Here is a 57,671-nt window from a genome sequence, read left to right as displayed (position 1 = left end):
AGAACTGATCACAACTTCATGGATCTGTACCACCTTACCGGTATCCCTTGCAATTTTACTGGTATCCTGGGCTAAGACCCCAATTGGCGTCAATAATAGTATCCACCATGAAAACTTCATGGAGCAAAGAAAATAGTCAATACTGGGGAAATTCTGGATTAATGACGATGCGGGTTCGGTCTGACAATAAAATGGTGCTCGTGTTCTTTATGTATATAATAGATCTTTAAGTTATTCGTATCCGTAATCTTCTTCACGATGGCCAGTCCCAGCCCATTACTGTTTTCCAGGACAGAGGCATTCTTCTTAAACCGCTGAAATAACTGGGTGGCAGGAATCTGCGGGTATTCGCTGGTATTGCAGATGCTGAACAATTGCTCATTCAGTTGTATGGTAATAGCACCTTTGGGATAATTATATTTAATCGCATTGCCCAGTAAGTTACTGATCAGGGTATCAGCCAGCAACGGATGCAGCGACAGGGAAAGGTCTCCGCTAATGTCTGTGCGCACCATCAGGTCCTTGTCCCTTATCAGTTCTTCAAATAGACGGAGATGTTTTTCCAGTACTGCCCTGATACTGATATTCCCGGCAGGCATAAATTGCTTGTTCCCGATCTTCGCCATAAACAGCATGTTATGGTTCAGGTGCGATAACCGTTGTAAGGCCTCGTGCGTTTGTGCGATAGATTTTAGCTGGGTGGGCTGTAACGCTTCATCCTGCAATAACAGCTCCAGCCTGTTTTGCGCAATGGCCAGTGGTGTCTGCATTTCATGTGCAGCATCTTCTGTCAGTTCTTTCATGATCACAAAATCATGGTACATGCGCGACGTGGCATTCAGCAGCACTTCGTTCAATCTGTTAAATTCAGTCACAGCAGTATCCGGAAATGTAAGGTGAGGCATCTGTTCCAGCTGCAGTTTTTCCATCTTTTCCAGTGACTGGTAAAATGGCCGCCAGATGCTGCGGCTGATCAACCTGTTTACAAGGATCACAAACAATAACAACCCGATAAACGCCAGTGTCATCACCAACGCGATATTCCTGATCAGGTCATCTTTTTCGATCAGCGATTTTCTGATAGTAAGGGTGTAAAAATTCTCCCTGATCCTGATCACCTGTTCCAGTTGCCTGTAAGGTACCTCCTTGTGTTCAACCTCCTGGTACTGCATAATCGTTTTCAGTAAAGGTTGCGCATCCGCAGGCCCCTTAGCGGGGTGAATACTGAACTCCGGCGTCGTAATCCGGAACACCGGGCTATCGTCAGGAATAGATTTAAAATAGAGCAGCCATTGAATCTGGTCATTCACCAGCTCTTCGTCCATCTCTTTCTTTAGTTCTTTGTCAAACTGTTGATACAGGTAAATACCCCCTGCAGCCAGCAATGGCAGCATGATCAATAAGAACCAGATCGTATTTTTAGTGAGGAGCTTCATATTATTCGAACCGGTAACCTGTACCATACACCGTCTTGATATAATCAGGTGCACCGGCATCCATCAGTTTACGACGCAGGTTTTTGATGTGTGAATAGATGAAATCATAGGAACCTGCCATGTCATATTCATCTCCCCACAGGTGAGAAGCAAGGGCTGATTTCGTAATAACACGGTTTTGATTGGCAATAAAGTATACGAGCAACTGGTATTCCTTGGCTGTTAATTCAACAGGTTTTTGGTGTACCAGCACCGACTTGGATGCAGGAATCACCTGTATGTCCTGGAAGATTATACTGGTATTGCCGCCAAAATGCTTGCGGCGAAGGAGGGCATTGATCCGTGCACTCAGCTCTGATAGATGGAACGGTTTGGTGAGATAGTCATCGGCACCCAGGCCCAGGCCATTGAGTTTGTCTTCGAGAGAATCTTTCGCAGAGATGATAATAATACCTGCATCAGACCGGATCTGTTTCAGTTCTTTTACAATATCCAGCCCACTGCCATAGGGGAGGCCAATATCGGCAATAATACATTCAAATTCTGCATCATTGATCTTCTGGATGCCTTCCCGGAAGTTGGTAGCTGTTTCGCATACGTAGCCCTGTTTTCCGAGGTATTGTGCTATTGATTCCTGTAGTGCCTGTTCGTCTTCGATGATAAGAATGTTCATACTTAAAAGATACGAAAAAAAAATGGGGCCCTGCTTATTGTGCAGGAAGCCCCGTTTTAATATTCGCTTTGAGATCGCTTAGAATAGAATACAAGCCGAAGTAGGTTCTGTTCACATACAGGCTGTGCCTGGACCCGCGGGCTACTTTCGACTCCTTCACTTCTTTCAGATTGGCCACGTAATCCATGTAAGCATAAATTTCCTGGAAGTAGGTCTCATCGCCAAAGTCAAATTCCGGTACGGTAAATGGTAGCGTGAGCATGTCAATCATCTTCTGGAACAGGGTGGAGAAAAACTCAATCTCCTTGTCTGAATCCGAGGGATGGATCATTTCCAGGCTCGTATAGATCTGCTTGCGTCGCGCCTCATCTTTCAATATCTCTTTATCTACAAGCAGGAAATAGTTGACATAGAAATCTTCAGGTATCTCCTTGATACAGCCAAAGTCGAATATACCGATGGTACCGTCTTCTCTCATGAGGAAGTTACCCGGATGTGGATCGGCATGTACCTTTTTCAGCTGGTGTACCTGGAACTGGTAAAAATCCCACAATGCCTGTCCGATGCTATTCCTGGCCTCCTGCGAAGGATTTTTCAGCAGGAACTCTTTCAGGTGGAATCCCTTTAACCAGTCCATCGTAATGATCTTCTCGCTGGAGAGTTCCGGATAATACTGCGGAAATACCAGGTTGGGAATGTGTGCACACAATGCTGATACTTCCATAGAGCGATGCAGCTCCAGTTTATAATCGGTCTCTTCCAGCAGCTTTGTTTCAATCTCCTCAAAGTATTTATCCATGTCCACCTCGTTCATACCTACTATGCGCATGGCAAAAGGCTTAACGATGCGGAGGTCAGATTTTACACTGCTTGCCACCCCGGGGTACTGGATCTTGATCGCCAGTTCTTTCCCCCATTTCGTCGCTTTATGTACCTGTCCGATACTGGCGGCATTGGCAGCCTTTACATCGAAGGTGTCATAGAGTTCCGCGGGAGTTTTGCCTAAGGTCTTGACAAAGGTATTGATCACCAGCGGACCAGAAAGGGGAGGGGCACTGTACTGCGACATCGCAAATTTGTCGGTATAGGCTTTGGGCAACATGCCTTTGTCCATACTTAACATCTGCGCTACTTTCAGTGCACTGCCTTTCAGGTTGCTGAGCGTATCGTAAATGTCTTCTGCATTGTCTGCATGTAGCTCTTCCTTGCTGATATTGGGATCAATGAGTTTCTTGGTATAGTGTTTCAGGTAATTGGTTCCAACTTTCAATCCTGTGGTCACAAAACGACTCGCTCTTTCCACTTTTCCCGTAGGAATATTAGTTTGCTCTTTCATTACCTTTTATCTCTTCTACTTCTTGGTGAACATAAATTTGCCGAAATCCAGTATACTGTCAAGTGTGCCCGAGCTGATAAGCTGGAAACTGAGATTCACTGCTTTTTCAATCGCGGCGTCTGTCAGTTCAAACTTTTCTGAATCATCCTTGATCCAGTAGTTGAGCACAAAGAGTGCCTGTACCCAGAAGCCATGCACATACTGGCTGGAAATGAATTTTCTTTCTTTTACTTCCCCGGTCTGGTACCCTTCCTGGATCAGGTTTTTTGCGTATTCATAAAACGCATCTTTGAACTTTTCCAGCCTGTTTTCATGATACCCGGGAATATGGAATTGTTCTTTCTGTTGCAGAATGTAACTCCTGTCTTCTTTCAGTTTCTGTACCCAGAGGAAGTAGAAGGTGAGGAGCTTTTCGCGGGCAGAATAACCAAGATAGGTATCGTCGGCGTTCAGTTTTTCCAGTGTATCGGTGAAAAAGGACAGCCAGATGTCTTTTTCAACTGCATCGAAAGATGCATAACTATCGTAAAAAGTAGCTTCAGAAAGACCTAGTTGCTGGCAGAATATGTATACAGAAACTGGTTTTTTCCCGTTTTCCAGCCAGTAATTTTTATAGGCTTCACGAATGAGTTTATTTTCCATTGATTCAGGGTTTAAATTGTCCAAAATGCCGCCAAAGCAGGTATATCAAATTTACGATAGAAAGGCAATATGAATTGTTAATATCTCAGAGTTTGTTTACATCCATGACTGTCAGCATCTTACTTTTCCCCAACAGGATGAATTCTCCCCTCACACTCCCTTCGATCACCGCTTCCGGCGCTTCTTCCAGCCCTATTTCATGCTCCAGCTGGAGGGAAGCGCCCTCAGCCCTGAACACACTTGCCAGCTGATCGCCTACAGCGACCAGGTGTCCGCCCGGTATAAAAGCCATAGACACCACCCTGTGAGATACCGGCACCGGCGCGCCGGAAATAGACATATGTTTTTTATTAATCTGAATGGCAACAAGGCCCATTTTTGTCAAACCATACATGACTGTCGATACCATAGGGACTGCCGCCAGCAGGTAAATAGGGGGGGCAGAATGTATTTTGGTACAGTTACCCAGGTCGTCAGAACAATATAAAACCCCGTCCAGCAGGAAATAGTAAAATTCTCCCCGTTGAAATACAGGTGCCGGACCGGGCCAGTCTTCGCTAACAATGGGATGGCCTGCTATTGTACAGGTATATTGATTTTCCAGCTCCCCGTCTCCCGTAAAATGCCAGATACCCAGCGTCTTTCCCTGTGCCCTTTCATTGAGGGCGAACTGGGTCACCGCACCTGCTATTTTAGCGACAAATCCAATGACATGTGGCTGCAGGAAGTTCGGGAAACTCACACTCATACCATACTTAAAATGCTGATTCGCGGGCAGGATCTTAGGCTGATCTTCCAGGTCATTGTCCGCACTCAGGTAAATCATCAACCTGTTCGTTTCCGGAAATCCGCTGACGATATATTCATACATGGGCACCAGTGGCAGTGTCCATGTATACTGCTCTATTTCAAACTCAGGACTGATCCTGAGCAGGTAAAATGAATGTACATTGATGCCGATCACAAATAATTGCAGGTTATGTCGCATCATGCCTGCCCACGTAATATCTTTTGGCAAATTGATCCGTCTGCCATTCGTTACCCTTTTGGGCTGGGAAGCGACCGTGCTCTTGTACCGGAACAGGTCGGACGGTAATTGTTGATCCTCCGGTAAGAATTGCTTTAACAGGAACAGGTGCTGTGTATTTCCCTGCTTCACCTGGTCACTGATAATGTGGATGCTGAGATCGGTGGTCACCTGTTTCACGATACTGGTGGTATGCTTGTTATTGATGATCAGCATTACCTGCAGGAACAGGGTCTGTTGGTCCATGGAATTTTTCTGGTATACCTTCCGGATGTGCAAAGGCAATTGATCCGGTGTATGCCTGGACACCACTTCAAAGTATTGCTCCAGGTGATCTGCCGGACGATTCGATCCATTCCATCCCCTGTATAACAGGCGCAATGCCTCATCGGGAGCACGCAGCTTTTCTTCCAGGATCACCGCTGCTTTCAGCAGGTCGTGTTGCTCCTGTGCAGCCTGCACACTCTTCCTGTAATAGCTGCCGGCAAAGTCCAGCTGTTCAAGTTTTATATACAGGTCCCCGACCATCTCAAACATCTCCAGTTCTTTGTAAATCTCTATGGCCTCCAGCAGCAAACCGCCCTGTACCAGGCATTCTGCCGCCGGCAGGGGCCTGTTCAGGTAATCCCTGTATAAAGCTGCTGCTTCTCTGAAAAAACCACCCTGTACCAGTGCTTTCGCCGCTAAATTATAATCCTGTAATAAGTGCGCATAGATATAAGCGGCCTGTTTAAAATCTTTGTCTTCTATCGCCTGCAACGCAGCCCGCATATACTTATGATGCAGTTGCTCATAGTACCTGTTTACATTCCAGGCATCTACCGGACCACCGCCACCAGCCAGGTTACCCAGGCTGAAATGCGTATTTCTTTTAGATAATGATGCAGAAGGAGGTGCTACACCCCTGCTGGCATGTTGTGATCCTAACGGTATCGCATATTGTAACGCCTCTCCCAGGTTCTCGTCGAACATGTTGATCAGGCGCTCCAGTTCTCTTTCTCGTTTTTCCTGCAGGTGCTCCAGTTGATTTTGCATCCACTGGTACATGCTGCTGGTCTCTTTTTTACCCCGCCGGCCTAACAGCCGCATGAATATGCCGAGCAGCCAGGCTTTTATCTTTTTAAAACCCTTCAGGTTGGGTACCTCCATCGGAATTTCATGCAATGGCCTGCTGTCTACACTACTTTTCAGCAGGTCTATCAGCGGACTTTCTTCTTCCTTCCTCCTTACATTGATCATACGCAGGGGCGACATGGCTGGTATACCCGGATGTGCCATGTCCCATGAATGTTCGATGACATCCGGCATGATCAGCAGGTCGCCCGGTGATAGCAGATCCGCCGCAGTAAACCCAAAGAAACCCAGCTGCGGATGCATCACCTGCCATTCCCATACCAGCAGATCAGTCATTTCACTGTTGCTGATGGCCGGTAATAACTTCGCATGAACAGGTATCAGCAGTTTCCTGCCAATGATCGTGTAAGGATGTGCAATGTGCTCCGCTACCGGGATATGTTTGGGATGAAATACAACCATCATACCCGCAGGCGCCATGCTGGATTTACTTACCGGCAACAGCATGCAGGTCAGTGACTCCGGCGGTATATTCCATCGCTGTATTTCGGCAAACCACTCCGCAGGTGAATTGCCCCTGATATAAGCCCCCTGTACCGGATGACAAACGGATGGATCATATGTAAGCTGCAAAATCATTTCAGATGATCTATGTAAGGTTGTATGTATGATTCATAAAAACGATGTGCCGGCAGTAACCGGGTATGTTTGTCGCCAATAAAATATTCGTATCCACAACAGGCGCCATCAGCTGCCCAGCAGGCCGTCGGCTTGTTTTGTATCACCACCAGCGTAATCTCCCGCACATTCGGGTCCTGGCTACGGAAGTGCAGTAATCCTCTCGTATCCATCCAGGCCTCCACACCATTATTCAGTACATACCTGGTGATGCGGATCTGTGTGCCGGGAATGGTACGCTCCTGACCCGTTAGGTTGGGAGAGATATTATTCACCGTAGTCCAGCTTTCCAGTGATAACTTGTTTGAATTATGACGCAGCTCCATATGATTGATGGCCAGCCTGCCCGAAGGACTCACCTTGATGGTTTTCACCTGCCGGTACATGTTATATCCGCAGTTGATCATCTTTTTCAAGGCACGTAAATGATCGGCTCTGGCCGAGATGTCTCTGGTGATATCCTGCTTACCTATTATCGAAAGCGATGGGTTGCTGACCGGCAAATAATAGGTATTTGTCGCATCTGTGATGTAAAAGGCCTTATCCTCATACCGCACGACAATTGTACCCGTGAGCGGCTGCCTGATTATATGATGTGTGCTGGCCTGTATGGTTGTATTGATGTAGTAGATGTACAACGCTTCATTGTGATAGGCCAACACGTAAATAGTGCCCTCTTCACTGTATCCAAAAGAATAATTACCCGCTTTGGGCATATCCCTGCACAGTTCATGGGCGCCATGTGCGACCGATTTCCAGTAGAGTAAACGCTGATCTTCTGTTACAGCAACGCCCCCAAATGAAGAAGCATAAAAGTAGTAATAGTGCAGTTGCATACTGCTGAATGGAAAATACAACGGAGACTCCTGCTGATGTAAAAATGCAGGTAAACTATGTGATGCTGCCAATGTATCACTGGCTGTAAAGATAGACGCCAGGTCATACACTGCATGGTTCAGCAGGTGCCGGTGACCCTTGTTATAATGAAAGAGCTGTACTTTACCTTCCCTGTTTACCAGTATCAGGTAACCATTACATTTCCTGATGGCGGAAAATGCTTCCTGGAAAGGGGCAGCATGAAACAATTGTTCATCTGTGATCAAAAAGAATTCCTGTTGCTGTTTCTGCAGGATATCTTTAGTGAAGGCAGTTAACCCCTCCGCACTATGTAACTCAGGTGATAATAATTCAAGGGCATTGGCGACGCCGGTTTTGGTGCCCAGTTGCAACGGTGTATAATCATATCCTGTCAGTGCGTAAGCAGGCAGTTCTCCTTTTTTATTTTGAAGTGAACAGGCCAGTGCCGCCGCCATGGCTAACAGGCGGGGAGTGCCCCACATGCGGATGCTGGTGTCTACCAAAAGGAAACGTTCCGGCTGATAGTCGGCAGGCAGTTGTTCCCTGCGCAGATAAAGTGCTTCGTTATTCGCGAGCCGCACCATCAGCGACAATTCATCATGAGCTAATTCACTCAGCAATAACCTGTCGAAATTCCCCCTGTTACTGATGTCGGATATACCTCCGAATAACTGGTCACTGCTACCATGTGCATGCATAGGAATATGCAGGGCAGCAATTATTTGCCTGGTAAGTCTTGTAAACCCCGCTGTTGTAGGATCACTGGCCAGTTCTGATAGCAAGTCGGCCTGTGGTGGTTCAGGAATCAGTACCGGCAATGGTTGGGGCAGCTTACTAACACTTGTCTGTAACTTCAGCAGCAGTTCTTCCCTGCTGCCAATCGCTTTGTAGATAGCAGCCAGGTATTGCAGATCAGATTCAACGATAAATTTGCTCAGCGGTACTGTTTGCAGGATATTTTTATCCAGTCTGCCACTGTTGAAGTTGTCCAGGATATTTCCCGCTGCTTCGCTGCTCACGCTCGCTGTTACAGTAGCACACAGGGTTTGTAATAAGTGGATCTTTTTATTGCCAAGCCAGTTACGGTCAGGCAGAGTGCCCAGTAGTTGCAGTAATTGAAGGGCATCGTGTGCCCAGGAATTTTCTTCCTGTGTATTAAGATTGACTTGTTGGAAAACGAAATTTAAATGATGCGTCAAACGGTTACCATTATTCTTACCTGCGTTCATGAGAAGTAGCAATGCACCCAGTGGAGGAAAATGATCTTTCAGTGCTGCGAGTACTTCCGTGAGTGAAGACCTGTAGCAGAGTGTGGTCCCATCCCGCCATTCAATGACATCCCCTTCATCTGCCCAACGCCAGAAGTAATCGGCTGCCGATCTGAAGTAGGCTGTGGTTTCAAGGGTTTGTTTATAATACATGGCGCAGGGTTTCGGCAGTGAGCCTTACGGCACTGCGGGTGACGTGGACAAAGGAAGTATCCGGGATCATTTCGTAATGTCCACTCACATGAAAGAGCAGGTAATGTGTTCTGGCGGCTTCCAGTTTTTCGATCACTAACGACCGGATGGCAGGTGGGTCGAAATCAAATCCTGCAGGCATCAGGATCCTGTCTTTGAGCGTATACGATGTACCTGGAACAGGTGGCAAAGGTACACCTGCTACCAGTACCTGTGCGCTGGCAGACGCTGCAAAGCGCAGGTGACGTATTCTCACTTGTGGTGCTGCCGCAATATATGCTTCCAGCATATGCATTTCCGTCAGTATCGCAAAGCTCTCTTCTGTACTCGTACAGGGAGCTAATTTTACAGGATGCTTTGTCGCCGTAAAAGCAGGTAACCCGGAGGCAGGCAGGCTTACCGGGATAAAATCGGTCAGGGATTGCCATGCCAGTTCCGGCAGGATATGATCTGGTGTCAATGCGCCTGGTGCAAAGAGGAAGTTGTCAGCATCCAGTTTCCAGGTACGCATGGCAGGTAACCGGCGAAAGGCATTGTCAGCGACTCCCTTCACCCAGATCTGTTCCTGGTGCCAGGCTGCCACCATATCTGTTCTGGTTCGCAACCGGGCAAGTTCCATGATGTGTGCCGGCAATAGTATTATAACACTTTCAGTCATCAGTTAGTCTGCATGATCTTTTCCCACAAATGATCTATCGGTGCTAAAACAAAGTGCTTCTTTGTATCGTTATTGATCCATTCGCAACGGTCATTGAGATAGCGAAGCCTGTCTTTGATCAGGGCTCTTTCGGCGGGAGAGGTATCGGCAGCTTCCCATTGAACAGTCATTTGTTGTACTTCCCTGTAAATAGCGTCTGCATCGGGCGCACTGTTGAGCGCAGCTCTGGGGTGAGTAGCGGTTTGTTGTTCATCATTCATGACCAGTGCAGCGTTGACGATGGCCGCAATGAGCTCCTGTTGTTCTTCGGTATCCCAGATATATCGCAGTACCCACATATCCGAGAGGATGGCGGTATCTCTTTTGCAGAGTACAGCACTGGCAGCAATGAGGCGTTGTAATTTTACGGCCCTCCTGTCCGAGATCTGTATGCCTGCATTCCGGAGTTGTTGTATGAGTGTAATGTAAGCCCCTCTAATGGCAGACAGGTCTATAGTAGTAGTGATATGCTGTAATTCCCTTACTTCGTCCGCCGTGATTTTCACAGGTGTTGCCCGATGGGGCTGTTCCAGTTGCCAGCCGGCCTGCAGCACTTTTTCCAGGTCAGCAGGATCTACGTTGTCACAATGCACCCTGAGCAGAAAACGGTCAAAGAGTGCCTGCAGCGCTTCATCCTCAGGCAGGTGGTTACTCGCACCAATAAAGAGCAGGGCGGGGAGGGCTTTTGTTTCTTTCCCCCTTCTGAAGATCTTCTCATTCAGGGCCATGAGCAGGCTGTTTAGGATCGCACTGTTGGCATTCAGGAGTTCATCAAGAAAAACCAGGGATGCTTCGGGTAGCATGCCTTCCGTATTGGTCACGAGGTCACCCTCTCTCAGTTTACGAATATCAAAAGGACCAAAAAGTTCGTTGGGCTCAGTGAAACGGGTGAGCAGGTATTCGAAAGTTTTTCCTTCCAGCAGGCTAGCCAGGGCGCGTACCATCGCACTTTTCGCAGTACCCGGAGGGCCTAGCAGGAAGAGATTTTCCCTGCCGGCAAGGCAGATACCCATCAGATCGATGATGTCATCTTTTCCAACAAAAGTCTTTTTCAGGTGCTGTAGGACATCGTTGAGCTTATCTACCAGCGGGGTTGTGGGTATGGTCATCATATAAGTTCATTAATAGCTGTGTCGAACTGAGGCCAGAGTGAAGCAGCATGCGATCCCAGGGCTGCCTGTACAAAAGGCAGGTTCTCAGGAAGACGGCATTGCGACAGGTTTCTTGCCTGGATAATTCTGTCTGTATATGCCTGTCTCAAAGATGGGTGGTCGTTAATAGCTGACAAGTCTACCTGTTCGGTGAAAGGAATAGCGGCTGATGAAAAGGGCCATTGATGAGCAGTCTGGTAAAACCACGTGATCAATGGGTCCGTTGGTGAAAGACCTTTGGCCAGCAGGAACAGATCTGGCAGATAACGCAGGGTCAGGTCTGCAGAATAAATGGCTGCCGGGGTTCGCTCACCAGCATATGCAGGTAAATGGGATTCCAGAAGTGCGGCATCAAGATTGCGTAATAATATAAACTGTACCGTGGTGTACAGGTAGCCTGCCGCCCAGAGTGCTGCGTCCATATCCAGTTCAGGGGCTGTGTATGGCATCTCACGGCAGTCATCTTCATAATATTGTTGCAGGTGAATAGCAGCTGTTCGCAGGTCGGCTTCTTCAAAAGCCAGCAGATCTGCGGCGACAGTTACATTTCCTTCATTGATCAGGCCCGATATGAATGCAGTTAGTTCCATTTCGACATTGTACCCTATTCATATAATATTTAATGAAGATACTAAGGAGACGGTTACTTTACAAGAAATATGATAGCCGGATTGTAATTTGTCAATAGCTTTTTTAATTTAGAGAATTAAATTTTAGTGATCATGCATAAGAAAACGCTTGCAACAGTAGCAGCTGTTGCGCTTTCGGCCACGTTATTTGCGCAGACCAAACCCGAAGACACAGAGGTGTGGGAACCAGTCCCTGCTGTAGTAACCCCTGGTAAGATTAACACAGACGCACCTTCCGACGCCATTATCCTGTTTGATGGAAAGTCCCTGGATCAATGGGTATCTGTCAAGGATCCTTCTCAGCCAGCTGGCTGGAAAGTATCCGGCGGAATCATGACTGTGGATAAGAGTACAGGAAACATACAAACGAAAAGGTCTTTTACAAATTATCAACTGCATATCGAATGGCGAGTACCTAAAGATATTACAGGTACCGGGCAGGGTAGGGGAAACAGTGGGTTGTTTTTAGCTTCCACCGGCCCTGGCGATGATGGATATGAGTTGCAGGTATTGGACAACTATAACAATAAGACCTATGTAAATGGTCAGGCAGGTAGTATCTACAAGCAAACAGCTCCGTTGGTAAACGCCAACAAAAAGCCAGGTGAATGGCAGACGTACGACGTGATCTGGACCGCACCAAAATTCAATGCAGATGGTTCCGTACAGCGTCCTGCCCGTGTAACTGTATTATTTAACGGGGTGCTGGTACAAAATAACGTAGAACTGCAGGGGCCAACCAAATACATCGGTAAGGCTTCTTATGAAAAGCCACATGGCGCCTGCCCGATCAAATTGCAGGCACATGGGGATAAGAGTGAGCCACTGAGTTTCAGGAATATCTGGATCAGGGAATTATAAGAAAATTATTGCCAGCAACCGCCGGCCAAAGAGGGAAGGGGCTTTCACCAAAAGTGGAAGCCCCTTCCCTTTTATTTGAATCACCCCCCGATTTTGCAGCTTCACCGTTATTTCTCTAAATTTAAATGCACCTTGTCTGAAATTTGCACTTAATGAAACGGCAACTTTACATATACAGCTCACTGTTCATCACCCTGGCACTCAATATTCCTAAGTTATTCACCTTAAGGGAAAACAATCCCTTGGCTCACCTCATTCCTTTTAACCTCTCTGAAATTATTTTCCAGACTTGTTTGAACCTTATCTTTTGTCTCGTTGTCTTTTACACCAGTGATACTTTCAAGATCAATAAAGTCATCACGCATTTGGTGAACCTACTGGTGTTACTTTTCTTTTTCACTATTGGTATCACCATTCAAAAGAACCTTTACGGAGCCGGCTATTTCCTGCCCGGACGTGGTGTCGGCATCAAACTCACCCTCTCGCTGGTCCTGGTGCTGATCGAAGTACGAATTATGGACATAGTGCGTTACTCCCGGCAAAAAGAACTGGAAAACGACCGCCTGCGTAACGCCAACCTGAAAGCAGAACTGAATTTGCTCAAAGGTCAGCTCCAGCCACACTTTTTTTTCAACGCCCTTAGCAGCCTCTCAGGCGTAGTTCGTGAAGACCCTGCGAAAGCACAGTACTATATCAATCAGCTCTCCCGGTTCTTCCGTTATTCCCTGCAAAAAGAAGATGCCGGCCTGGTCGATTTAAAAGAGGAGATCAGCGCGGTCAACTCCTATGCTGCTCTCCTGAAAATGCGGCACGAAGAAGGCTTTCAACTCATCATAGACATCCCGGAAGAACAGCAACATCGCCGGCTGCCGCATATGTCGCTTCAGCCCTTGGTAGAAAATGCGCTGAAACATAATAAGCTCCCTTTACAACTGCAAATCTCTTTACAGGACGACCAGTTGATCATACAAAACAATCTCCAGCCGGTTCATTTTCCCGAACCCGGTACTGGTATAGGTTTGGCAAATCTGAATGAACGATATAAGATTCTCCTGCAAAAGGAAATAAGTATTGAGAAAACAGCCACTGCATTCATCGTAAAACTTTCCCTGCAATAAATCATATGGCACTACGCGTAGCGATCATAGAAGACGAACCAGCCACCGCCCGCAATCTGCGGCACATGCTCCAGGATGTTGCACCGGAAGTAGAAGTGCTGACCATCCTCCCGGGTGTAGCCGAATCGGTTACCTGGCTACAAACAAATATGCAGCATTGCGAGCTCCTGTTCATGGATGTCCGGCTCAGCGATGGACTGTCCTTTGACATCTTTAGCCAGGTGAATGTTACCCTTCCGGTTATTTTCATCACAGCTTACGATGACTACGCGCTGCAGGCATTCAAGTCAAATGGGATTGATTATATCCTCAAACCTTTTGATGAAAGTGAATTGAAGCAAAGTTTGCAGAAATACAACCGGCTCCGCGCACCTGCCAATTTTCAACAGCTGGCAGCACAGTTCAAAACTTATAAACAATCCTTTCTCGTACACAACAGAGATAAACTCATCCCGCTGGCAGCGGCCAATATTGCGTGGTTTTATACTGCCAATGAACTGGTATATGCCGGCACAACAGATAATAAAAAATATATCATCGACTTTACGATGGAGCAGTTGCAACAACAGCTGGATCCAACCCTGTTTTTCCGGGCCAACCGGCAATTTATAGTACAACGCAGTGCTATTCAGGAAGTTGATTTCTATTTCAATGGACGATTGGCTGTAAAGGTGCACCCGGCGGCCAAAGAACAGATCCTGATTAGCAAAGCCCGCGTGCCGGAATTCAAGAATTGGATGAATGTGTGATTCTCAATTATTTGCAGAATAGCGGCTAACATATAGTAAAATATTTTTAGTTTAAAACGCTGAAATGCTTTTATATGAGAAAAAATTATACTAACTAGCAGTACCTATTTATCACTCCCTATAAATTATATCACTATGAAAACACAACGTCTGTCCAGGCAATTTCGTAAGATGGTCTATTCCCTGGCATTTATCTCGGGCCTTGCCTTAGTGGTTGCTTCCTGCAAGAAAGATGAAGATGATGGAACGATTACCTCCGATGAAATGGCGGAAGCTGTATCACAAACTTTCAGCAGCCAGGGTGGTGGTTTGGTCGTGCAGACAAATACTGCACTGAGTGTTGTTTCTACCATAGACAAAGCAAACAGCCAGGCTAAGTTTGCAGACTATTGTGGTTACACCGGCTCAAAAACAATGACCAGTGGCAGCACAGATTCAGCAAAATATTACATCTGGAGCTACGGTATTAACTGGACGTATAAATTGACCTGTATTGAAAAAGTGCCTTCTATGTTCGAATTTCAGGCCGCAGGGAAAGCGCTTTACGATTTCCCACGCATGTCTTCTGATGATAGTGTGGTCAACAAAATTACCGTGACTAATTTGGTAAGCGACAGTACCTTCTACAAAGTAACGCAGACATATACCCGGGTAGGTACACAGCAATCCAAAATTGGTAAGATGCATAAGTTCACCAGTACGGTGTTTATCTCATCTTCCAATATGAAGATCGACAAAACAACACTCAGAATAGTATCCGGTACGGCTACAGTAAATATCAGCGGTGCAAGTTCCAGTGGTAAATCATTCTCCCTGTCAGGTAACCTGACGTTCTCAGGAAATGACGCCGCCACCCTGGTAATGAATGATACGAAGTACACCGTGTCCTGGATCAGGGAATAAACATTTGTGACAACAGTATACAATCAGCCTCCGCCTTTTGGTGGGGGCTTTTTTGAAGGCTTGGATTAAAAAATTGTTTCCTGCAGATTTCTTACAATAAACAATTAGTAGATGCCGTTAATATTTAGATTTTATTATATCTGAATGCAAAGTCGGGGCTAAGTGAACAATAGTCTTTAACTATATTCTAAACAAACAAACCAAACCAAACAATTCTTCTATGAAAAGAATTAGCAACCCCTTGTTGCGCAGTAAATCTGCCATTTTATTGTTGTGTGTAGCAGCCGGTATTTCTGTAATTACACCAGGCTGTAAAAAAGATGACAAAGCGGATGCAAACTCCGATCAGGCAGTGAGCCAGACGGATGTAGCAACTGTAGTGAGTACCGCAGTTACCAACGGCGGTGTCGCTTCCCAAACTGAAAAAGCAGCCACAACTGCATCTTTATTTTTAAGCACAAGTAATAACGCAAAAGCAACTACAGCATGTGGTTATAAAGGCGAAGGTAACTTCAACTATGCCACAGATGCCAATGTAGCAAATGCTTTCAGCATTAATTACACCTACAACTATTTATTGACTTGTGCAGCTGACCAGAAATCTTACCAGTCATTCACCTTTACATTTGATGGTAAGACCACGATGAGTACAGCTAAACTATCCATGGCAGATACTTCATCTGCTACCTACACTGTTACCGGTTTGGCTGACACAAGTAAAACACTGGTATTCAACCAGGAATTTAATCACAAAGGGAACGTGATTTCAAAAGATGGTTCCACTGCATCATTCTACAGTGTAATCAAGTATAAGTCTGCTAATGTAACTGTAGACAAAGCTACCCTGACGATCTTATCAGGCACCGCTACTGTGAGCATTACGGGTACAACTTCTACCGGTAAGACCTTCAGCTATGATGGTACAATCACTTATAAGGGTAACAAAAAGGCTACATTCGCTATCAATGGCGGTAGCAGCTTTGACCTGAACTGGCAGTAACTGATAAATGAACACATAAAAAAAGCTCATGCCGCAGGCATGAGCTTCTTTTATCCAAATTGCATGCTCTTTAGTTATTCGTCATAACACTTAACGCCAGTGGTTGTTCAGTCAGCACATTGTTATTGACTAACCCTACAGCTACCACTGTATAGATCTTTCCTGCTGTCAGCACCACATTGCTTTTGGTCACAACAGTTCCACCGCTACTTGCGTCAGACAATTTCAGTGTATACGTACCTGCTGCCATCTCTTTGAATTCGCTTACAGACTTGTAAGCGTTGTTGTTAAATAACAGGCTGTCGCTTACAAAGAAATTAACGGCACTTGCATTGGTAGAAGCATGTACAAAACGGATCTTAGCTTTACCAGAACCAGGTGCATCCAGGTTGTCTTTTGTCAGGATCCCGGTAGTACTGTTATCACTGGTTTTACCTGTTGTAAACAGTGAATAGTTACCACCGTCAAATTTAACAGGCAATGATAATACCGTATTGCCTGAAACGGAGTTCTTAAAATTGTAGGTCGCGTCACCTTTCGCTACATTCAGATAAGCAGTAGACGTGTTGTAATCAATGGCAGAAGAATTAATCTTAGTCTCTCCATTGAATACATTTACACTACCCGCATCCGGGAAAACATTCACAATCTTAACAGTTGCATCCGGATTAATTGCAGTATCGTCGTCATCTTTGCTACAGGAAGAAAAAGCTACAAGTCCTGCAAATGCGAAAGCGGCTAACAAACGGCTGCTGGCATGGTTCAGCATTGTCATATTCGGTCGTTTTTTTAAATTGAAAATATAAGTTGACTCTGCACCAGAAAAAACATAAACTATGCCATGTGATTTAACAGTACTTTAGCAATTACAGCTATGGGCTTTTATACACATCTTGTAGTGGAATTCCTCAAAGCAGGTAAATCTGTTTAACCATTTAATTCCTTATTTTAGCTTACCGGATATAAAACCCCTTATTATATATATGCTCACAGTAAAGGAGAAAAATAACGTACACGTTTGTGGAAAAGCCGATGCGGCACAAACCATCATCTTTGGTCATGGCTTTGGTTCTGACCAGACTGCGTTTGCACCATTGGTCAGCGCATTTGAAGCGGATTATAAAATAGTGCTCTTCGACAACGTAGGTGGTGGCAAGGCAGATATCAATGCCTTCAGTCCTTCCCGATACAGTACTATACAAGGCTATGTAACGGATCTGGGAGACCTGCTCAGGGAGCTTAACCTGAACAATGTTAGCTATGTAGGTCACTCTGTCAATGGCATGATAGGCCTGCTTTCCGCAATTAAATACCCCTCTTATTTTAATAAACTGGTGCTTTTAGGAAGCAGCCCCCGTTACCTGAATGAACCTGCAACCGGCTATGTAGGCGGCTTTACACAGGATGATCTGGAGCAATTGTACCACGCCATGAGTACAAATTACTACGCCTGGGCCAGTGGCTTTGCCCAACTCGTGGTACAAAACCACGACAGGCCCGAGCTCGCAAATAATTTTGCAAAAACCCTTTCTTCCATCCGTGCAGATATTGCATTGTCTGTGGCAAAGGCTATCTTTGAAATGGATCACAGAAGTGAGCTGGTCAAATCCAGTCTGCCTGCACTGATCGTGCAAACCACAGACGATCCGGCTGTGCCTAAAGTAGTAGGTGACTATATGCATCAGCATATCCCTAACAGCCAGCTGGCCAGCGTGCATACCCGGGGGCATTTCCCCCATGTGAGTGCACCGGAAGAGGTGATCAGCATTCTTAAGTCTTTTATATAAACAGCTAATTATAGTGACACGCTGGGAAAGAACTGCGCTTACATTTATCAGTCAGACAAGTGATTGGGACAGAAACCGCGATATGACTTCTTTCATACCGTTTAGCATCTCATTGCTGCGGGAATTGTTTGGAGCCTATATCTCCCTGCAACTTGACTTCGAGGATGCTTATACGGCCAAGGTAAAAGCAGCGAGCCCGTCATATCTGAATGACCTCATCCTGAATCCGGGGCCTGTTGTAACGTTGCTGGAACAGCATCATTATAAGATCATATACTGGCCCCAGATCTTTGAAAAGAATGCATTTGATGATTTACTCCAGGCACTCTCTTCTGCCGTTATATTGCCTGTAAAAGGGCCTGGCGTGGATGCCCTGATTCTCTTCGGGTGGAGTGAACCGCAAACGTTCGATGCAAGCGCCAGGGAATGCCTTGAAATTATTCGGGGCCGTTTTAAAGAGATCCTGCAGCAATCACATACCCAGCGTACAGTCAACACAACAATGAGCCGCTTCACCGCTATCATGCATACCATACCGCAGGCGCTGATCTTTATCGGGAATGATGGTCATTCCGGTTGGGTCAATGCCGCTGCTGCCGCCCTGTTGCAATTAGATGAACCTGGTGAGCAGCCGCCTCATGTTTTGTCCTCCGTAATGGGGCAATTGATCAGCAGCGCGGAGAATAAAGAGGACATTAATAAAGCCGCGTTGCAACTGTTTATTTCCCCTGAAAATAAAATGAAAGATATGCGATGGGAAATTCCCGGCAATGCATTGTCGGTGTCCTGTATGCCGGTAGATAGTATCGGCAGACTATGGGAATTCAAAAAGATTTAAAGCGTGTAAAAAAAATAAAGAGCGCTTTCGTGACAGGCGAAAGCGCTCTTTATTTGAAAACAGGTGCATGGCGGTTAGCGAACGACTGCCTTCATGCATATCTCACTTAGTTAGTTATTTCATCCTTTGCACTTAACTTCCACTCATTATCATAAAACCCGGCCGTCTTTACTTCCGTCTCTTTCCCCTTCAGCAACCCTGCCGAGAAAATCATATAATCCGGAAACCCACTGCCACCTGCAAAGTATTGATTTGCCTCCGCAGCCTTCATTCCCTTCAATCCTGTTCCGCCTATCACCGCTACTGCCGCCACCTTACTATCCACTCTCGGATACATAAAATATCCGGCCAGCGTATCCCCGGTATACGTCTTCTCACCTACAGTGATCTTACCGTTACTCATCTGCACCGGGGAATTTTTCAGTAACAGATCATACGCCTTATTCGTGGTCGCGTTACCATAAATGATGACACCTCTGTCTATATAATCACCTGCTTTAAAGTCTTTATCTGCGATAATATCCACGGCGCCATTTCCCCGGTAATACCACGTCTCTGCATCATATCTCGCTTTATTAAGCGACCATGCATTCTCCGCCGGTGTACCCGCTGTGCCATACACAAATACCATCCTGTGATTAAATGCTTCCTTCAGTGTACCATTTCTAACAATCCCCTTATCTGTCTCTGCCGGTGCTTTCCCAATACTCCACTCTGCCCCATGCTGCAAATACAACATCTTTTCACGACCGGTATAATTGATTGTCTGTCCATCCAGCTCAATCTCCACCGCGCCTGAAAGATCTTTCAGATCTAAGGCCAGTACTGCTATGTTGGAGGTGGTACCACTAATATGATTACCTACACGGCGCAACTGTACCCGGCTGTATTCCAGTGCATGCTGCTGCTGCAATACCTGCACCCAATGATACTTAGAAGAAATCGCCGTATTCGCCGTTGTAAAATCCACTACCTTCACACTGCTATCCGCCGGTATTGTATGCCATTTGAAATAAGAGAATAAAGGACCCCAATCTACACAGGTATCACCATACCAATGCTCGCCTCCCGGGTATTCATAATAGCTGAAATCAGGATGGAAATCGGCCAGTATCTTCTTCATCTGCCTGGCATAATTTACAGAAACGACCCGGTCACTATCTCCATGCAGTATGTACACACCGCCTGCCTGGTAGTTATGCGCCAGTTTGAAAGTATTACTGGGGTTACTGGCTCTCAGCAGGATCTCTTCTGTATTATTCTTTGGTGAATCAGGAATCAATCCATCAGCAGAACCATACCCCATCAAAGTCGGATATCCTGAACAAGGTGCAATGGCTGCCCACTTCCCAGGGAAGGTAGCCCCTAAGATCCATGTACCATGACCACCCATAGAATGCCCTGTCAGGTAGATCCTTTCAGGGTCCGGCTTGAACTCCTGTGTCGCAATGTTCAACACCTCCAGTGCATCCAGTCTTCCCCAGTCTTCCCAGTTAAACCCACGTGGACGCCTATTGGTGGGAGCGGCCAGCACACCCCAGTCTTTGTATTTATATGCACGTGCCTGGTTAATTGCCTGTACCTCTGCACCATGTACCGAGAGGAACAATGCCGGTGCTTTGCCTGTGGGGTTTGCCTGTGGAGACACCGCGTAATATTGTACACTGCCATCGATGCCACTCACAAAAGTGCGGCTGTAATGCTCATTGGCATTCACTGTTTGCAATGCAATTTCTTTGTGATCAATCACCTTATTCTGGCTATTGAGCGACAGTGCTACTCGGTTATTGTCATTGGCAGCAGCAGAAGCATCCATCATAAATCCCACTTTACGGGTAGCCAGTGGAGCGATGTCCGGCAGGGTAGTGGTCAGCGTCTTTCCTTTTATAGTAGCCTTTATCTGCAGGCCTTTCAGCGATTTGTCTGTCGTATTGATAACGACAACAGCCCCCCACAATCCACTGTTATCTTTTCCATGCACAATAAAAGGTAAGGTAGAATCAGCAACACTGATATATACTGGTTGCCGGGGGAAAGTCAGTTGGGCGCGTAAGCCCTGTCTGCCCCAGCCACGACTGGTACGAATGTAAAACTCATTCAGGCCCTTTTTCAGTTGTACCGGTGTAAACATCCAGCCATAACGATACATATCTCCTGCGTGGGGTACACCATTCACATACACCATCTGGTGACCGGTGATGTTCAGGATAGCAGTCTTTGCCTTCGGCGCATTGTAAGTGACATAAATATATCCGTTGCTCAAAGCCTTCCCTGAAAAGGCGCCATCATCCCCGGCGGTGACAGCCTGCCATTTTTCTCCGTCAAAGGAATTGCTGCCATTGGTGGGTGCCTGCAATTCTCCATTGGTCAGGGCATATGCCAGTTGATCAGTAAACAAGGCTGTTCTACCGTATTGATGACAGGGACCACTGGTCAGGCCCTCTTTAAAAACATATCCCTCCTGTGCAAAGAGCGTGTTGCCCGCTAATAGCGACAGGGCTAAAAATATTCGCCGCATAAAATTGATTTATATGCAACAAAATAGAAAGCGGTCTGAAGAAATGCACGTAGTATTTTGCTTGAACTGAGTGTAATTTGAAGAACGGTATTTTTGGGGTGTTATGCGGGGGTTAGTACGTGAAGGGCCTTTGCCATGATCTCTGCTTTTACTGCATTTACCTTTCCCAGATATTCTCCATCTACCTGGAAATGAGCTTTCCTGCGCGTCATGATCGTCACCTGGTCTGCCTGTATCACTTCTGTCTTCCTGGGGTCAAAGGGCTTGAACTGCCGGATCATCTTGAGCAACTCCCATAATGAAAGCCGACGGATAATGACCACTTCGAACAACCCATCGCTCAGGTTCCCATCCGGATTAATACTCACCCCGGTGCCGTATCTCCTGGCGTTCGCCAGCACGATCATAAACGCTACTCTTGACAGGGATACCTGCGCATTCCTGATCTGTACCTTCAACGATTGTCTTTGCCACAAGGTCTTAAAAGAAGAGAGCGCATAGCCCAGTTTGCCACGTGTACCGCCCTGTTCAAAGTTTTTGACCAGGAGTGCATTCAGGCCCAGGTCCCCCAGGTGTATACAGATTTCCTGCTGGTTGATGCGGATGGCGTCGATCACCTGTACTTTCCCTTCCAGGATCACCGTCATTGCCTGTTCAAAACCGGTGGGAATATCCAGTTCGGCAGCCATGCCATTGGCAGAGCCGGCAGGAATAATGCCCATCGGAATCCGGGTATGCAATAGCTGTTCTGCTACCGCTTTTACAGTACCATCTCCCCCTACGGCCACTACGCGGTCCGGGTGCCAGTGCCGGATCGTTTTTTTCAGCTCCTGTGCCGAAGCAGGGCCATCGAATCGGCAGATTTCAATCGTTTCTGTCCGCTCGTTAAAAAAATTCCTGATCAATGTATCATGATCGGCCTTCTTTTTGCCGCCCGAAACAGGATTGATTACAAAGAGTAGCCGCATAGGTTGCCATTTGTTATCCTATTATTACAAAATCAGCGCCTGAATGACAGCATGGAATAAAATTCTACATTGGATCGGCATGGAGGGACGTCCTCACATCAGGGTATATAATGGATTTGGAGGGTCAGAATACCTGGAAGTGTATGGACATGTGCTGACCATCGGCCCGGCACCCGTTACGCGCTATAGCCGGTTCTTCCTGGTCAATATGTTCGCCCTGCTGCGCCTGTTCTGGGTAAAACCGCTGGCGGGTATCAAAGTGATGCTGGAATGGGAGGGGGTAGCCGTCACTGCCGTAACCGGGAAAGATGGCTTCTTTCACCTGCAATGGCGCCCGGTTACCATGCCGGCGGCGGGTCGGTACAATGTAGTGGTAAAGATGGCAGATGTGGCTGATTCCCCGGTTTCCGCGGCAACTGGTGTAGTTATTATTCCACATCATACGCGGTACGGCTGTATTTCTGATATCGATGATACGTTTCTTGTATCTCATTCCGCCCAACTCCTTAAGCGCCTGCAGGTATTGTTTACTCGCAATGCCCGCACCCGCAAACCATTCGAAGGCGTGGTAAAGCATTACCAGTTATTGAGCCATTCCGGCAACCCGTTCTTCTATGTATCCAGTAGTGAATGGAACCTGTATGCATATATAAAGGAATTCATCCGCTTCAATGGTTTGCCGGATGGCGTGTTCCTGTTAAGCCAGTTAAAACCATTGAGGCAGTTATTGAAGAGCGGTCAGAATAAACACACGACTAAGTTCACCCGTATCACGCGTATCCTCAAGCATTTTCCTGATATGCGTTTCGTACTACTGGGTGACGATACACAGGAAGATCCGAATATTTACAAAGCATTGGTCGATCACTTCGGCCAGCAGATTATAGCTGTCTACCTGCGTAAAGTGCGTGACAGCAAAGCAATTGCTACACGCGAGGTAGTACAGGCCATGCAGGACAAGGGAATTGCCGTATGTTATTTCGAACACAGCGACGAAGCGATCGCTCATTCAAGACGTATTGGCTTAATATAAGATATTGATATCAGGCATGTTAATTGCGCGTAAGGCATCAATTTATGAAAAGTATCATCCTCTCCATATTCACCATATTTTTATGCGGAACTACCTTTGCGCAGTTCAGTGATTCAGTACATTATTATGGTAAGTTTGCCTCTACCGGCTCTATTAACAAGACGAATGAAGTCAATTCCTATTTGCTGAGCAATATGTTCAAAGTAGGTGTGAGCAAGAAAAAGATCGTTTTGAATGGAACGGGCAGCTGGGTGTATGGAGAGTCAAACAGGGAACTGACGAACAATGATTTCTCTACTTCACTTGATTTTAGCCTCTTCCGGGCAGTCAGGCAAATTTACTACTGGGGATTGGCGAACTATGATAAGAGTTTTTCGTTGAAAATTAATAATCGCTTTCAGTCGGGTGTAGGTATCGCTTATAATTTTCTTGACAGGAAAACCGGTTATGTCTCTGTCAGTGATGGATTTATCTGGGAAAAAGGAGATCTGTTTATCCAGGATACGATCCATGATGTATACGACGCCGTGCGTAACTCAGTGCGGGTCTCTTATAAATTTGTATTTGCAGGAATGATTACGCTGGATGGTACACATTTCTTTCAGCCCAATATTACTGATATCAGTGATTATAACTTAAAGTCAGTAAATAGTATTGCCTTTAATTTAAGAAAGTGGCTGGCGATCACTGCATCGATGACGTACAATAAGGTGACGCGAACGGGGAGGGAGAACCTGTTATTTACATATGGGTTAACGCTGGAAAAATATTTCTGAGGCCCGCCGTAGCGAACCTCAGAAAATATAGTTATTTCGCAGCCTGTGCCTGTGGCTTTGGCTTATGTTTCTTCGGTGCATTCACATGCCCTTGTCTGTTCCTGTGGAATCCGCCTCCACCGCCATGGCTATGGCCCTGTGGCTTTTTCTTAGGCCTGTTCTGTGGCATTGGAGCACGTACTGCCTCCATGCCTACCAGTGGATCATGGAAAGGCTGATCTTTCACAACAGGTATATCCCTGTTGATCAGTTTCAGAATATCTTTCAGGAATGGTTTTTCTTCTTCTTCGCAGAATGAGATGGCAATACCATTCGCACCGGCACGACCCGTACGGCCAATTCTGTGTACATACGTCTCTGGTACATTCGGCAGTTCAAAGTTCACCACGTGTGTGAGTTCGTCGATATCGATTCCCCTGGCAGCGATATCAGTAGCGACCAGTACACGTGTCTGACGGTTTTTGAAGTTACTCAGTGCACGTTGTCTGGCATTCTGAGATTTATTACCGTGAATCGCTTCGGCGGTGATACCTACTCTAACCAGATCTTTCACGACCCTGTCAGCACCGTGTTTGGTACGGGCAAATACGAGGAGTGTTTTGATCGCATCATCTTTCAGGATATGTTGTAACAGGTGGCGTTTATCCTGTTTTTTTACATGATATATTGATTGCGTGATGGTATCTGCTGTAGAAGATACGGGAGTCACCTCGACCTTTGCAGGATTCTTCAGGATCATGGCAGCCAGTTTCTGAATTTCCGGCGGCATGGTAGCGGAGAAGAATAAGGTTTGCCTGTTTTCGGGCAACTTGATAATCACACGTTGTACGTCGTGTACAAATCCCATATCCAGCATACGGTCAGCTTCATCCAGTACAAAGAATTTAATATCTCTGAGCGTAACTACGTTCTGACTGATCAGATCAAGCAAACGACCGGGAGTGGCTACCAGGATATCAATACCCCTGCGCAGGGCTTCCACCTGTGGTACCTGAGAGACACCACCAAAGATCACCTGGTGTTTCAGGGGCAGGTGTTTACCATAAGCCTGCAGGCTTTCCTGGATCTGTATCGCTAATTCGCGGGTAGGAGTGAGGATTAAAGCACGGATGGGTCTGGGTCCTTTCTGCACGGCAGGCGTCGTTTCAGCCAGCAGTTGAAGCAATGGAATGGCAAAAGCAGCGGTTTTACCGGTACCGGTCTGGGCACAGCCTAACAGGTCTCTTTTGTCCAATACATATGGAATAGATTGTTGCTGTATAGGGGTTGGGTTAGTATAACCTTCTTCTTTCAACGCCTTTAGCAAAGGCTCAATGAGCCTTAATTGATCAAATGACAAAATCTTATATTTTTAATGATAAATATTATTGGTAAGGCTATCAATGCAAGTTTGATACGTTACCCGCCTTACTCGCAAGCCTGTTGTAGAGGAAGAGAATAAAAGTAATGTAAAGATACGTCAAATAATTTAAATGCTCGTCAGTTCGCAATTTAAGACCTTGCTTAAAAGGCTGATTCCGAATTTCGCAGCAGGATTATCTACAGCTCTTATCTCGCGTAAACGGCCATCTGTTGCCTGTATATGGTTGTTTATCCTCTTTTTATATCGCCTGTTTCCCGCTTTTTTTGAGCTGCTTTTTTAACATTTCATTTTTCGCGAGTTTAATTTTTCTCCATCGATCAGTTCCCGTGGTACGATCTTTGGCGCTCAGGAGCAATTTATCGGATTTCATCTCCCGGCTTCAATGCCCTATGTTTGGAGATAAGTATATATCTTGCAATTATGAATAAGGAACCTCAGGTATTGATAGAACAACCGAACGGAAGGCATACGCTGTATGCCTCTGTAGAGCAGGATGATCGTACAGCTTATTTGTATTTATTCCCTGCGGAATTACAGAGTAAAAAGTATAAGATGCGTGCCTGCTGGCTGCGTAACCTGGCGCCTGCGCCGGAAGTAAAAGACCTGGCAGCTATGCATAACGGAACAGCACCTATGTTACAGCGTAAGTTCTGTAATCATCCGGATGGCAAAGAACCACTGAAAGCGGAATTATTAGAAATTGTCTGGTTGCCTGAAGATGACGGTGCCGCCGTGCTATATGATGGTGAGATCCTGGGTGTTATTCCAGGGTGGAGCCTGTATGTAGATGAACCGGTCGCTTATGCCGCAGACTGTATAGGTGTCGAGGGCGATGATTTCCTCGTATTGCCGCTGGGTGATCCGGAAACGAATCAGCAATATGCCCAGGTAGGTCAGGCGGTTGCATTTCGGAACCAGTGGAATAACGTGGAAGAACCAGTATGGCCACAGCTACAGGAGCGTTTTATCAATTGTTATGAAACATACTTCGGAAAGATGCTGCAGTACTTTGCAATTGATAATAATGAATGGCCTCCCATGGCGATGGGTAAATTTGAAAAAGATAATATCGTCTATTTCCTGACCATGGGAGCGAGTATTCGTCCTATGCCATGGGTGTCTTACCTCTACAATGATACCTCTGAGGCATATCGCAGGATGGAACTGGCACTGGCAGTAGATAAAAATGAATATACAGAAGAGGAGATCATGAAGATGGCAGAGAGTATCGCAACAATGGCAGATATTCCATGGCGGCACATCAGTTGGCTGGGAGAGGGGCATACTATTGGTTCTTCCAAATTGCCTGCGCCTTTTGAAAGCATGGTCCTGTCATCAGCACTATATAATGGCGAGCCGATTCAGTTGCCGGAGATGTATGGTGATAAGGTGAACCTGTTCTGGGCAAGCCCGGTTACGCAGCGGGAAAGGGAGTTTGCACACAGAAAACCGAATGGTGGGTATGAGTTGCTGGAGATCATGATCCAGAAAGATATGACGCATGTAGTGAAAAAAAGAGAGGCAGTATTATAATTGATTAAGCCGGCTCTTATCAGGGCCGGCTTTTTTATGAGAGATGTACCGCGCGTGCTTTTTATGGATGATTGTTTTGGCAGGTTATCATGATATTTATCTGTTTATTACTTAACTGGTATTCATGCCGACATGACCGGATTTATCTCGACGTGACAGATATCATTACGCCAAAGTCTCCTCCCAGATCATCCTTTCTATTTCCTCTTAAATACATGCCGGAGATTGCCCCATCCAGATACAATGCATGCTTACATCCAAATTTCTCTTTAAAAACAGACGCAAAGTCATAAAAGTTCGTCTGGTTGCTTTTCGAGATCACAAACACCACTTTGCCATCCGGCAGGATGCCTACCCCGCTTCTCAGATTTACATTCGCAGACCCCTCTTTAAACATGGGATGGATCTTTCCATCAATCACCAGCATGGGGCCCGACTGCGTAGCATAGATCACTCCGTTTTTATTAAACTGCCGGGTCGTAGTAACATGTGCGCCCAATTTATCTGTATAAAACACCCCGTTGGGCAACAGGTAGAAATTCCCCGGCTTATTTTGCGCAGTGTCCAGGGGCCGTAATTCCTTTCCTTCTTCAATATATAACCCCACGGGTATATTACCTGCCTGAAACATGCCGCCATTTGTGATTAAAAGGGGCTGTTTTAAGGTTTCTTTCACGGATGCGATACTTTTGTAGGGAACGCCTTTATCGTCCAGCCAATGCATACGAATTTGCTCTTTCGAAGGGTCTATTATAATCGCGTCATATTCCTGTTGGTGGTAGGTAAAGGTGAGCTCACGGGAAAACAAAAGCAATAGTGCAGTAAACAATATTTTCATGAATTAAAGGTATAATTTTATCCCATTCAACGAATTAAACCCTACTATGAAATCATACTGGCCATTTTTTGCCTTACTACTGATAGCAGCCTTTGTGTTCATACTGCACCCGGATCAGGTAGCAGGCGATATGAAGGAGGTGAACATCGGAAAATTTGTTATAAGTATGGCAATTGCCATTGCAGTGATAGGAAGCGGCGCTTTATTAATTAGGTACGGGACGCCTTTTTTAAGGTGTACAGGTGTCATCAAAAGGGTTACAAACATTATTTATGACGTTTTTTTCTTCAATATCTCCCGGAACTTTCAGCGTCTGAAGATCCCTTTACTGTTGTATTTTATCATCTGGGTATGTTACATGTACCTGATCGTCAATGGAAAACATCATTTCAGATGGCATAGCCATTACATTCCTGATGGACGAAGCGTTACATCGTTTTGAATGTGACAGGGATACCAGCACTATTTTGGCCCGGGTTATGCATAAAATTGACAGTTATCACGTTCAATGTAAACAGTTTGTCTGTTTGATCCTGCCTGTTGCATGGAATTCGAGGCCTGTAAGGATAGGTTCTTTGCGATAAATGCAGTAAATTCAGAGGGATGCTTCTCCTTAAAACGAATGTATGAGTGAACAGCCTACCATATTTGACGAATCTTTTGATGAAGGGCTAAAAACGCGCCGTTTTTCACTGATGCCTCTCTTCCTGAAAATCTACCTGGTTATTTTTACCATTTATGCAGTCTACCAGGTCTTTGGCAGGTCTTATTATATGTATAAGATGATCAGTTTCTATGTCAAGAATAACCTGTTTGGTGTAAGTGATCTGCGTATTTCCATGATGATAGTCAGGAGTTTTTTTGGTGGTGCGGTGATTGTAATAACAGTATTATCTCTATGGCTGGAGTGGAAATGGGCCATCCGGTATAACTGGGGTTTATTATTATACTGGATTGCGATGAGTATAGTGGATTATACCGCAGGCAATGGGTATGGCGTATATTTCGGAATAGCAGCGTTGCTGGTGGCGCCATATTATTCCATGTTATTCCAGATTCAAAAGAGATGGGAGCGGGATGCGGTATCAGGCCGGGAGTTAAAACAAACCCTCAGGTCTCCGCTGTAACAAGTGTTGATAAAATTCTGCTTGTGGCACAGTTTTATTTAGAGAATAGCATCCTGTTATCGTGAATATTTTTATGTAAGAAGGTATTTTTTGTTGGAGAATTTAACTGAGAAAATCGGACTTCTTGAATGTTTTTATGATGTTAATTTGCTCGAAATAGAATTGCATTCTACATTTATTATTTTCAGATAAATCATCATATTACCAGACCAACATGTTCACCAATCGTCCCAACACCTATTTCAACGACTTCTCCTCCAAAGATGCATTCCATAGCGCTGCTATCGTCTTCATCTACGCTGACTGGAGCGCCCCAGCCAGGGCAGCTGGAAAAACTTTAATACAATCGCTGACAGATTTTCCATCTATTCAGTTATTTATCCTGGATAATGATGAAAGTGCTACCCTGAATTTCATGATTGAAAATGATATGCTCTCACATGGTTGGGGAGAAACTTTTTGGCTGAAGAATGGCCGGATCATATCATCTATTAAAAGATATGACACTTTAAAAATAAAAGATCTGGTTACCTATCATCGAATGTTATAAACAAATGATTTCGCTGTGCTATGAAAGAGGTGCTAGTCCCCATAATAGAATTGGCCTCCTCCCATGGCACACCTATCAGTCACGCTGCTTTTGGTAAGCATGTCTTTCCTGATTTTGCCGGCACCATACATCCGCCGGTACATCATCATACACCTTCATCTCAATAGACTTCGCCACCTTCGTCGGCATCTCTATCATCATATTTTTCCACGGTGTATACGGCAGCACCTTCCACATCTGCTGGCTCATCCAATGTTTAATTCTTGTATTTGGTACAAACCAGTCCACTCCGTCCGCCATCCCCTGGCATCTCTCCGCAAACCCTCTCATCTCCGCTTCATAGTTTACAAATGCTGTCTGGTGATCATCCTGCTGCATCAATTCCCCGGCCAGTATATAAGCCCCTATTACCGCTGCACTCGTCCCCATTCCCGACAAAGGACTAGGACAATGTGCCGCATCTCCAATCAACGCGATCCTGCCTTTTGACCAGTGATCCATCTTAATCTGGCTCACAGCATCAAAATAAAAATCGGCTGACTGATCCATAAAATCCAGGAGCTGCGGCACATGCCAGGGTGTGTGATCAAATACCTGCCTGATAATCGCTTTTTGTTTGCCTATGTCTTTTCGATCGTAGTAGAATGGGCTGGAAGTAAAATAAAAACTTGCTTTCGCTTCTTTGCCACCTTTGGCGCCGAAGATACCTACCCGCTTCCCGGGTTCAGAGTAATAGTATCCATCCATACCTACGTTTGCAAAATTTGGAACGGTGAAGATGGCAATATAGACACCTAAAAATGAGGAAAACCTGCGTTCATGTCCAAATGCGAGTGAACGTACTTTAGAATGTAATCCATCTGCGCCGACAACCAGGTCATAATACGCAGGTGGGTGGTGTTTAAATGTCACCTGTACACCGTTCCGGTCTTCATTCAGGGTGGCAATGGAATCGTCGAATATATAATTGACATTTTCTTTGGTTTTATCATACAGTACTTTCACCAGGTCACCTCTCATGATCTCCAGTTCACCACTGGTAAAACCGTCTGGAAAATGGGAAATCTTCTTATTGTATTTATTCACCAATATGACCTTCTCTGTCCTGGTCTCATACTTTTTGATCTCGTTCAGCAGGTCCATTTTTTCCAGCACCTGTAGTACCGTTCCCCTGAAATCAACCGCATAGCCGCCCGTTCTTACGCCGGGTGCCTGTTCTACGATAGTCACCTGCCATCCGTATTTGGCCAGCCACCAGCCAAGCACCGGGCCGGCGATACTAGCGCCGGATATGAGTATGTGTTTTGGTTTCATGTTGTAAAAGTACAGGGCGGGAAATGGCAGCACAACGGAGTTTAGGCAAGGTGAGCAGGATTGCCGGTGAAAACCATAGTTGAACCGGTGAAATATGATAGGGGATGACAAACGTACAAATATTGAACAGATCCGGTCACCCTGATCCGTTCAATATTTGTAACTACCATAAATTACCTCCATGGCGATTATTTTTGACATTTTATAATAATCATTAATTTTTGGATTCAAAAAGTTGTTTAGTAATTATTTATTCAATTATCTTCGCAGCAGCTATTTTGTAGTAAGTTGCATGGTAGTCCGTAAATATTGACGATAATAAAGTAACCCTTATCCCTAAGTTATATGATCCTTGCCTATACCGACGTTCACATGCTGCCAGGAGATTGGGCTATACCTGTTATTCTTTCATCTTCAAAAATTATGAATCCAATTGGTTGAGTAAATAATTTAATGCATACAGTTTGTTAAATGGGATCGGGACAATAATAACCTTATGTGAATGCATGAATCCCAGCTTTACATTCAGTTTAATCCAGGGCCACAGCATTGTAGCGTTTTCATGCTATCCTGATTGTTCGGCAGCTCTGTCTTATTCTATCGATGCCAGGGTGATTGATACCCGCATTTCACTCACTGGTTGAATACAGCTATAATAAGTGCGACCTGTTTTTTATAATAACATGCTATAAAATTCAAAAATATCTATGAGAGTATTGTCTATTTTTTTATGCCTGCTGTTTGGGGCTGGTCTAACCGTTGACGCTCAGTACTACACAAGTGTTGTAAACTATAGTACGAATGCAGCACCCAAAAACGGGCTTAAAATAAAAACGAACCTTCCGTTCTCAAACTATGCCAACATGCCTTCCATGGATTTTTTGGGGTTTGCGTTTGGAACGAATGAGCCATTTCGCATTTCTTTAAACTATTACATCGCGAATGATACATTCTATAACGCAGTAGCAAGTACAAATGGCGCATTTAATCCGCCAATTTATCTGGCTAACGAAAGTGGAAAAGTCGTTATTTTTCTGGATACCCGTGTTACAGGCGTCCGGTTTAATATAAGGGCCTTTTCGCAAGGGAATAGCCAGGATCTGAGTGCTAATTTTACAGGATGGACTGTGGTCGATACTACTTTGTTTACCACTGCGCAGGCGACGAAACAGGTTGCTTATATTAATAAATTTGCGGGAACAGTGGTGCTTCCTGATAGTGTCATCTCAACCGGTGATGGGAAATTCGGTATTGGTACCCTGAATCCCAGGGCTTCATTGGATGTGGCCACTGCAATGAATGATACATTGACATCCGTATTCGGTCGCTTACAAAGTGGAAATACAACAGGTACAGGTACATATATCGGAACCCGTAGTTATAGTGCGACCAGTTATTTTGCGCCTATGTTCGGACTCGTAGCGGCTTATGGAGGAAAGGAGAATGCGAAGATTATCTTTAATAAAGGTAACGGTGCCAGCGGCGATTATCTGACATTCCATACCAATGATGGATCTGAACAGATGCGCATAGACAAAAATGGAAATGTGGGTATTGGTACCAATAACCCGGGATCTTTCAAATTAGCTGTAGAAGGAACCCTTGGCGTCAGGAAAGTGAAGGTCCAGGCTACTGCATGGGCTGATTTTGTATTCCATCCACACTACCATTTACCTTCTCTTTATGAAGTAGAAAAGTATATTTCCGATAACCATCACCTGCCCGATATTCCTGCCGAAGCAGAGGTACTGGAAAAAGGAATTGATGTTGCTGAAATGAATAAGCTTTTATTGCAAAAAGTAGAAGAGTTGACACTGTATTTGATAGAGGAACATAAAAGTAACGATGCGCTGAGAAAGGATAATGAAGAGCTGAAAAATGATGTGAAGAAGATAATGGAAATGTTGTCTGCCAGCAATGATAACAAAATCAAATAACGTTTAAAATTTCATCCGGTTGTGGTTAAGCCGGATCTGGAAACTTTACCGGGAGCTACTTTTAAGGCACGGGCGATATCGCCCGTGCTTTTTTAATAAGTGACTACCTGCTTATTGAACTTTTGTATAAACTCCTTTTAAATTCAATACACCAGTTGCTTTATTTGATAATTTTTCAATCCTTTTATCATTAATAAGTTTTCATAATAAATTTTGTCATTTCCATTTATTCTCTAATTTTGTAACACAGCATTCAATTTTTACCATATTGTCAGTGAGCAACCTATCCCATTTTTTTAATCCAAATTACCGCCTATGCAATAGCCATAGTATTGTTATCTAAAGGGATTTGATACCCTTTTATTTAATTATCCCTGATGTTCGATTTGATGATATAAGTAACCCAAACTTCGTTTTCAGGAACAGTCATTATTCGTTAAACAAAAGTGGCATAAAAAGAAATAGTGTTTTGAGTTAGCTAATAATTCAATCATAGGTGTCTTTTTGTGCTTATTCGGGAATGAGATCGAATTAAGATCACATAAATTTTAACTATCTCTTAGTGCTAACCGCCACCATTAATAATTATGTTTTAATCCGAACTACATGCGATCATTATTGTTTATTTTATCCCTTTGTCTTATTACTGCACTTGTTAAAGCTCAGAACTACGATTGTCTCGATTATGCTTTTACTGCTGGTCCAAAGAATGGTGTGAAGATCACCACTAATCTTCCTACTGCCGGTGGCAATATGATGCCTACCTTGTTTATTCAGGGGTACGGCTTTGGAAATGCATCTACAATTAATATTCAGTTATGCTTTTATTTCAACAGTAATACTTTTACAAATCCCAAAGCCACAAGCAGTGGCTCCTATAGTCCCCCGATAACATTAGCGCAGGAAGGTGGCAAGGTGGTTATTTTTATCGATTCAAAAATAAACTATCAGCGTTTCCATGTCAGTGCCTATGCAAAAGGATTATCATCTGAGACAGCAGCAAACTTCGCCAACTGGACCGCTACGGATACTACCCTGTTTAGCGAAGCAACCAGTATCAAAGCCGTTCCATATGTGAGTAAATTTGATGGAACCGTTTATCTCCCCGACAGTGTGACGGTACTCCCGGAAGGGAAATTGGGCATTGGTACATTGACACCCAGAACACCGTTGGATATCAGTACTACAATACCAGATACAATCACAGCTGTTCTCTCCAGGTTATCTGAAGGTAATTTATACGGAAGGGGAACAATGTTGGGTGTACATGCCGTAAACACTACGCCAGATTATAGCACTTCTTTTGCACTTGAACATTATTTCTACGGATACAAAAACAGCGCAATTAATTTTTGCAAAGGTAATTCTGTGCAAAGTGGTTTTATTACATTCAGTACAAATAACGGAACTGAAAGAATGCGACTGGATGCGAATGGAAACCTTGGCATTGGAACAGGCACTACTACATTAGGCAAATACAAGTTAACAGTGGAAGGTGCAATCGGCGCCAGGAAATTACAAATTACACCAGCTGCCTGGGCCGATTTTGTATTTTCTCCTGGCTACGAATTACCCAGTTTGTACGAAGTAGACCGGTACATAAAAGAACATCGCCATCTGCCTGAGATTCCTTCTGGAAAAGACGTACAGGCAAGTGGAATTGATGTGGGAGAGATCAATATGCGACTGTTACAGAAGGTGGAGGAACTAACGTTGTATCTGATAGAGCAGCAGAAAACTATAGACGAGTTGAAGAGAATGATACAGAAGTAGTAGCAATTTAAAACTTCATCGTAGCTGGCATATCTAAGATCATTAATCATTAATAATCATCACTGAATTAATTTTGTATTCTGGTTTAATTCTATAATTTTGTTTTAGAATTTTTAACCGAGTCTGTCAGTGAATAACCTTAACCCTTTTTCTTTGATCCAAAAAATATCTATGTCATAATTACACCCATTCGAGAAAGCATTTATACCCGAGTACTTATATGTTCGTATTCCCAATCACAACTGTTTAAATAACAAGTTGAAGTCTCTATACTTAATATTATTCTTCCTCACGGTAGGAAGCCTGGTAACCTATGCGCAATTGCAACGTAGTACCTCGCTGCCCGGTGCCCCTGGTAAAGGACCCATAGTTGCATTCCCCCGTGGTATTAAGCAATCTTCCGGCGAAGTGTCGTATTTATTAGTAACTGACACCGCTGGCAATATTACCCTGATGCCTTTGTTCGAAAATCAGCACTATGATACTATTACCCGGCCCCGCCCCCCCCGCAAGCCTTTTATAAAGGTGCATGGGAATGTTATGTATGACTATTACTATCAATCCGGCGTTGATACCCCTTATCAGCAAAAAGATATTTACCAGCATACTGTACAAACTTACCTTGACCTTACTATCAGGGATCAGTACCCGGTACGTGTCGGGTTTACTACTGCGAGAGGAAACTCTGCCCTGTTCAGGAATATCACGGGGCTGAACATGCAATATACCAGCCGTGACTTTAAGAATATGCTATGGGAGAAACTGCAGAACTGGGATGTATCCCGCTATACAAAGATGCAGGACCTACAATACGAAAAGCGATCATTAGACGCTGAAGCATTAAAGCTAAATCAGCTAAGAGCTGATGTTGACGGTCCTGCCGCCATCCAGCGCCGTGTAGAGGCCAAAGAACGTGCACTATATGGCAGGAAACCCAGCCTCAATTTGGATTCACTGCCCAACCCTGATCTCAAACCGGCGTTACAATACAAGTCACCGCTGAATCTGCCGTCTGATAGCTCATTAGAAGATGAATATATTGCTAAAAAGCACCAGATAGATTCTCTTGAAAAAAGATGCAGAAAACTGGATAGCCTTTACCGTTTACATCAATCCCAGCTAGGTGATGTAAATGGTGACCTGCTATCAAAACTTATGGCCAGCCGTAATAACGAAGAACTGGCAGCAACATTACAAGAGATGAACCTCCCGGATACTATATTACCTAAAGGCTACAAAACCCTGCTCGCTATCCGGACAATTGGCCTGGGACGTACACTGGTAGATTACTCTGAACTAACTGCAAGGAATATCAGCATCCAGGGAGGACAGATCGAATATAACCCCTCCTGGTACGCTGCTATTGCAACAGGTGTCATCGACTATCGGTTCAGGAACTACATTGTAAATAACAATGGCCCCAGACAATACCTTTCATTATTTAGAGCTGGTTATGGTATGAAAGAAGGCAACCATCTCTATTTCACCTATTACATGGGTAAAAGACAACTCTACAACCTGAACACCGGTTCCGGTAACTCCGGTTCACCTGACTACAGCATCATGGGAATTGCCCTTGAAGGCCGCTGGCAATTAACAAAAAATATATTCTTTACCGGAGAAATGGCGAGATCTTCCCTTCCATATTATCAGGCAACTACCGATGAAGGGAAGGTGCAAAGCCTGCTGAAGTTCAGTGACCGGCGGAACGAGGCCTGGTCTGTTGGCGCCAGCACTTTCATTCCAGCTACTAAAACTAAGCTTACAGGTAACTACAAAATATTGGGTGCTGGTTTTCAGTCTTTCAGCCTGTATACGACCGGCTCAAAACAAATAGCCTGGAATGCAAGAATAGACCAGCCTTTCTTCAGGGAACAGCTACTGGTCACCGCAGCCATAAGGAGAAATGACTACACAAGTCAGTTCCAACAGGCCAATTATAATAGTAATACTATTTTCAAAACCATCCAGGCCACGTTGAGAATTAAACATTATCCTGTAGTCAGCGTCGGTTATTATCCAACTTCTCAGCTTACCAGACTGAGCGACGGTTCCATGATGGAGAATACTTTTTATACGTTGGTCGGTACTGTTAGCCATTTTTATAAAGTAAAGAAAGTAACCATGAACTCCATGCTATCGTACACCCGCTTTTATAACAGGATGACTGATAGCAGCTTCGTCTACTTTAATACAAAGAATATCCTGCTCAATCATACCATGTTCCTGGGACGCTTCACGGTACAAGGTACTGGCTCCGCGGCATTGAATAATGATTACAACCTGTATGGCGCAGATGGCAATGTACAATGTAAAGTACGTTCATGGCTGGATATAGGCGGCGGTATAAAATATAGTTATCAGACTGTCTACGAACTTCGTCAGGTAGGCTACACTGCTAGCTTCCGGGTAAATATCCCTTACTTCGGACAGGTTGAAATGATGACGGACAAAGGCTTTATACCCGGCGCTCAACGGCGGCTGGTTTCAAATAATACAGGCAGAATTACCTATACTAAAATATTCTAAATGAGACGTTTCATCCTGATAGCTTTGGTAATGCTATCCTTACGCGCTGCTGCACAAGTGAGTATGACGGTGCAGTTGCCTCCAACAGGTGTTATGCAGAAAGCCCAGCTGTGGAATATCCTGCTGGTGTCTGCATCTACATCCCCCATATTGGTACAGGTAACGTTACGTGTTACCGATGCCCGTACTAACCAGCCGGTATTAACAGGCGCATCCCGAACATTCATACTGAACAAGGGAGCCAGGCAGTTACAGGTAGGTGATGTATCGCCGGTTACCTACGAATATTTATCTCCTGCTGCCGATCGCAGTGCAAATGGTATGCTCACAGCAGGTAACTACATTGCCTGTTACAGCGTGATGAGGGGAATAGGGGATGCCTGGAGTGTAGTCGGGGAAGACTGCCTGCCTTTCGCGGTAGAACCCGTTAGTCCTCCGATTTTAAATGCACCCGCCAATGAAAGTACCGTGGAAGAAAATTTACCACAATTCAGTTGGATACCACCTGCACCACAGGCAATCTTTAGTGATCTGAACTACGATTTTACCATCGTTGAATTGCGTAACGGGCAGTCTGCCGCAGAAGCAATGCAACAGAATATACCCGTATATCGTGCTGCACATAATAAGAATATGTTTCTTAACTACCCCGCCTCAGCAGTACAATTAGACACTGCTAAAAAGTACGCATGGACCGTGATTGCGAATAATGGGAACCAGTTTGCCGCACAGGCAGAGATCTGGACATTTAAATTGAAAAGTGTACATCCTGAAAAAACATTCATAGAAGAAGCCGCTTTTGTACAGTTAAAAAGGGGACTGGATGCACCGCTTATTACCTGTTCAGGCACCCTACAAATGAGCTATAGCAACGATGCTGATGATACTGCGGTGAAGTATGAAATTATTAAGCTGGATGAAAGTAAGAAGATTATTCAATCTGGCGTGCTCTCATTAAACCGTGGGCCGAATCAGCTCAAAGTAGCATTGAACAATGGTTTTGCTGCCGGACAATCGTACCTGTTTCATATCCTAAATGGAAGGCAGGAATACTGGAACACAAAATTTATTTACAATAAAAAATAAGAGCCCAAATGATCTTAAAACATGTCGCAGGAAGCAAGCGACTTATTGCTTCACTGATGCTTGTTGTGCTCTACATTGAGACAGTTATCCCATCCTATGCATTAGGCATGCCTATCGTACTGAGAAGAGCGGTGAAGCCAGCGGTGGTACCACTGATCCTGCATAAAGAAGAGAAAGCATTAAAGCCTGTTGCCACGAAAGCAGTGACGTCACTTACTACAAAAGCATCGATGTCTGCAAAGGGATCTATTGGCGGTCCTACCCAACCGGAAAGCCAGGCTTTCCACTCCGTAAACAGTGACAATACGGTCGACCTGTTTACAGGTGATTTCAGCTATAATATTCCGTTGCTGGATGTTGGCGGATATCCTCTGGCATTGGGTTACAATAGTGGTGTTGGCATGAGTGACGATGCGAGCTGGGTAGGCCTGGGCTGGAACCTGAATCCAGGTTCCATTACCCGTACGTTACGCGGTTTACCAGATGATTTCAGCGGGGCTGAATCTGTTACCAAAACAACGTCTGTCAAAGCAAATACTACTGTTGGTGCAAATGTGTCACTTTCACAGGAAGTACTCGGTTTGCCTATCACCAGTAAATTAATCAATATCGGCGCGTCCGCAGGAATTGTATATAATAATTACAAAGGTTGGGGAACATCTGCCGGCCTAAGCCCCAGCATCAACTCCGGCTCTAGTTCAATGGGTAAACTGACTGCTACTTTATCTATCACAAACAGTTCTATGGAAGGAGTGAGCGTTGACCCTAACCTGGAACTACAATTGTCCAATAAAGACCAGACATTGAATGGAAACCTGAACTTAAGCACTGGCTATAATTCAAGGTCGGGTTTGAAAAGCCTGGATTTAGGATTGGGGGTTCAGCAGTATAACACCGCGGGTAAGAACGCGAGGTCACATGCAGATAGAACCCTGATGTCTTTCGCCTATCCGGGCTATTTGCCCAGTCCGTCACTACCTTTTACAAATACCAACCTGACACTCACGGTGAAAGGTGGTACCGAGATTTTCGGTACCAATATCGCAGGTGCAATCACAGGTTACGTTACCGTACAAAGTATTGCCGCCGGCGACCGGATACAATCCTTACCTGCCTATGGTTACCTCAACTACCAGAAGGCTGGTAAGAATACCTCGGTATTACTGGATTTTAACAGGGAGAAAGATCTTCCTTACAAGGAAAAACCGGTTGTACCCAATATTGGTATACCTTCCTACACTTACGATGTATTTGGTATATCGGGGGAAGGAATTGGTGGGTCTTTCCGGGCTTATCGTAGTGATGTGGGACATGTATTTGACCACTACAGCAAAACCAGGTCCAATAGTGGAAATGTCAGCGCAGATTTAGGTATTCCTTCAATTGCACATGGTGGTGCGGATCTTACCTATACTTATTCTTACACCGAAACCGGCGAATGGAGCAAGAATAATAAGATGGCCGGCAAAACAGCATTCAGTAATTCGTATGGCACGTACGAAGCCTCTTATTTCCGTAATCCAGGTGAAATGACGGTAAACGATAAGGATTATTACAATAATCTTGGAGGAGATGATGTAGTGGCTGTTAATATCTATCACAAGGATAACAATGATCCTACTTTGCTGGCAAAGGATACCATCAATAGATTTAGTAATGCGACGTTTGTCGGCAAGCAGGCAATTAATAGCAGTACTTATAACAAGACGGCCAGGGATAAGCGTACACAGGTGATTTCTTATCTTACAGCAGCAGAGGCCAGTTTGGCTGGTTTCCCGAAGTATATTGAGAACTATGCTGAGAATGCCTACACTGCTAATGCATGTGCAGCTGAAATAATAGATACGGATAGTACCGCAATCGGCCTGACAGGTGAATATTTCACTGACAAAAATTTTGGAACTAGGTTATTCCGGAGAACTGATCCTGTGATCAACATGCTCACCAAGGCTGATTTCCAAAGAAGTACAACTGTTGAATTAAACAACAATTTTTCCGTTCGTTGGACAGGTCGTATCAAAGCGCCCGTAAGTGGTAAATACGCTTTTTATGTGAAGAGTGATGACGGATTTAGGTTGTTCCTCGATGGTGTCAATGTCAAATCAAACTGGAGTATTCATGACGTCACCACCGACACTGTGTATGTAAACCTGGTAGCGGGCGAGTTTTATACAGTGAGAATGGATTACTACCAGGAAGGAGGCAATACAGTGGCTACGCTGGAATGGTCGTATCCGTCACAATCCCGTACTGTTATTCCTCAAAAGTATCTCTATCCGCCAGCGTCAAATGATAACGTAAAGCAGGGTAATGTCACACTTGAAAAAAGAGTGAACAGTTTTCGACTGGATAACCACATTTCTGAAATCAACGTGCTCAACACGGGCGGACAGCGTTATGTATATGGTATTCCTGTATATAACCTGAAGCAAACAGAAACAACGTTTTCTGTTGACGAAGGCAAAGGTAGTCTGGCCACAGGCCTGGTAGACTACACCCCTGGTACAGACAACACAGTTGATAACCAGCAAGGGAATGATCATTATTTTTCGAGCGAGGTTACACCTGCATATGCCCATACATTCCTGCTGACAGCGGTATTGTCACCTGACTATAAAGATTTGACAGGAAACGGTATCACTGCAGATGATCCGGGCAATGCAATCAAATTTAATTATAGCAAGATAGCCGGCATTACCAATCCTTCTAACTGGCGGGCACCAATCGGTGTAAACAAGGCGAACTATAGCGAAGGTATGCGTACCGATAACCGTGATGGTAAGGGTAGCTATATTCATGGCCAGAAGGAATTATGGTATTTGAATTCTATTGAGTCCAAAACCATGATTGCAGTTTTTAAAATGAGCAAACGTGATGACTTACAGGAAATAGATGAAAATGGCGTAATGTCCGCAGGCAATGCCCGCAAGCTCGATGAGATCAACCTGTACACAAAGGCTGAGTTTATGAAGACGAATCCTAAGCCGCTGAAAACCGTCCATTTTAAATATTCTTATAAACTCTGTCCTGGTATTAACAGCAACAGCCCATCAGTAGGTAAACTTACACTTGATACCATTTATTTTACCTATAATAATAACAGGAAAGGCGAACGTCATCCGTATATATTCCACTATAATGCAGCGACTACGGCTTATAATAGTAAAAACGTGGATCGCTGGGGCGTATATAAGCCAGCTATTCAGAATCCTGCCCAGCTGAATAACAGTGATTACCCATATGCTATCCAGGATAGTACACTTGCCGCCACGAATGTTGCCGTATGGGCACTGGATTCAATCACACTGCCTGCTGGTGGTAGAATGAAAATTGATTATGAAGGGGATGACTATGCGTTTGTGCAGAACAAGCGTGCCGCGCAATTGTTTACAATCGCAGGGTTTACAAAAAACAGCCCTGACGTTAATACAAAGCTTACTGACCTCAGTCAGTACCTATACCAGGGTGGGAGTGATTTTCAATATATATCCGTGAATGTGCCAAGGGCAGTCAGCAGTAAACAGGAAGTAAGTAAGTGGTACCTGGATGGACTGAACAAAATTTACTTCCGTCTGTATGTGAACATGCCAGGTGATGAATATGGCAGAGGTGCAGAATATGTACCTGGCTATGCTTCGCTGGATACAAGTAGTTATGGCTACTTTAATGGCGGGAAAACGATCTGGATAAAAGTCAAAGCTATCAATAACAGCGGAGAAATTGGCCTGTCAGATAGCCGTTACAGCCCAATGACGAAGGCAGCACTCTCATTCCTGCGTTTAAATCTTGCTTCCAAAGCATATCCCGGTTCAGAAACAGGAGATAACATTAGTTGGTCTGACCTGATAAAGGTACTGGCATCCAGTGCCGGCAACATCCTGACTGCCATCTCCGGTTTTGATGATGGTGCACGTTCCAAGGGCTGGGCGCAGGTTGTCCAGACCGATCGTAGCTTTGTTCGCCTGAATAATCCTTATTTTAAGAAGTATGGTGGTGGTATTCGTGTAAAACGCATCACTATCTACGACTACTGGGATAAGATGACAGGCCAGAAACAGTCCAGTTACGGGCAGGAATATAACTACACCACTACCCGGACCGTCAATGGTAAGGAGGAAACGATTAGTAGTGGGGTAGCAGCCTACGAGCCGATGATCGGTGGTGAGGAAAACCCTTTGAGAGAGCCGATTGAATATACCCAGCAGGTGGCGGCTTTAGCACCGGTAGCCAGTGGCTATGTTGAAGCGCCTTTAGGAGAATCATTCTTCCCTTCTCCGACAGTAGGATATAGTAAGGTAAGAGTAAGAACCATCAACGCGAAAAATACCCGCTCCGCAAACGGATTTTCCGAAACCTGTTTCTACACTGCGTATGATTTTCCTACGCTGGTAGACAGATCTACGCTGGATAAAATCCGCTTCAAACCTTCACTGACCAACTTACTGCGTATAAACTCCCGTCATTATATAGCCGTCACCCAGGGCTTTAAAGTGGAGTTAAATGATATGCATGGTAAAAAGAAATCAGAAGCCACCTATTCAGAATTGGACGATAAGAAAGCAGTGACTGAAACTAAGTATAATTACAAGGTGGACAATGCGAATGCGGAATTCAAGCACCTGGATAATACGGTGATGGTAATGAAACCCAATGGAGATATAGATGAAGAGGCGGTGATAGGTAAGGATATGGAGCTGATGATGGATATGCGTCAGCAACGTTCCCTGAGTACATCTTATAATGCCCAGATAAACGGGGATATGTTTTATTTCGTATGGCCCCCTGTCTTGTTTATTCCCATGTTGCTGAATGTATACAACCGGGAGGAAACAGTTTTCCGTTCTTCAGCAGTTTCAAAGGTAATATATAGACATGGTATATTGGATAACGTGGAGGCAACTGACAAGGGAAGTACTGTAACTACCCGTAACCTTTTATACGATGCCGAAACAGGTGCCCCGATTTTGAACAGCACCCAGAATGAATGGGGAGACTCAATCTATACATTTACCTTACCTGCTGGCTGGGCTTATGATGGTGTAAGTGGTGCCTACAAGAATATAGATGTTGTACTTGATAGCATATATATTAACCAGGGACGTATCGCGAAAGGTATACCTACTGGTAGTAAGGTAACTGATTATTTTGCTGCGGGCGATAAAATCCTGATCTATTCAAGAGAGAAAACAGGTGGAAATGATTGTACCCCGGATATCGCTACTTTCCCTAAACCAGGCCTTATGTACGCAGTAGATGGAAATGTACAACGCGGGGGAGATCCTGATCTCTACTTTGTGGACGAAAATGGGCAGCCATTTACAGGGAATAGTGTGTCATTGAAAGTTTTACAATCGGGTAGAAAAAATCTAAGTGGATTCGTCAGCAATATTACATTGTTAGCCGACCCCCGTGTCAAACAGTCAACAGGTAAGTACAAGCTTTTAATAGATAATACTTCGAGGGTTGTTAATGCATCCGCCGTTGAATATAATGAGCTGTGGAAGGTAGCAGACAGTCATAAGGCAGGAACAGTAACGGCTTGCCTGCAGGGACCTAATGCACCTTATCCAGGCAATAGTACAAGCTGTACAACAACTACCTATTATAATCATCGGTATGCCAGGAGCTATACACCTGTATGTGCAACCGGATCATCAGCCGCTTACCAGGTGACATATGTCGTGGCAGCAAATACCTATTCTTCATCCATCAGCCAGGACAGTGCCGACGCAAAAGCATTAAGAGATCTGGCACAAAATGGGCAGACTTATGCAAATACACATGGTAACTGTGTGGCGAAGGATTCTATTCGAATCGTAGTAGGCGCAGGTTCATTTGCCTCAACAAATAACCAGGCATCCTTAGATATAAGTGTAATAGACGGTACAGGTAAAGTAGTCGCCAGTGCTACTGCTACCAGGTCGTCTTCAGCCTCGGTCAACAAAAAGATTGAATATATTCCTCCTTACACCGTTAGGTTCAAATCAAGTCTGATACCTGCCAGCTATAGCATCAATTCTACTGTTGCAAAGGATGGAGTTCTTCAGGCCGACCAGACGCTTGAATTTCTGAATTTATATTTCAGCGGGGATATTAACGTCTCTCTTGGTAACCTATGATGATTTGAATAAGACATTATATATATGAAAAGATATCTCTCTATACTTATTTTCAGCCTCCTGGTAGCCGCTCCCGGCTATCAGGCCCAGGCACAGTCTTCCGGTTGTGCCTGCGAATGTCTGAAACCACTTTTTGACTACCTGATCGCTTCAAACAGGTTGTTCACCAAGGAGTCTGATCACATCCTGCTCTCCAGCCTGATCGCAGATGCCAATGTGGCCGGCTACGCGGTATCCGGTAGTGGCTGTTCGATTCTTACGAGTAATATCAACCGATATTTCTATGCCCTGACAACAGCCACCAACGGCACCCAATACAGGGCGCAGATGGGAGATTGCTCCGTTGTACTGAAGTCAGCCAGCGGTAATATTACCTTTTCTTCACTGAAAAGCAGGGATTGTGGTAACACAGGTACAGTCACCTACAGCAACGGTCGCCCGGTAAATAAAAAATACAAGGTGACGCGCTCCGCAAACGTAAACTATATTTTAGCCGCCAGTAATATTTTCCCTTCAGTTACTACCTATCCAACAACACAGTTGGATAGCACCGCTGCTTACATGCGTACGGCTTATGCTTCAAACAGCAGCCGCTACAAAATCGCAACAACATTTGCGATAGATAGTGCGGTCAATATTCCTGACAATGCAATTGTACTGTCTGCTAATCTGTACCTCTATGCATACCCGGCAGGTTTTAACGCGTCAGCCTATACCAATGCGCACTCCCTGTATACTGCCAGCAATCCTCAACCCATTGCAACAATATATCGTCGTTCTGCTGCGTGGAATTATCAAACCACAGGAAGTACTTTACTGACCGGAAGTGTAACTGATTCAACTTCTATCGTAGCCGAAACGGCCAAACAGGACTTCCAGATAGATATTAAAAACTGGTTTTCTTCCAGCAGAAGGTCACTGGATTATGGGATTACACTGGTAAATACAAAATTACTTCCTACGACCGTCCCAACAGATACAACTACGCTATACGCTACTTTCTGCTCGGAAAAATATACAGCAGATACCAGCAAGCGCCCATACCTGGACATCACCTGGGCACTCCCATCTGATACCGGGGTAGTCGCAAATTTGTACATTGACAGTTGCTACACCTGTAATTATCAATCCTCTGGTATTTGTTACAGCGCCATCACCGACACAAGTGTCAATCCATATTTATATGGCGTAGCAGGTAACTGGCGCCCATATCGTTCATATGGTTTTTATAATCCACGAGCCGAGATAAATACCAATAATGCTACCAATACCCGCACAGATGGTACCGTGAGCAATTTCCTTTCCTTCTGGCAATTAGTGAATGGCAAATGGCAGCCACAGGATACAGCTGTATCAAGATGGGTTTGGACAGCACAAAGTACCCTTTTTAATGAGAAAGGTGCAGAGATGGAAAATGTAGATCCACTTGGCAGATATACTGCCGGATTATACGGTTTCCAGGATGCACTCGCCACGGCTGTTGCACAGAATGCGCGCTATCGTGAAGTTGCCTTTGACGGCTTCGAAGATTATAATTATGTGGGTGGTGCATGTGATAATGTATGTCCTGTAGCACGTAGCTTCGATTTCTCTACCTATAAATCTTATTTCGATACTACCATTCAACATACCGGCAATTACAGCCTTCGCCTGGACAATATAAAGGTAGCAAGTATCACCAGCGATGTATCAGTGGATGATCCTTCATTTGGCATAGCTATCAATGCTGCTGCCAATAATTGTGGGGGCACTGACAGTATACTGAAAAGTATACGGTTAGGTAAAGAAGCGCTGTTGCCGGCCTTCTCGCCACTGGCTGGAAAGAAAATACTTGTCGGTGCCTGGGTGAAAGAATCCGGGCAATGTAATGGCATTGCTTATACAGGCAGCCAGATCGATATAGCGCTTTTAAATAATGGTACCGTAGCATCAACCATCACGGGTACTCCATCTGGTAATATTATCGAGGGATGGCAACGCATTGAAATGATCCTGGATGTACCTGCCACAACTACACAGCTCATGATCAGCCTGAAGAACACAGGTAGTAACACTGTATACTTCGATGACATCCGCGTGCATCCATACAATGCGAACATGAAATCTTATGTATACGACGAATCTTCACTTCGCCTGATGGCTGAACTGGATGAGAACAATTATGCTACGTTCTACGAATACGACGATGAAGGTGGATTGATTCGTGTGAAGAAGGAAACAGAGAGGGGCATCATGACTATCAAGGAATCCAGAAGTGCAATGCTCAACAAATAGTCTCAAATTATTGCAGATATGAAACGTATTTTATTATTGATATGGGCCATGTGCTTCCTGTTGGGGTTACATTCCCTCCAGGCACAGGATCAGGCAGCGGTAGAAGATGCGGTGGCGTCTTTGAAGTATATCAGGGAAGCGGGTAAATCTTCTCCCTATGGCTTTGACATAAAATATACCTACGCAAATGAAAGTAAACCCGGTGTTATTTTAGACTCCCTGGACGGAAGTATAGCAATAGCAGGTAATCATTATTACTGTCGCATGGATAGCACAGAATCCATCCGGGCTGACCGGTATAATATTATTGTCTTTCATGAAGATAAACTGATGTTGTTGGCAATAGCCAGGTCTGATTCAGCAATTGATCCTATATCGAACATGCAGACTATGATCGTAAAATCCGGTGCTGAGAAATGTAACGTAAGTCGCAGGAAGTCTGTAAAGACCATCGATATTACATTTTTACCTGGAAGCCCCTGCAAGAACCTGGTTATGCAGATTGATACAGCCGTGCATCATTTACTGTCCGTTGAATACCTGCTGAAGTCTACATTGTTGCTGGATCCTGCTGCACAACAGGAGAATTCCTTACCAGCTGGTTATGATGAATATGCACTGGTGCGTACGACATTTTTCAACTACCACCCCCTGAAACTGGAAGAGAAGAGGTTTAAAGAAGAGCAGTACTTCTACAAAGAAGGCGCTGAATTTAAGCCTGCTAATGCTTTTAGCGATTATCAGGTCGTATTGTCAACCCCTAATTAATAAGTAAGAAGATGCAGATTTTGCTGAAATATACATACAGATGCCTCGCCCTGTTCCTGTTACTCTTTATGACAGCTACTACTTCCGCACAAAAGGTAGTTGTGTTGAACAAAGTGTTGGACGGGAGCAGGAATGAACTGGCACCGAATAACTTCATTAACGTCAGGGATGGCGGCTTCCTGGATGCAGATGCTTCGAAGCTGGATTCCAGGTATGCAGTGAGGAATCTTATTCACTTTCATATCAATGAATATTCCACACAGTTGTTACCTGACTCTTTTACAGCCATCGTAAAGGTTAGAATCACCTACAAACGGCCGGATGCCGCATACGATTCTCTCGAGCAGACGCTAGTTATTAACTACACCGATACAGCTACCTATACGAGTCGCAACAGCTTTGTATTTAATAACTCCCATGATGTAACAGTAAGAGTATTGGGGCTAACTATCACTCGTGAGAGTGCCAGGGTGATGAATGCCCTTTTACTGGAAAATGAAATGGAGGTTCGTGCGGTATATGCTATGGATTGTGTGAATGATGCGGTCAAATCGATCAGTTATGAGGACACGCCCAATACAGATTCTACAGATGAAGTGACCGTCAGCTGGACGCCTGTTGCAAGTGCCGATGAATATGATCTGGAATGGACTTTCATAGATTCGTCCGCATTATTATCCGGAAGATATGGGCCCGTGGCTCAACCTGATCCGGCGCTGGTCTTTAAGAACAATTCCTCGCGGGTAACGATCCCCGGGGATAACACCGGATATAAATATCGTATTCCCCTGATCTTCGAGGGTCCGGGTATCCTATTTTATAGAATAAGAGCGGTACAGGTACTGGAGAATGATTTTCGGAAAGAGACATTGTGGAGTTCCGACTTTGCAAATCCACTGACAGGATTTCCCTTTGTTGGTCACCAGCAGGCATTGAACTGGCAATCCAACATTGCATTTGCAGAAGAAGGTAAACGAAATGTAACGGTGAGTTACTTTGATGGAAGCCTGCGCAGCCGGCAGACTGTAACCAAGGATAATACAACCAATACGACAATCGTAGCGGAGAATTTATACGATTACCAGGGTCGGGAAGTGATCAAAGTGATGCCTGCGCCTACGTTAAATACAGTCATCAGGTATTCTGCAAATTTCAACCAGGGGTTAAATGGAGTGGCCTATGATAAAAGTTTGTATGACAACCTGGCTTCCCCTGCTGATTTTGCAACTGCAAGCGCCCCTGCAATGTCTACAGGTAGTGGTGCCAGCCAATATTATTCGCCTAACAACCCACTTGTGAACGAGGGTGTAAACAAATATATTCCCGATGCAGGTGGTTATGCCTTCACAGAAACCTCGTACACACAGGATGGAACAGGCCGGATCAGCCGGCAGAGTGGATTGGGTCCTGTATTCAAACTGGGTAGTAACCACGAGACTAAGTTTTATTACGCTTCCCCTGCCGACAATGACCTGAACGTACTATTTGGTACTGAAGCCGGCGACATCACGCATTATTTCAAAAATGGGGTGCAGGATGCTAATGGGCAGATGGCGATCACCTATGTAGATATGCATGGTCGTACGATTGCTACCGCATTAGCCGGCAAAGCTGACAGTGCTGATCTTGACAATCTTGAATCCAATGTAGAATTTAAGGTTGTGGATACGCTTTCGCGCGCCGGTAGTAACAGCGTGAATGGGATGGTACTGGAAAGTACCCGTGGTCTGCTGATCAGTGTTGATGGCCCGCAGTATACCCAATCTTTCAGGTACGCGCTGCAACCGCCGGTACTACGTAAGGCCTGTGGTACAGACACGATCTGCTATAATGGATTGTATGACCTGGAGATCTCAGTAACAGACGAGCTCAATCACCAGAATTACTATAAACTTGTCCGCAACTACAAGGCGGATTCGATTATAGCGACCTGTAACAAGCCAGATTCAATTGTGCTGGCCTTTACCTTACAGTTACCCAAAGGTAGTTACCAGGTGACTAAGCGACTAACGGTAAGCAGGGCTGCACTGGAATATTATCGTGACAGCATTTACCTGAAACAGCAATGTTTAAAGACACTGAACGAATTTATCCAGTCACAACGCAACCTTGTCAGTAACACCGATTGTACGCCTACCTGTGCAGGATGTCGAGCAGCAATAGGAGACTGGATCACTTTCAAGTCGAACTATGGCGGTGATTCCACAGCTGCTCTCACTGCTTACAATGAAGCATTAGCTGCCTGTGATGCGCTCTGTGGTACGACCTCTCCGGTCACAGAAAAGCTGGATATCCTGCTGGCAGATGTTACAGCTCCTTCTGGTCAGTATGCTACGTTGAGCGATTCAGCGTATGCTTATAGTATCTTTTATCATAAAACTGATTCGCTGCCTAAATACATGCTTCCGACAATTACCTACCTGGATGAAAATGGTCTGGTGGATAGTGTATATGATGAAGCATCAGGAGCGTATGTTCGTCCGCAAGCATTGTCCCCTGAGGCATTTGCTGAAAACTTCAAACCTTCGTGGGCAAAAGCACTGGTACAATTCCACCCTGAGTACTGTCGTTACCTGAAATATACTTCTTATGAAAAGGCATTACAATGGGACAGGAACTTTGAAGGAATTGAAACCTATGCCGAAGCGCTTGATAAAGGTTATCTCAATCCAATAGGGGATGGGGTGTCATTCCCTTTTAAAGTGGTGACAGGTAATGTAGACCCGCTGTCAGCGATGATATCGTTAAAAAGTAAATTAGAGAACTATACAGGCGGCACTGGTAACAATGCATTGTCCTTATACAGTGTAGCGGCGATCATGACAAAATGTACAGATTTAACCGCCAGCTGTGCGTCTACGTATAATACCCCTGCTAAAGCCTTTTCTTCGGGTTTATGCGCGGGTGATCTGGATATGATCTGGCGTAACTTCCGTAGCTTATATCTTGCCTACAAAGATCACATAATAGACAGCCTTGTGATGGCGGCAAATTGTACGCCTACCACCAACCAGCTGATGGCTGATACAAAAACTCCGCGGTTTATGGATGCTGCCAGTGCATTGAGCACGGCAGGTTACGGTTACCTGGGTAGTGGAGACACCACGAAGGTAAAAGACTCGGTGAAGGTGGATGTGCAGGCGAGCTATGCTTCCAATTGTAATAGTTATATCAATACCTGGATCAGGCAGTTAACCGCTTCCTGTACCTATTATGATACAGCCGATCTGAGGGCCAAAGTCATACCGCAGCTGAAGGCCATCTGCATGGCGGGTTCAGACGAGCATCATCTGTTTGGCTCGAGCAGCACGCCATCAGGAGACAACAGTTTTCAGAAAGTGATAGCCGCCTATAACAAGGAGAAAGGTATTACCGATAATGTGAATTGTAACGGCCTGCTGATCACTGCTCCAGGGGCTTATGATAAGCAGCGGGCTTATTATGATGAGGTAACCTATGCAAAGCCGACCGATTGTGAATGTGAGAAGTTACGCGTACTGAAGGTTGAATACCAGTCATTCAAAAAGTCAACAGATACATCATTGACGGTATACCTGAACCGTACGCGAGGCACGTCATTAACAGAAACGCAGGTAAGATTAATACAGCAGGCATGTGATAGTGCTAAATCGGGTTGTACTTACCTGTCCTCACCGGTGACGATCCCACCATTGATACAGTGTAATACAGCGCCTGCCTGTACAAGTTGCCAGGAGTTCTCCACCCTGTATGCAAGCTACAATGCTACCTATCCGGGTCTTGCACCGGCTTATGAGGATACCAGTAGTCAGCAGCAACAAAAGAACAAGCTGTTTGCAGCGTATATGAACAATGCAACAGGGTATAATTACCAGGCCTGGCAATATCTTGCCTTCAGGGATACCTGTGCGTTATCTCAAATGACGGATTCTGTAGCAGTATGCACCACCGCCAATACTGGTTCTACACTCCAGACCTATACCAGGAATGGATCCAGTAGCGTCTTTTACGATATTATCAATACAGCAGATAACGGTATGCTGCTCGCAGGGCAAATCAAAAACGCTTCGGGGAATTACGACGCATATCTTGTAAAAACAAATCCTTCAGGGCAGGTAAGCTGGGCAAAGACGTATGGTAAAGATGGTAACGACTACTTCAACAAGATCCGCGTTACTGGGGATAGTGGCTATATTGCCCTTGGAACGACGGGCGTGGGAGAGATCAATTCCGCATTTATAGTCAAATTACAGCCGAATGGCGATACGACCTGGAGTAAAGTCCTTAATGACAGCAGGGGTATAACCGGACAGGATATCATACAGACAGACAGTGGATACGTGATGGCGTTAAGACATGATACCCGTAACCGCGTGAATGGTCTGATGGTGTCATTGAAACCTAACGGAGACGTCCGCTGGGCACATATACTGGATCTGAAAGGAACAGGTAATGAGGGCTATTCAATCGTTCAGGATAAGGACACGCTGGTGATGGTGGGATGTTCCTTTGCCAAAATTTTCGGTACTACCATGTATAATATGGTAGTAGCTAAACTGTATTTATCAACGGGTAACCTGATTCCTAATTCTACCATTATTTATAACAAGCAGTCCCAACGGGCAGAAGCTGGTTATTCTGCGCAGTTATTTAAAACATCGAAAGGATTTTTATTCAACTTTACAGCGACCTTTTGGGCATCAGGTTCTCAACCTCAGACGAATGCCAATATCGTTGTAGGAATCAATAAAGCAGGCAATATCCTGTTTTCAAAGCAGTTCAGGAACCCTTTTGGGGTGCTTCCAACGCAGTGGATGCCGATAGCGCCCACCTCGGATGGAGGTATGCTGGCGGTACAGAATTATAGCACGAACCCTGCCCGTGTGTTATGGCAAAAGTTAGGCCCTGATACTAACATGGAATGGGCTGATATGATCAATACCAGTGTCAAAACAGACATCCATGGAGTGATCGAGCGCCCTGATGGCACGTATGCAACAATAGGTAATTATGGTGATTCCAGCATGCTGATGATCAGTAAAGGAGTCAATAAAGCCGGTTGTCTGGATAGTTTGTTTGCAAGTGGGGTAGATAGTGTAGGTATGGATGTCAACAGGACTACCACGTGGACGTCAGATTCAAGTTATTTAATTTCAATTAAGAACAACGGTTATCTTTCGAATTATCCTGCCACGGTAATTGATTTGACAGGTAATATAAACCGTGCTTTAATAAGTTGTTCTTACCCAACATGTACGACCATTCATAACGGTCCATTGTTATGCGGTAATACTACGCCTGTATTTACCAGTGCCAGACTGGATAGTACCAATAGTTGTACGGATGCAGAAAACCATGCTGTGATGGCTGGAACTGAACAGTATAAGGCCTATCGCGATTCAATTTCCGACACATTTGGGAATGAATATCTTGACATGGCTTTAGCAGGAGGCCAGCGTGAGATATTTACGCTGACTTATACAAGTAGTGAGTATCATTATACATTATATTATTATGATCAGGCAGGGAATTTAATCAAAACGATTCCACCTGCAGGTGTGGTGATAGATCGTTCTGATGCGTGGGCGAATAAAGTAAGGTTGGCTCGTGCGAACCGTACCTTGCTGGTACCAGCACATAGGATGGCAACGGAATATAGGTACAATACACTCAATAAGATTACTTCAAAGAAAACACCAGATGGAGGTATTACAAGTTATTGGTACGACCGTCTTGGTAGGGTTGCATTTACTCAGAATTCAAAACAAATAGGAGAAAACAAATATAGTTACACCCAATACGATGTATTAGGTCGTACAAAAGAGGTTGGTGAGATCACAAGTGCTGTGGCTATGAATGATGCCATCAGCCGGGATACAACAAAAGTAGCGGATTGGTTATCAGCGGTTAAGTCTACAAGAAAAGAAATTGCGGTGACTAATTATGATGTTACGTATGATTTTTTACCATCAGAGTACCTAGTACCTCAGAATCTGAGAAATCGTGTGTCTTGGATGGCACGCTTTGATGATGCAGCTGCGCTGGATGCGATGGGCTTTTCAGTTGCAACTTTCTATAGTTATGATATACATGGTAATGTTAAAACGCTATTACATGACTATAAACAGGGTGCTTTAGGAAGGTATGGAAATCGTTGGAAGAAGATTGGGTACAGTTATGACCTCATTAGTGGTAAAGTGAATTGGATAGGCTATCAACCTAATCAGAAGGATGCATTCTATCACCGTTACCGTTATGATGCATTAAACCGGCTGACGAATGTAGAAACCAGTCATGATAGTGTTTTCTGGGAAAATGACGCATATTATCAATACTACAGGCATGGAGCGCTAGCCCGTGCAGTAATCGGGCAGCAGCAGGTACAGGGGATGGATTACGCTTATACGATTGAAGGGTATTTGAAAGGTATAAACAGTACTGCAGTAATGCCAGACTTTGATATTGGAGGAGATGGTGCAGTAGGTAGTCTTGTAGCAAGAGACTTATTAGGTTATAGCTACCATTATTACGGCAATAAGGATTACACTCCAATTAATTCATCTATTACACCATTTGCTGCTGGTGTTGGCATCAAGAAATTATATAATGGTAATATTGCCGCAATCAGCCAAAATATGCCTTCAGTAGGTCCTGCTTTCGAGTATACCTACTCTTACGATGTTTTAGGACGTCTTAGGAGTATGACAGCCAATAAAGGACTGGACAGCGTAAAAAACTCTTGGACGAATGCTTTTACTGCGCTTCCTGATTTTCAGGAAAATATCAGTTACGATGAAAATGGTAACATACTGAAATACAAACGTAATGGTAATAACTCTTTTGCCGGATCTCAATTGGTTATGGATTCATTATTCTACAACTACCGTCCCAATACTAATAGACTTACGTATATTAAAGATACTGTAAATGCAAGTAGGTATGGGAATGATATTGATAATCAAGGATATGATAACTATAATTACGACAGTATTGGTAATATCGTTTCTGACCGTAGAGCTGGTGTTGATAGTATCATATGGAATGCCTATGGGAAAGTATCCAAAATATATAAACATGACACTACTGCTATTATCTATCAATATGATGTGACTGGAAATCGAACCAGCAAAGGCATAATTAACAAAGCAAATGATACAACTCAAATATGGTATGTACGTGATGTTACCGGGAATATTCTGAGTGTGTATACTTTCAATGATATCTTGGTTAATAGAGGTCAGTTAAGTCAGATTGAGACAAACCTGTATGGTAGTGGTCGCTTAGGTATAAATACATTGGCTACCAATGTGCAGGATCAGATATTATCTCCGGTTACAAATCTGACGGGATTAGGTAGTGGAAGAAATGTTACCTTTACGAGAGGAAAGAAGTTCTTTGAATTGACCAACCAACTGGGGAACGTCCTTGCTACAGTATCAGACAAGAAACTAGGTGTATCCGACAACAACTCTACTATAGATCATTATAACCCAGTTATTATATTTGCTCAGGATTATTATCCATTTGGTATGTTAATGCCTGGCAGGGGGGGCCATATTGGAACTGGTAAGAATATATTATCCAGCATTTTCAAAAACGGAGCTAAAGTTCCTCCAACGTTGACACTCACTCAGCGTACAGATAATCTGCCTGCTACATATATGGCAACAGAATCTATTGTATTTGAAAGTGGGTTTGCGAGTGGGGTCAGTGATGAATTTAGCACTTTAATAGTAGATCAGTCTAACGCAGATGCTGGTAGTGATAATGGAGTTAGTTATGGTATAACTGCCAAGGGATATCGATATGGGTTCAATGGACAGGAGAGAAGTGACGATATTGCCGGCGAAGGAAATCATAATACAGCAGAGTATTGGGAATTTGATACCAGAACTGGTAGAAGATGGAATTTAGATCCCGAACCTAATACTGGTATTAGTGAATACAGCGGCTTAAATAATAATCCAATATTTTACACTGATATTTTAGGTAACGAACCCGACCCGCCTGGGTTCTGGTCCTTCTACAAAAAGACTGCAATGGCAGTTCTCAAACCAATGATACCAATACTTGAAGCTGGCCTTAGTATAGATAATGCAATAGTTAGTTATCGTTTACCTACAGGAGAAGAATACCTGAACGGTGTTAATCAACGATTTTCATACATGAAGTGGTCTGCTTTCGGTTCGATAAACGGAATTAAAATGCAGTTTGGTTTTCGAAGTATTCCTGCAGAGAATTTTGATTTAGATCCTACGCAGACAGGTTATTACAATACCGCAACTAGCGTATTTAGTAGTGCACCGACATTTGAATTGCCTGCTCCCATGGCTCCAAAGTTAACAATGGCCACTGAAAGAACGATTCAGGCCGTGAGTAGTAATTTGGAAATTAAAATTAGCAATATGGTTCTTGCTAAGGGAGCCAATAAGAGTCAGGGAAATAATAGCGCTAATAGAAGCACTTCAAACGATGAGGATGGCGTACAAAGGGAATCTATTAAAGGTTGGATTGGTAAAGATTTATATAATAAGAAAGGTTTTGTTGGTCAGGACCGTAACATGATGAAGGCATTCGAAGAGGCATTGTCGAAGGGTTGGGCAAGATCACAGGGAGAGGCAGGAATCAAATTTTTGTCAGGTGCTGGCAAAAAAGTTGGAGGGACAAACTACCATTATGAATTAAAGACAGGAGTTGGTAGTCAATATGGTTCTTACCGCCTTTATGGTAACATGGACAGTTATATTGAAAACGGTAAAGAAATACCTATCATTAAATTTGTAGAGGGAAAAAAAGACCATTAGAATTATGTATCCAAAACTTAAAGAAATACAGAAAATTATTAGAGATAATTTTAGCGTAAATTATTTGAAACTTGAACTGTTCAAATATTTATCGGAAATGGAAGATATTTATGGAATTGCTAAAATAGATCAGGGTTATGAATTGCTGATTTTTAATATGACATCTAATGAAAGCGAACTATGTAAGATTTTGTTAAATGACAATCTTACAATTTTACAATATAAGATACTTTATGAGTACGATATTGATTTTTATTACCATGTCCATGTTGCTATTGGTAATTGTCAAAAGAGTGATGGAGGATTCACAACTGATAGATGTTTAGCATCATTTAAATTTAATTATAATTTAAATTTATATGATATTGAATTCTTGTTAGATGGGCGTTTTTTGCCTTAATTTGAAAAATAAAATTAACAGCTTAATAAATTTTGGTATCAGGAATGATGTTGCATTCCTGATACTTTGAAAATTGAAATTAGTCAATAATAATTGTTATGGTACAACAAAATGAAGTAATTCAAGAAACTTTAAAGGAGACTTTTGAAATAGGTAAAATGAAAAGCCAGCTTTTTGAATATCTATCTATAAAAGAAGATGGGATTAATACGATTAAAGCCACTATTGGATATGAGATTAGAGCGTACAACAATGGTCTGGGTAGGAGAGAACCTTATATTATCTCTTTACTTGATAAATTGACGATATTTATTTACAAAATAGTTGATGATTTGGAACTAGGATTTCAGTGTCATGTTTTTGTTGCTATAGGGGATTATCAAAAAAAAAGCAATCATTTTACAACTGACAAGTGTGTTGGTATTTTTAAGTATGACGGGGAATTAAATTTGGTGGAAATAGAATTTATTATGGAGGAGTTCTATAAACCTTGGTAATGTTTTCTTACGTACCTCTTTTACAGGTCTGTTTGTAGCAGCCATTCTTCATGCTGCTAATACAGTTTCTGTAGTTGTCATGCCTTTACTCATGGCTTATCCTATTATTTTCCTGTCAAACAGATTTATAATGACAGTAAGGTATAACCAACCGGATTTTTGTAAGAATGTATGTTATGTTGGAACCCCATTTGGGTGATGTTGACTTTACGGTACATTCCCCGTTTAAAATATTAGGCGACACTTCTTTGCCATTATCAGATCGGTAGTTTACACTTTAAATCCCGACAATTATACTGCGAATGCCATTTGACCTCATAATCCGGGCTACTCTTTGCCTTGTCACAAGCTTACAACTATAGTTACAAAAATGCATTTAATTTAGAGATGTTTGTATGGACAATCTTTCTCGTGGGGTTGGGGATATGGACATTATGGTCACCAAGGTTAGCTTTTATTTTTATTTTGATTTACTATTCATGTACTGCTATCTATAGATTCTTTATTTTAGAAATTGATATACTTTTGTATGTTCTGTGGCATATTATTTTTATCATTACTATGTGCT

Annotated in this window: 39 protein-coding genes (1 of these 39 running past the window's edge); 23 read left to right on the top strand and 16 right to left on the bottom strand. The window is 44.2% G+C overall.

Annotation, left to right across the window (positions count from 1 at the left end; genetic code table 11):
- The 10 genes from ABDW33_RS24995 to ABDW33_RS24950 form a co-directional block, all read right to left on the bottom strand.
- A protein-coding gene (locus ABDW33_RS24995; protein WP_343692834.1) for a TonB-dependent receptor crosses the window boundary here: on the bottom strand, window positions 1–120 show its 5' end (the start). Its footprint begins 1,761 nt before the window's first position; only the first 120 of its 1,881 coding nucleotides appear in the window; the start codon lies at window positions 118–120; its stop codon lies off the left edge, out of view.
- A gap of 38 nt (window positions 121–158) precedes the next feature.
- Window positions 159–1,463, bottom strand: coding sequence for a HAMP domain-containing sensor histidine kinase (locus tag ABDW33_RS24990; RefSeq protein WP_343692833.1), 1,305 nt, complete (start codon window positions 1,461–1,463; stop codon window positions 159–161).
- Window positions 1,438–2,109 carry a response regulator transcription factor gene (locus tag ABDW33_RS24985; protein WP_343692832.1) on the bottom strand — a complete coding sequence of 224 codons (672 nt, stop codon included), beginning with the start codon at window positions 2,107–2,109 and terminating at the stop codon, window positions 1,438–1,440. Before ABDW33_RS24985 ends, ABDW33_RS24990 begins: the two co-directional genes overlap by 26 nt.
- 34 nt (window positions 2,110–2,143) lie before the next feature.
- Window positions 2,144–3,445: an AarF/ABC1/UbiB kinase family protein gene (locus tag ABDW33_RS24980; protein WP_343692831.1), complete on the bottom strand. Its 1,302-nt coding sequence runs from the start codon at window positions 3,443–3,445 to the stop codon at window positions 2,144–2,146.
- 15 nt (window positions 3,446–3,460) lie between these two features.
- A complete protein-coding gene (locus ABDW33_RS24975; RefSeq protein ID WP_343692830.1) occupies window positions 3,461–4,087 on the bottom strand; it encodes a TetR family transcriptional regulator C-terminal domain-containing protein in 627 nt (208 codons plus the stop codon).
- An 85-nt stretch (window positions 4,088–4,172) separates the two neighbouring features.
- Complete coding sequence (locus tag ABDW33_RS24970; protein WP_343692829.1) at window positions 4,173–6,827, bottom strand: hypothetical protein; 2,655 nt, start codon at window positions 6,825–6,827, stop codon at window positions 4,173–4,175.
- Window positions 6,824–9,145 (bottom strand): hypothetical protein, encoded by a 2,322-nt coding sequence (locus tag ABDW33_RS24965; RefSeq protein WP_343692828.1) that lies wholly within the window; start codon window positions 9,143–9,145, stop codon window positions 6,824–6,826. The genes ABDW33_RS24970 and ABDW33_RS24965 overlap by 4 nt, the downstream gene beginning before the upstream one ends.
- A complete protein-coding gene (locus ABDW33_RS24960; protein WP_343692827.1) occupies window positions 9,135–9,842 on the bottom strand; it encodes a hypothetical protein in 708 nt (235 codons plus the stop codon). The genes ABDW33_RS24965 and ABDW33_RS24960 overlap by 11 nt, the downstream gene beginning before the upstream one ends.
- A complete protein-coding gene (locus ABDW33_RS24955) occupies window positions 9,842–10,993 on the bottom strand; it encodes an AAA family ATPase (protein ID WP_343692826.1) in 1,152 nt (383 codons plus the stop codon). The genes ABDW33_RS24960 and ABDW33_RS24955 overlap by 1 nt, the downstream gene beginning before the upstream one ends.
- Window positions 10,990–11,622, bottom strand: coding sequence for a hypothetical protein (locus ABDW33_RS24950; RefSeq protein ID WP_343692825.1), 633 nt, complete (start codon window positions 11,620–11,622; stop codon window positions 10,990–10,992). The genes ABDW33_RS24955 and ABDW33_RS24950 overlap by 4 nt, the downstream gene beginning before the upstream one ends.
- A gap of 132 nt (window positions 11,623–11,754) precedes the next feature.
- Here ABDW33_RS24950 and ABDW33_RS24945 point away from each other — a divergent pair, with 132 nt between their 5' ends.
- From ABDW33_RS24945 to ABDW33_RS24925, 5 genes are all read left to right on the top strand, one after another.
- Window positions 11,755–12,522 carry a DUF1080 domain-containing protein gene (locus ABDW33_RS24945; RefSeq protein ID WP_343692824.1) on the top strand — a complete coding sequence of 256 codons (768 nt, stop codon included), beginning with the start codon at window positions 11,755–11,757 and terminating at the stop codon, window positions 12,520–12,522.
- Between the two features lie 152 nt (window positions 12,523–12,674).
- Window positions 12,675–13,640, top strand: a complete 966-nt coding sequence (locus tag ABDW33_RS24940; protein WP_343692823.1) for a histidine kinase — start codon at window positions 12,675–12,677, stop codon at window positions 13,638–13,640.
- Window positions 13,641–13,645: 5 nt separating this feature from the next.
- Window positions 13,646–14,389 carry a LytTR family DNA-binding domain-containing protein gene (locus tag ABDW33_RS24935; RefSeq protein WP_343692822.1) on the top strand — a complete coding sequence of 248 codons (744 nt, stop codon included), beginning with the start codon at window positions 13,646–13,648 and terminating at the stop codon, window positions 14,387–14,389.
- A gap of 135 nt (window positions 14,390–14,524) precedes the next feature.
- A complete protein-coding gene (locus ABDW33_RS24930) occupies window positions 14,525–15,292 on the top strand; it encodes a hypothetical protein (RefSeq protein ID WP_343692821.1) in 768 nt (255 codons plus the stop codon).
- A 220-nt stretch (window positions 15,293–15,512) separates the two neighbouring features.
- Window positions 15,513–16,292 (top strand): hypothetical protein, encoded by a 780-nt coding sequence (locus tag ABDW33_RS24925; RefSeq protein WP_343692820.1) that lies wholly within the window; start codon window positions 15,513–15,515, stop codon window positions 16,290–16,292.
- Window positions 16,293–16,362: 70 nt separating this feature from the next.
- Here ABDW33_RS24925 and ABDW33_RS24920 read toward each other — a convergent pair whose 3' ends face one another.
- Window positions 16,363–17,067 carry a DUF4397 domain-containing protein gene (locus tag ABDW33_RS24920; RefSeq protein ID WP_343692819.1) on the bottom strand — a complete coding sequence of 235 codons (705 nt, stop codon included), beginning with the start codon at window positions 17,065–17,067 and terminating at the stop codon, window positions 16,363–16,365.
- Between the two features lie 208 nt (window positions 17,068–17,275).
- Between ABDW33_RS24920 and ABDW33_RS24915 the strand changes: the two genes are divergently transcribed.
- On the top strand, window positions 17,276–18,079 hold the full coding sequence (locus ABDW33_RS24915) for an alpha/beta hydrolase (RefSeq protein ID WP_343692818.1): 804 nt from the start codon (window positions 17,276–17,278) through the stop codon (window positions 18,077–18,079).
- A 13-nt stretch (window positions 18,080–18,092) separates the two neighbouring features.
- Window positions 18,093–18,917: a hypothetical protein gene (locus ABDW33_RS24910; RefSeq protein ID WP_343692817.1), complete on the top strand. Its 825-nt coding sequence runs from the start codon at window positions 18,093–18,095 to the stop codon at window positions 18,915–18,917.
- Window positions 18,918–19,023: 106 nt separating this feature from the next.
- Here ABDW33_RS24910 and ABDW33_RS24905 read toward each other — a convergent pair whose 3' ends face one another.
- Both ABDW33_RS24905 and ABDW33_RS24900 read right to left on the bottom strand, forming a co-directional pair.
- Window positions 19,024–21,435: a prolyl oligopeptidase family serine peptidase gene (locus tag ABDW33_RS24905; protein WP_343692816.1), complete on the bottom strand. Its 2,412-nt coding sequence runs from the start codon at window positions 21,433–21,435 to the stop codon at window positions 19,024–19,026.
- Between the two features lie 101 nt (window positions 21,436–21,536).
- The gene (locus ABDW33_RS24900) at window positions 21,537–22,403 is read right to left on the bottom strand and encodes a diacylglycerol kinase family protein (RefSeq protein WP_343692815.1); all 867 of its coding nucleotides are present in this window, start codon (window positions 22,401–22,403) and stop codon (window positions 21,537–21,539) included.
- A 43-nt stretch (window positions 22,404–22,446) separates the two neighbouring features.
- Between ABDW33_RS24900 and ABDW33_RS24895 the strand changes: the two genes are divergently transcribed.
- Window positions 22,447–23,436: a phosphatase domain-containing protein gene (locus ABDW33_RS24895; RefSeq protein WP_343692814.1), complete on the top strand. Its 990-nt coding sequence runs from the start codon at window positions 22,447–22,449 to the stop codon at window positions 23,434–23,436.
- Between the two features lie 44 nt (window positions 23,437–23,480).
- On the top strand, window positions 23,481–24,212 hold the full coding sequence (locus tag ABDW33_RS24890) for a DUF481 domain-containing protein (RefSeq protein ID WP_343692813.1): 732 nt from the start codon (window positions 23,481–23,483) through the stop codon (window positions 24,210–24,212).
- A gap of 31 nt (window positions 24,213–24,243) precedes the next feature.
- On the opposite strand, the gene ABDW33_RS24885 is transcribed toward ABDW33_RS24890, so the two are convergent.
- Window positions 24,244–25,551, bottom strand: coding sequence for a DEAD/DEAH box helicase (locus ABDW33_RS24885; protein WP_343692812.1), 1,308 nt, complete (start codon window positions 25,549–25,551; stop codon window positions 24,244–24,246).
- Window positions 25,552–25,995: 444 nt separating this feature from the next.
- On the opposite strand from ABDW33_RS24885, the gene ABDW33_RS24880 reads away from it, so the two are divergent.
- Complete coding sequence (locus tag ABDW33_RS24880; protein WP_343692811.1) at window positions 25,996–27,108, top strand: suppressor of fused domain protein; 1,113 nt, start codon at window positions 25,996–25,998, stop codon at window positions 27,106–27,108.
- A gap of 142 nt (window positions 27,109–27,250) precedes the next feature.
- On the opposite strand, the gene ABDW33_RS24875 is transcribed toward ABDW33_RS24880, so the two are convergent.
- Window positions 27,251–27,946, bottom strand: a complete 696-nt coding sequence (locus ABDW33_RS24875) for a phosphodiester glycosidase family protein (RefSeq protein ID WP_343692810.1) — start codon at window positions 27,944–27,946, stop codon at window positions 27,251–27,253.
- A 46-nt stretch (window positions 27,947–27,992) separates the two neighbouring features.
- Here ABDW33_RS24875 and ABDW33_RS24870 point away from each other — a divergent pair, with 46 nt between their 5' ends.
- The 3 genes from ABDW33_RS24870 (at window position 27,993) to ABDW33_RS24860 (ending at window position 29,623) form a co-directional block, all read left to right on the top strand.
- The gene (locus ABDW33_RS24870; protein ID WP_343692809.1) at window positions 27,993–28,388 is read left to right on the top strand and encodes a hypothetical protein; all 396 of its coding nucleotides are present in this window, start codon (window positions 27,993–27,995) and stop codon (window positions 28,386–28,388) included.
- 184 nt (window positions 28,389–28,572) lie between these two features.
- Window positions 28,573–29,073, top strand: a complete 501-nt coding sequence (locus ABDW33_RS24865; RefSeq protein WP_343692808.1) for a hypothetical protein — start codon at window positions 28,573–28,575, stop codon at window positions 29,071–29,073.
- Between the two features lie 214 nt (window positions 29,074–29,287).
- Entirely contained in the window at window positions 29,288–29,623 is a 336-nt protein-coding gene (locus ABDW33_RS24860; RefSeq protein ID WP_343692807.1) for a hypothetical protein, read from the top strand.
- A 75-nt stretch (window positions 29,624–29,698) separates the two neighbouring features.
- Here ABDW33_RS24860 and ABDW33_RS24855 read toward each other — a convergent pair whose 3' ends face one another.
- Complete coding sequence (locus ABDW33_RS24855) at window positions 29,699–30,937, bottom strand: FAD-dependent monooxygenase (protein ID WP_343692806.1); 1,239 nt, start codon at window positions 30,935–30,937, stop codon at window positions 29,699–29,701.
- 707 nt (window positions 30,938–31,644) lie between these two features.
- On the opposite strand from ABDW33_RS24855, the gene ABDW33_RS24850 reads away from it, so the two are divergent.
- From ABDW33_RS24850 to ABDW33_RS24805, 10 genes are all read left to right on the top strand, one after another.
- Entirely contained in the window at window positions 31,645–32,874 is a 1,230-nt protein-coding gene (locus ABDW33_RS24850) for a hypothetical protein (protein WP_343692805.1), read from the top strand.
- 606 nt (window positions 32,875–33,480) lie between these two features.
- Window positions 33,481–34,647 carry a hypothetical protein gene (locus ABDW33_RS24845; protein ID WP_343692804.1) on the top strand — a complete coding sequence of 389 codons (1,167 nt, stop codon included), beginning with the start codon at window positions 33,481–33,483 and terminating at the stop codon, window positions 34,645–34,647.
- Window positions 34,648–34,905: 258 nt separating this feature from the next.
- Entirely contained in the window at window positions 34,906–37,176 is a 2,271-nt protein-coding gene (locus ABDW33_RS24840) for a hypothetical protein (RefSeq protein ID WP_343692803.1), read from the top strand.
- The gene (locus tag ABDW33_RS24835) at window positions 37,177–38,262 is read left to right on the top strand and encodes a hypothetical protein (RefSeq protein ID WP_343692802.1); all 1,086 of its coding nucleotides are present in this window, start codon (window positions 37,177–37,179) and stop codon (window positions 38,260–38,262) included.
- Between the two features lie 8 nt (window positions 38,263–38,270).
- Complete coding sequence (locus ABDW33_RS24830; RefSeq protein ID WP_343692801.1) at window positions 38,271–44,381, top strand: PA14 domain-containing protein; 6,111 nt, start codon at window positions 38,271–38,273, stop codon at window positions 44,379–44,381.
- Between the two features lie 24 nt (window positions 44,382–44,405).
- Window positions 44,406–46,655, top strand: a complete 2,250-nt coding sequence (locus ABDW33_RS24825; RefSeq protein WP_343692800.1) for a hypothetical protein — start codon at window positions 44,406–44,408, stop codon at window positions 46,653–46,655.
- A gap of 18 nt (window positions 46,656–46,673) precedes the next feature.
- Window positions 46,674–47,423 carry a hypothetical protein gene (locus ABDW33_RS24820; RefSeq protein ID WP_343692799.1) on the top strand — a complete coding sequence of 250 codons (750 nt, stop codon included), beginning with the start codon at window positions 46,674–46,676 and terminating at the stop codon, window positions 47,421–47,423.
- Window positions 47,424–47,434: 11 nt separating this feature from the next.
- Entirely contained in the window at window positions 47,435–56,206 is an 8,772-nt protein-coding gene (locus ABDW33_RS24815) for a hypothetical protein (protein WP_343692798.1), read from the top strand.
- A 4-nt stretch (window positions 56,207–56,210) separates the two neighbouring features.
- The gene (locus ABDW33_RS24810; protein WP_343692797.1) at window positions 56,211–56,606 is read left to right on the top strand and encodes a hypothetical protein; all 396 of its coding nucleotides are present in this window, start codon (window positions 56,211–56,213) and stop codon (window positions 56,604–56,606) included.
- A gap of 98 nt (window positions 56,607–56,704) precedes the next feature.
- On the top strand, window positions 56,705–57,103 hold the full coding sequence (locus ABDW33_RS24805) for a hypothetical protein (protein ID WP_343692796.1): 399 nt from the start codon (window positions 56,705–56,707) through the stop codon (window positions 57,101–57,103).
- Window positions 57,104–57,671 lie beyond the last annotated feature (568 nt).

This window comes from Chitinophaga sp. (assembly GCF_039596155.1).
GTDB lineage: Bacteria > Bacteroidota > Bacteroidia > Chitinophagales > Chitinophagaceae > Chitinophaga.
Note: the sequence above shows the minus strand (reverse complement) of the source record. Positions and strands in the feature narration are given on the sequence as shown.

What these genes read in the sequence shown, in the direction of transcription:
- ABDW33_RS24865 (WP_343692808.1), top strand. Translation starts at nt 28,573, where the DNA reads ATGAGTGAACAGCCTACCATATTTGACGAATCTTTTGATGAAGGGCTA.
- ABDW33_RS24990 (WP_343692833.1), bottom strand. Translation starts at nt 1,463, where the DNA reads ATGGTACAGGTTACCGGTTCGAATAATATGAAGCTCCTCACTAAAAAT.
- ABDW33_RS24955 (WP_343692826.1), bottom strand. Translation starts at nt 10,993, where the DNA reads ATGATGACCATACCCACAACCCCGCTGGTAGATAAGCTCAACGATGTC.
- ABDW33_RS24925 (WP_343692820.1), top strand. Translation starts at nt 15,513, where the DNA reads ATGAAAAGAATTAGCAACCCCTTGTTGCGCAGTAAATCTGCCATTTTA.
- ABDW33_RS24985 (WP_343692832.1), bottom strand. Translation starts at nt 2,109, where the DNA reads ATGAACATTCTTATCATCGAAGACGAACAGGCACTACAGGAATCAATA.
- ABDW33_RS24825 (WP_343692800.1), top strand. Translation starts at nt 44,406, where the DNA reads ATGAAAAGATATCTCTCTATACTTATTTTCAGCCTCCTGGTAGCCGCT.
- ABDW33_RS24890 (WP_343692813.1), top strand. Translation starts at nt 23,481, where the DNA reads ATGAAAAGTATCATCCTCTCCATATTCACCATATTTTTATGCGGAACT.
- ABDW33_RS24820 (WP_343692799.1), top strand. Translation starts at nt 46,674, where the DNA reads ATGAAACGTATTTTATTATTGATATGGGCCATGTGCTTCCTGTTGGGG.
- ABDW33_RS24930 (WP_343692821.1), top strand. Translation starts at nt 14,525, where the DNA reads ATGAAAACACAACGTCTGTCCAGGCAATTTCGTAAGATGGTCTATTCC.
- ABDW33_RS24900 (WP_343692815.1), bottom strand. Translation starts at nt 22,403, where the DNA reads ATGCGGCTACTCTTTGTAATCAATCCTGTTTCGGGCGGCAAAAAGAAG.
- ABDW33_RS24935 (WP_343692822.1), top strand. Translation starts at nt 13,646, where the DNA reads ATGGCACTACGCGTAGCGATCATAGAAGACGAACCAGCCACCGCCCGC.
- ABDW33_RS24905 (WP_343692816.1), bottom strand. Translation starts at nt 21,435, where the DNA reads ATGCGGCGAATATTTTTAGCCCTGTCGCTATTAGCGGGCAACACGCTC.
- ABDW33_RS24810 (WP_343692797.1), top strand. Translation starts at nt 56,211, where the DNA reads ATGTATCCAAAACTTAAAGAAATACAGAAAATTATTAGAGATAATTTT.
- ABDW33_RS24880 (WP_343692811.1), top strand. Translation starts at nt 25,996, where the DNA reads ATGAATAAGGAACCTCAGGTATTGATAGAACAACCGAACGGAAGGCAT.
- ABDW33_RS24875 (WP_343692810.1), bottom strand. Translation starts at nt 27,946, where the DNA reads ATGAAAATATTGTTTACTGCACTATTGCTTTTGTTTTCCCGTGAGCTC.
- ABDW33_RS24830 (WP_343692801.1), top strand. Translation starts at nt 38,271, where the DNA reads ATGATCTTAAAACATGTCGCAGGAAGCAAGCGACTTATTGCTTCACTG.
- ABDW33_RS24965 (WP_343692828.1), bottom strand. Translation starts at nt 9,145, where the DNA reads ATGTATTATAAACAAACCCTTGAAACCACAGCCTACTTCAGATCGGCA.
- ABDW33_RS24980 (WP_343692831.1), bottom strand. Translation starts at nt 3,445, where the DNA reads ATGAAAGAGCAAACTAATATTCCTACGGGAAAAGTGGAAAGAGCGAGT.
- ABDW33_RS24915 (WP_343692818.1), top strand. Translation starts at nt 17,276, where the DNA reads ATGCTCACAGTAAAGGAGAAAAATAACGTACACGTTTGTGGAAAAGCC.
- ABDW33_RS24950 (WP_343692825.1), bottom strand. Translation starts at nt 11,622, where the DNA reads ATGGAACTAACTGCATTCATATCGGGCCTGATCAATGAAGGAAATGTA.
- ABDW33_RS24845 (WP_343692804.1), top strand. Translation starts at nt 33,481, where the DNA reads ATGCGATCATTATTGTTTATTTTATCCCTTTGTCTTATTACTGCACTT.
- ABDW33_RS24860 (WP_343692807.1), top strand. Translation starts at nt 29,288, where the DNA reads ATGTTCACCAATCGTCCCAACACCTATTTCAACGACTTCTCCTCCAAA.
- ABDW33_RS24870 (WP_343692809.1), top strand. Translation starts at nt 27,993, where the DNA reads ATGAAATCATACTGGCCATTTTTTGCCTTACTACTGATAGCAGCCTTT.
- ABDW33_RS24970 (WP_343692829.1), bottom strand. Translation starts at nt 6,827, where the DNA reads ATGATTTTGCAGCTTACATATGATCCATCCGTTTGTCATCCGGTACAG.
- ABDW33_RS24815 (WP_343692798.1), top strand. Translation starts at nt 47,435, where the DNA reads ATGCAGATTTTGCTGAAATATACATACAGATGCCTCGCCCTGTTCCTG.
- ABDW33_RS24855 (WP_343692806.1), bottom strand. Translation starts at nt 30,937, where the DNA reads ATGAAACCAAAACACATACTCATATCCGGCGCTAGTATCGCCGGCCCG.
- ABDW33_RS24805 (WP_343692796.1), top strand. Translation starts at nt 56,705, where the DNA reads ATGGTACAACAAAATGAAGTAATTCAAGAAACTTTAAAGGAGACTTTT.
- ABDW33_RS24945 (WP_343692824.1), top strand. Translation starts at nt 11,755, where the DNA reads ATGCATAAGAAAACGCTTGCAACAGTAGCAGCTGTTGCGCTTTCGGCC.
- ABDW33_RS24895 (WP_343692814.1), top strand. Translation starts at nt 22,447, where the DNA reads ATGACAGCATGGAATAAAATTCTACATTGGATCGGCATGGAGGGACGT.
- ABDW33_RS24920 (WP_343692819.1), bottom strand. Translation starts at nt 17,067, where the DNA reads ATGACAATGCTGAACCATGCCAGCAGCCGTTTGTTAGCCGCTTTCGCA.
- ABDW33_RS24960 (WP_343692827.1), bottom strand. Translation starts at nt 9,842, where the DNA reads ATGACTGAAAGTGTTATAATACTATTGCCGGCACACATCATGGAACTT.
- ABDW33_RS24850 (WP_343692805.1), top strand. Translation starts at nt 31,645, where the DNA reads ATGAGAGTATTGTCTATTTTTTTATGCCTGCTGTTTGGGGCTGGTCTA.
- ABDW33_RS24975 (WP_343692830.1), bottom strand. Translation starts at nt 4,087, where the DNA reads ATGGAAAATAAACTCATTCGTGAAGCCTATAAAAATTACTGGCTGGAA.
- ABDW33_RS24940 (WP_343692823.1), top strand. Translation starts at nt 12,675, where the DNA reads ATGAAACGGCAACTTTACATATACAGCTCACTGTTCATCACCCTGGCA.
- ABDW33_RS24835 (WP_343692802.1), top strand. Translation starts at nt 37,177, where the DNA reads ATGAGACGTTTCATCCTGATAGCTTTGGTAATGCTATCCTTACGCGCT.